Here is a 57,671-nt window from a genome sequence, read left to right on the forward strand (position 1 = left end):
GTGAACTACTCGGCAACTGAGTTGCCAGAGCATCTGAAATCTGGCGGGATACCGCCTTTTTCAGGGTGCGTCCATGACACCAATACTGCTTGCCTTCCGGCTATGCAGCTACCTTTATTATTTCTGGCTTTTTTAGTCCGGTTACGGACAGTTCCTTCTGTTTTCCGAATACGGAAAGATATTTCCGCAGGATATTAAACGCGCCTACCGCATCTGCATTGTATCTTACTCCGTCAGTTATATACATGCCCCGTTCTTTTCGGTTTGAGGCTTTTGCATATCTTTTTGATACCTTGGGTGATAATGGGCTGCACTGGCTGGTATAGCTTTCTTCCTGTCTTATCAATTGAATCCCATATAGTTTCAGCTTATATTCCAGCATGATATACAGCCTGTTGTATGGCAGGCTGTGGAACTTCTGGTTGGTCTTATGCCCCATATCTTTTTCTTTGCGGATATTTCGGATGTCTCCCACAACCACACAGCGGATATCTTCTTTTCTGCAGTATTCTGCAATCCATCTGGTTGCTTTGTGAAGATAATCCTTCACCGCATTCTGCTTTTTCCTGTAAAGTCTCTGGATATGTTTCGATGATTTTGGATATTTTACTCCTCTTTCCGACTGCTGTGCATACCATACAGACTGTACTCTGGCGATCTCTTTATGAAAGTATCTTTCCAGGGAAAGATATTTTCTTCCCAGGATAAAAGTACTGCCATTTCCAGAATCATAACAGGTCATCAGATTATGAAGTCCAAGATCAATCGATAAATAATGTCCATTCTGGGAGAGTTGTTCCGGCTCTTCAATCTCACAGATAACAATAAGCTCACATTTTCCGTTTTCCGGCGGATAGATCCGCAGCTGTTTTATATGATCCATGTCCCTGAAAATCTTATTTTCAAGATATAGAAATTTTTCATGGATCCCGTAGGTTTCTTCCATATAGCTTTTCAGATCCTTTGGCAGGGACAGCCGCAGCTGGTCTGAGCCTTTCTCATGCCGGATCCCCATCTGCATGTATGTGACCGGTATATTGTCCTGTTTAAAACGGGGCGGATTTGGATCTTTGATCCCTCCGGTCTTTTTCAGGATATAAAAAGATTTCCAGGCTTTATCCAGCTGCTTGCAGGTCTCCTGCGCTGTCTGTGACGGAAGCTGTCTGTACCATAGATCACCTTTATGTGCTCTTTTCTGATAATACCAGTCAGGATACTTTGCCAGTCCCAGTTCTTTATAATGATGACGTTCATAGTTGCAGATATTCCAGAGTTTGGAAGCTGCATAACACATATGCCCTATGATATTGGAATATTCCGGCCGGATTTTTGTAGATATTTTGTGTGACAGCAGCATTCCTCTTCCCCCCTTCAGACAATCTTGCGGATCTGTATTCACAGTCCGCTTTAAATTAATACGACTTGCTCTGATGTTCAATATAACGGCGGATATTTTCCTCAGATACAGATCCAATCGTTTCCACATAATAGGAATGGTTCCACAGCTCTCCCTTCCATAGCTGGTTTCTTATTTCCGGAAAACGTTCGAACAGTTTTCTTCCGGTGATCCCCTTCAGATACTTGACGATTGCTGTTATGGATAACTTTGGCGGAGCCGATACAAAACAGTGGACATGATCCCCTTCACCACATTCAAATAAATGAACAGTAAATCCCTTATCCTCAGCAATCTGCTGCACCAGTTCCTGAAGATATTCCTCAATTTCTGGTTTTAATATCTTCCGCCGGTATTTCACCGACCACACCATATGGTAGTTGATATTACACACACAAGTTCTGTAATGTATTAGTTTTTCTTTCATACATATAGTATATCATATTGAATTGTAACACGCAATAATTATTCGAACGTATTTTCGTTCTTATTATATGCCGGTTACGGCATTAATATCAAAGCATTAATATCAAAGGATGAGGAGTATTATACTATTTGCATTGTGCAGATATGCACACTCTCGCGCTTTCATCTACTACAATATATTTATGGTTAATATCCCTTACAGCCAGTAAGGAATTATCCATCTTGTTGCTTAAGCTGTTAAAATGTATGGAGCAATCGGTATATCGTCTTATTCATCTTGGACCTCGCGTCCGTTGCCGAGACTGATAACCAGCTCCTCATTTGCAGCGTTCGTTTTATGCAGGTTGAACTGCTTTCGGTACGTTCGTGTCACACCACAGTAGATGGAATAGGCAATGAGTAAAACTGGTCTTTATCCATTGCATAATCTGATTTTAAGGAGTGACAAATTTATGAATATGAATGCAGTAGGTATTGATGTTTCCAAAGGAAAAAGCATGGTTGCTATCCTTCGTTCTTATGGTGAGATCATTTCAAAACCATTTGAAGTCAAACACACAGTCAGTGGGATTCGCTCTCTCATTGAGCAGATCCAATCCATTGATGGCGAATCTCGTATTGTCATGGAACACACCGGTCGTTATTACGAACCTCTTGTCCGTGAACTTTCGAAAGCTGACCTTTTTGTATCTGCCATAAATCCCAAACTCATCAAAGATTTTGGAGACAACTCTCTCCGCAAAGTAAAGTCCGATAAAGCGGATGCAGTAAAAATTGCACGCTATACTCTTGACAGTTGGACGGAACTCAGACAGTATAGTCTAATGGATGAAATTCGTAATCAACTGAAAACCATGAACCGCCAGTTTGATTTTTACATGAAACACAAAACCGCTATGAAAAATAATCTAATCAGCATCCTTGACCAAACTTATCCGGGAGCTAACACTTATTTTGACAGCCCTGCCCGTGAGGATGGAAGTCAAAAATGGGTTGACTTTTCAGCCACCTACTGGCATGTGGATTGTGTTCGTAAACTCTCTCTAAACGCCTTTATCGACCACTATCAAAAGTGGTGTAAACGCAGGAAGTACAACTTCAGCCGTTCAAAAGCTGTTGAAATCTATGAAGCATCTAAGGAGCTTGTTTCTATACTTCCAAAAGACGATCTGACAAAGTTAATCATCAAACAGGCTGTAGAACAATTAAATACGGCTTCACAGACTGTGGAACAGCTTCGTACCATGATGAATGAGGCTGCTTCTAAACTGCCGGAATACCCTGTTGTCATGGCTATGAAAGGTGTAGGTAAATCGCTTGGTCCACAGCTTATGGCAGAGATTGGTGATGTCTCCCGATTTACCCACAAAGGAGCCATTACAGCCTTTGCAGGCGTTGATCCCGGCGTAAATGAATCCGGTTCATATGAGCAGAAAAGCGTTCCTGCTTCCAAGCGCGGTTCCAGTACTCTTCGTAAGACTCTGTTTCAAGTCATGGATGTTCTCATCAAAACAAAGCCACAGGATGATCCTGTCTACTTGTTTATGGATAAGAAACGAGCACAAGGAAAGCCTTATTACGTCTACATGACAGCCGGTGCGAATAAGTTTCTTCGCATCTACTATGGTCGAGTGAAAGAATATCTGTCTTCACTCCCAGAATAAATATCTCGTCAATACCTTTATTTTAGACCAGCGAATATCGGTGGTCTTATTTTAATGTTCAAAATCTTGCAAAAATTTTTACCTGAAATCATCAATTTGCTATTGACTTTTTATTTGCAGGCTCGGTAATTGAATTGCCGAGGATTCCCGCTTTTTGTCCTAAAATCCTTTTCCATTGGAATCGCATATTCATTTCCAATGATGTCCAGTTTTTCGTTTACCGTTAAATCTTGAGATAACAATGCTCCCAGTAACCTATGTAACTCATATTTCTCCTCATGCTTCGGAAGTTCTTCGGCAAGCCCAATCATTACGATATTAATCAAATCCATATTTCCCTTCCACGTATAGGAATTTACAACACTGTCTTTTACCAGGTGAATATGTTCTAGACTATTTTTCGGCATATTCATACAGACCCAAATGGAATAGACTCGCTTGATATCATTATAATTTGAATTTGAAAAATCTCTTTCTTTCCGTGAGGAAATCATTCGGCTTACATAAAAGATTGCCCGATTCAATATATCATATCCGTTCAGTTCGTCCTTTTGGGCTTCCACATTAATAATAATCTGTGACAATCCATCTCTCAGCCTGACATAGAATATAATGTCAAATCGTATCATTCCCTCATGAAGCTCAGGATTTTTAGAATTAAGACCAATCACACGAGATTCATCATTTTTAATAACAGTATTAGTAAGACCTGTATCTATTGGAACAGAGTTAATAAATGGTTCGCCTTCAATATAAGGCACCACATCTTTCGGATCCCAAAAGTCTTTCTCCTTTTCTACAGCACTTCTAACACTATTCTTCGGCTATATATGTATATAACTCTAAATCTGTATTTTCAACAACAGCCAATTTTCCTGCACTGCGCATCCTCGCGGAGCGTTTATCTCAGTCGGAGATTGGACTCCCACTGAGACGAACTTGCTGTTACTCACCACCTGACCAACTGAAAGAGGCGGGAGTCTTCTCGACTGAGATAAAAATCGAGCAGAAAGTCTGCTGTTAATGGCTTTCTACCCGATTTTCCTGTAAGTATGTATATTAACCTTTTACACTTCCTGCAGTCAATCCTTCAATGAAGAATCTCTGACAGGAAATAAAAACTACAAGTATTGGAATTAGACTCAGCACAGAAAGAGCAAAAACATATCCCCACTGTGTAAACTGATGCTGTCCGAAAAATCCTGAAATAGCAATGGGTAAGGTCCTTTTCAGGTCATCATTGATGACCGTATTGGCCCAGGGAAACTCTTCCCATGCGGTAAGAAAATTAAAAATGGATACGGAAGCAATTCCTGGTTTGGTTAATGGAAGAATAATCTGAAAAAAAACAGTAAATACGCTTCCTCCGTCTATATAGGTTGCCTCGTCTAACTCTCTGGGAATATTCTCTACAAATCCTTTTATCATAAATGTAGAATATGGAATAACCCATGCGACATAAAACGGAATCAATCCAGATAACTTATTGATCACCTTCAATTTAACGGCTAACTCATACTGAGGAACGATTAAAGTAGTTCCAGGTATGATCATGGTTAACATGATGAATGTGAATAAAAATTTACGTCCCGGAAATCTAAACCTGGCAATACAGAATGCCATTGCTGCGGCAACGACGGCCGCTATGGCAACTGTTACAGTGGAAACAAAAATACTGTTAATAAAATTGTTTCCAAATTTTTTCTGTCGTAAAATGTACTGGAAATTTTCCAAAGTAATTTCTTTTATTTTTGGAAAAAATCTGGGAGGATATTCATATAATGCACCATTTGGCTTCAACGCAGTACTCAGCATATAAATCATTGGAAGAACAACAATGATAAGCCCCAGAGTGAGAATCAGGTATATGATTCCTTTATAAGCCGCTTTCTTGGATATTTTCAAACTCCCACACCCCCTAATCAAGTTTACTGTGGTCCATCATCCGAAATTGAACAATTGCCAATATTCCCAATACTACTGCAATAATAAAGGAAAGCGCTGCGGAGTAACCAAATTCACCTGTGCTGAAAGCTTTATAGTACATCCAGGTTAATACACTTTCTGTCTTATGCCCTGGATTTCCATCTGTAATCATTTTGATAGATGTAAATACATTAAAGCCACCAATGGTGAGCATTACAAGTGCAAACAGAATCGTTCCTTTTATGGACGGAATCGTTACATAGAAAAATTTAGCAATGCTTCCTGCACCATCTAATGCTGCAGATTCATATAAGTCCCTTGGAACCGTCTGCAAAGCAGCTAAAAATACTACCATATTCCAGCCAATTCCTTTCCAGGTTCCCAATAGCATTGCAACACTCATTCCACCCCATCGACTGTCCAGCCAATGGATGTTTCCGCTGGTCAGATGTATTACTTTGGTGAGAAAATAGTTTAACAGTCCTTCGGTGTTAAAAACATATTTAAACACTAAGGATGCAATTACCCAGGAGGTGATAACGGGAAGGTAATATGCCACTCGATAACTAATAGAAAATTTATTAATATTGTTTATGAGCATGGCGATCAGAAGTCCCAGTATCATTTGTGCAGGTACTGTTATCAGCGTATACACAATAGAATTGGAAAATGCCAGGTGAAAATATGAATCTGTTAATACCTCTTTATAATTGGCAAATCCGATGAACTCCTGATCAAACATAGAGCCAAAATCCCATTTGAAAAAGCTGGTGATAAATAACTTTACGATTGGATAAATGGTAAAGAATCCAAAAATCAAAATACCTGGAAGGAGAAGAAATCCAATCTGGATATTCTGGCTTTTCTTTGTTTTCATACGATCCCTCCCGTTAACTTAAGAGTCTGTTCTTTTATTCTTCTGCTAATAAATCGTCTACTTTTTCTGCCAGTTCATCCATGGCATCCTGTGCGCTCTTCTCTTCGTTCATAACAGCACTTACAGCAGTTGCAAGTTCACTGTCGATTTCAGACCAGCAGGATACAGTAGGTCTGGATTCCGCAGATTTAATGGCTTCGATAAATGGTGCAAAATCTGCATTCTTTACGGTATCACTTTCGAGAGTAGCTTTATTTACCGGAATCTGGCTGCATTTTGCCATTTCTTCCTGAGCAAACTCCCCAGTCATAAATTTCATGAATTTCCATGCAGCATCTTTGTTTGCAGTATTAAACATGGAAATATCCTCGCCTCCAAGAACGGAATGAGAACCGCCCTCTCCTTTTGGCATTGGGGCTGTAGCATATTCAAAACCCGGATAAGAGCCTTCCATTTCGGAGATTTTCCATGGACCATCCATGATCATGGCATATCTTCCAGTTCCAAAACCATCCGTCATTGGGATATCTCCACTGTTCCAGCCGGTGATTGCACCTTCTTTATACAGATCCGCAAGTGTCTGGATTGCATTTACGGTTTCAGCGCTGTTTAAGTATCCGGTAGCCTTGGTCTGATCCTCATTGGTTATGGAACCACCCATGCTCCAGATAAACGGACATAAATTCCATCCTGCTAATGCTGGTTCATCATAGCCCCAGATCTGCTGGCCATTTTCATTTTCGCCTGCCAGCTTCTTGCAGTCCTCTATAAATTCATCCATAGTAGTCGGCGCAGAAAGTCCGGCATCTTCGAAGGCCTTTACATTATAAAACAGTATTTTCGTATTTGTATTTAACGCAAGTCCGTAAGTATCCTGTCCAATCTGAGCGGTACTCATGGCACTTTCCAGAAGACCGTCCGCTACTTCCTGATAATCATCCATCTCCTGGTTTAGCGGTACTAAAATTCCCATTTTTTCAAATTCAGGTACCCAGGCACTGTCAAGGCGTGCTACATCGGGAAGTGTTTCAGATTTGGCACTAATCAGAATCTTTTCATGAAGGTCTGACCATTCATGGGAAACTGCATTTACCTTAATATCAGGATTTTCTTTTTCAAACTCAGGAATCAAAACATTATTCAATGTCTCGTTTTCAGCAGACTGCTCACTATAATGATGCCAGAAATTAATGGTAACCTCTTCTGCATAACAGGGTGCTGTGCCCAATGCTGTCACAAACATTGCTGTTGATAAAATAGCGAATAATTTACTGCTTTTTCTCATCTTTCATTCCTCCTGTTTTCAATACGATACCTTCAAATGCTTTCAAAGATAATTTTATACTTCCCCGGCAGGGAATCATGTCTTCATTAAAATATTTTGTGTTTACCAGCTTTTCTGCCTCATAACTTTCGCCAGTCAAAAGATTCTTATACCTGGCAATTTCCAGAACAGGAAGCCGCACCTCATATTCCTCTTCTGTCCCATTCATAAGAACGTAAATCTGCTGATTTTCTGACTGACATAAATACCCATATATCATTTTTTTACATACAAGTGGTATAATGTTTCCTGTTCGTAGACAGGAATATGATTTTCGGATACTAATTATTTTTTTATAAAAAGATAATACTTCCGTGTTTTGTTTTTCTTTTTCCCATTCCATGCATCTTCTACAATCAGGATCATTATCACCATTTAAGCCAATTTCATCACCATAATAGATGCTTGGAGCTCCTGGAAAACACATCTGGAACAAAGCGGCCAGCTTCAATCGGCGAATATCACCTTTACAGTTCCATAAAAACCGTTCCGTATCATGGCTGTCTAATGGCTGGAAAAGTGCTTGTCTGATTTCTTCCGGATAATGAGAACGCATCTGGCAAATCCTGTGATTAAACATTTTTGCATCAATACTGCCCCTGGCAAAAAAATCTCTCACACTATCCCGAAATACATAATTCATGATACTATCTACGGATTTTCCATCTAGCAATGAAAACCCGTCTCCCCATGTTTCTCCCAAAAGGAGACAATCCGGATACGCTGATTTAATTCTGTATCTGATTCTGGCCCACAAAGAGGGATCAATTTCATCAGCTACATCCAGGCGCCATCCATCAATATGATATTCGTTCAGCCAAAAGGCCATCACATTGTAAATATATGATTGCACTTCCGGATTTGCTGTATTCAATTTGGGCATGTATCCATAATCTCCAACACATTCATAATCCGCATCGGTTTCAGATACTTCTACAGGAAATCTCTTGATATAAAACCAGTTACAATACCGTGATAATTCCTGTTTTTCAATTACATCCTGAAACGGAGCAAAATGAATGCCACAGTGATTGAATACTCCGTCAAGAATGATTTTTAACCCATATTTATGACAGGTCTCAACCAGTTCCCGGAATGTTTCCTTTGATCCAAACGAAGGATCGATCTCCAGATAATCCGTTGTAGCATATTTGTGATTAAAATCCCCTTTAAATATAGGAGTCAGATACAGGCATTCTACTCCAAGAGAATCCAGGTATTCCAATTTTTCCAAGATTCCTGCCAAATCTCCGCCCATATAATTCTCTCTATTAGGAGCAGTTCCCCATTCCTGGCATCCGGGAGGATTATTAGAAGGATTTCCGTCAGCAAAACGTTCCGGGAAAATCTGATAGTAAATCACACCTTTCGCCCATTCAGGAATTTTTAAAACATTAGTTTCATTTGCATAGAGAAATTCATAAAAACCATCTCTGGGTTCATTTTCACTGGTGTCCCATGCATTCTGAAAATAAAGCTTTCCTGTGTTGTCAATCAACCTGAAATAATATTTCAAATATCTTAACGTATCTGTTGTAATCACTTCAGCTGTAAAATGGTCTCTCACTTCATCTCTGATCACACGCTGCATAGGATAACTGCTGATTTTCTCCGGTGCAGTTCTTGGGAAAACCAGCAATTCACAGGTTTTGATATCACCAGCCGCGGCATGTATCGTCACCACTAATCTCTTTCTGCTGGCAAGATACACATCTGGATAGCCTGCGTGATGTTGTACTGCCGGTATATTCATTTTTTCTCCAATTCCGCATTGGTTTTGATATACTTTCGTTATTATACATTTTGAGTAGAAGCTCTTACAATTAACTCTGTAGAAATCAGGTTCTCTCTTTGTATATAATCTTGATCTTTTATTTTATTGATCAAAACCTCTGCTGCCATTTCCCCAAGCTTGTAGGTATCGATATCCACTACGGTAAGTGGCGGATCCATATATTCAGCAAAGGGATAATTATCAAAAGTTACGATTCCAATTTCCTTGGGTACCTGTTTTCCAATTTTCTTCATAGCCTGCAGTACGTGAAAAGCAATTATATTGTTAGAACATAAAAACGCGTCTACATTTTCCTGTTCTGTTGCTTTTATAATTTTTCTTTCCAGTTCTTCCTTATTCTTCTCCTTGAAAATAATACAGGTATCTTTTTTATCCAAAGCTTTCTCATAACCCTGGATTCTTCGTTTGGTAAACATGGCATCCAGATCATCTGCTGCATAAGCAATCTTTTTATAGCCACAGTTAATCAAATGCTCAACTGCTTTTACGCTTCCCTGGAAATTGTCCATATCTACCCAGTTCATAGTTTCATTTTTTTCCGGTTTTTCTCCCATTACTATCCATGGAATATTTTCATTTTTCAGGGCTGATAAAATATTCTGGTTCAATTCTGAAGCAGTCAGAATTAACCCATCCACTCTGTGTCCAAAAATCAGTTCACATGCCGGAGAACTTTTTTCTTCCACATCATTTGTGATCAAAAGACTGTAACCGTTTCTCTGTGCTACTTTTTCCATTGCATAAACACTTCGTGTGAAAAAGGTATTGGCAAATGCATTCTCATTGTCAGCATCTACAACTAATCCAATCGTAAGAGATTTTCCTTTCGCAAGGTTTCGTGCAAGGCTGTTGGGATGATAATTAAGCTCTTTCATTGCTTTATAAACTTTATTTTTCATCTCATCTGAAATAGGTGCTGTTCCATTAATCACTCTTGATACAGTTGATTGAGAAACTCCCACTTTTTTTGCGATATCATTTAATGTTGCCCTCATATGCATCCTCCCTGATATAAGATTATTCTTCTGATCTTTATGTAATCATGATTTTGGTGTTTTGACACCAAAATTATATTCTTGAATTAACCCTGTTGTTTTATCGTTATTATAATCTTATATCCAGCATTATGCAAGCGGTTGCATTCCATAGTAAAAAAATTTTGGCATGACCTCCTTTCATCTTTTTGTTATGCAAGCGGTTGCATAGTTTGGTAATTATATACGCCTTCGTTATGAAAGCGCTTGCATTAACTATGCTTTATTAATACCACTTCTTATCAGAAATGTCAATTCAATTTTAAAAGAAACTGATATTTTGTGTATTCTACACAAATTCATGCTCTTATTATTGTGATACCAGGATTGTGGGAGTGCATAGCACGAAACAGTCCGTAGGTATCATAGCCTCGGGCTTTTGTCCGAGGCATCATTTTCTAACATACTTAAGTATGATTCAGAAAAATACAGAGCAGTTATACAAAATATGTGTAACTACCCTGTATTTGGTGAGTTTTCTCCTGTGTTTCAAGGGAAAACAATAATTCTGTTATCTGTTATATCTTTTCTTTTTGCTTACAATTGCTGTGCTGATGGCTACACCGGCACTGGCAATCAACATAGCAAACCATAAAGGCACATTACTGGTATCACCTGTTTGGGGAATGGTGGTCTTTTCTGCTTTGGAGCTTGCTGTATCGCTTGTTTTAGGACCTTCCGTTTCACTTGTTATTGGTTTTTCCGTTTCTTCTGTATTCGGCTTGTTTTCGCTGGGGGTTATGGTCGGCGCAGGTTTACGCTTCCAGGTCGCTTCATATGTTGCATTTCGTCTGTTATATCTTCTTCTGTTTTACTTTCTCCTGAATTACCCTCTTCTGCACTACTTTCTTCTGTACTGCATTCTCCTGTTTTGCTTTCGTCTTTTATGCTTTCGTCTGCTTTGCTTTCGTCTGTTACACTCTCTTCGGTTCTGTTTTCTCCCGGTGTACTTTCCTGCTTTGACATCTAAGTCTTTTCTGCTATGGTATCCTTATCTTCCGCAGCAACCGTAGTATCCTCAGTTGCAAATGCTGTTGCAGGCATCACAGACAACAACAGGCAGCCTGTGAGCAAAACAGACAAGCGCCGGACCTTTCCCTTCTTTCTTCTTTCTTTTTTCATTTTTCATAACCAGCCACCATTCTTCCTTTCATTCATAGCTATACTTTTTTGTCTACTCTAATTATAGCATTAGCTCTGCTGGTTGGAAAAATGTTTTTTAGAGGTTGTTATGTAAAAAGAAAAAATATTTCACTTATCTCTTAATCTGTCCATAATAGGCATTATTGCCATGCTTCCTGTAATAATGCTTATCCTGCAGTTCCTGGGGTGCCGGTTTTACATGCGGATTGATCAGCTCACAACGACACGCCATCTTAGCAACTTCCTCAAGCACAACAGCATTATGCACGGCTTCATGAGCATCCTTACCCCAGGTAAAAGGTCCGTGATTCTTGCAGAGCACAGCAGGTACAGCTTCATAATCAAGTTGTTTGAAATGCTCTGCGATCAGAACACCTGTATTTTTTTCATAAGCTTCATCGATTTCCTCTTTTGTCAGGTTACGCACACATGGAACCTCTCCATAAATATAATCTGCATGTGTTGTACCATAGCATGGAATGGATCTGCCGGCCTGAGCCCAGCTGGTTGCCCACTCAGAATGTGTGTGCACGATTCCTCCGATATTCGGGAATTCATTATACAAAACCACATGTGTAGGAGTATCAGAAGAGGGATTATATTCACCTTCTACTTTATTTCCATCAAGGTCAACTACTACCATGTCTTCTGGCCTTAGCTTATCATACTCTACACCACTGGGCTTGATTACAAAAAGTCCTTTTTCACGATCAATACCACTAACATTACCCCAGGTAAAAGTGACCAATCCATATCTGGGAAGATCCATATTTGCTCTGTAAACTTCTTCTTTTAATTTTTCAAGCATACTCGTTCTCTCCTTTTCACACAACGTAAGCCATCGTTTCCGGTAAATACATGGTTATCTTGGAAATCCTGCTCCAAAAAAATTCAACATCTTTTCACCTCGTCTCATATCTTCAAGTAAAGTACTTGTTATATACTATATCAGTTACTGCTTTTTCAGACAAGACTTTGTAATACTGGATATGACTTAATCCATAGAAAAACAAAAAGTTAAATACAGAACGTTCTTATTCATCGCCACCAATGGATTTCTGTTACAAGAAGCAATACAATACTAAGAATCAAGATGGGCACCCTGAATTTCACTATTTTCTTCCCCAATTTTACCATCATAAAATTTTCACTTCCTTTTATATTTGTCTATATTTTTCTTGATTATATCTTAGGCTTTCTCTTAACAACAACAAACAATCCCCCTGTTTTGTTAAAAAACCAGACAAATATATATGGTTTTCCTAATAAAAATATTTCCGATCAACCTGCTTTTTGTGTCTGACATAAAAAGAGCCGCTGTGTTTTTACAGCGGCCTTCCAATTCTCTCATATTATATTACTTTTATCTGGCAAACCTTCATAGCCTCCAGCGCCTGTTCATGGCTCTTGGGCGTTACGCCTGCACAGCAAAGGGAATCCACGATAATTGGCACCTCCGGCAAAAATGCTTTCAGCAGCATAGCATTGGAGATCACGCAGATATCTGTACAAAGACCAACCAGGGTAATACTGTGGATAGTCTGGGATTTATGAAATTCCTTTAGAACCTTTCCTAATGTTTCGCTGCCAAAAGTTGGCTTGTCAATTGGGCCTGATTCCAGAAGCTCTGCGATCTCATCCCTGATCTCCCAGCCGTATGTTCCCCGGATGCAGTGCTCCACAGGAAGCATTCTTCCCTCCTGGGTCTGAAGATAATCACCGCTGTGAGTATCTCTGGTCGCCAGCACCAGACCGTTGAAATTCTTTATCTTGTCCACCACATTAGGCACGATTGCTTCCGCCTCTGGCGTGCCAAGGGCTCCGTCAATAAAATCATTCTGCATATCGATCACAACTAAAATGTCCATATTCATCCTCCGTGTTTCACATGCCATACCAGATACCATATAATTTCTGGAAATGATGTCTGCTACCCTATCTGCAGCTATCTGTCTGGGCCATTTTGCTGATGCCCGGATTGCCGTCAAGATGCTGTGTATTCAATGTTTTTCTTTTCAGTCTTTCCTGCTCAGACTGTTTCAGGATGTAATCCTTGATTTCTTTTGCGTGTTTGATATGCAGCAGTTTAAGATCCGGATCTGTTACATCTCCGGTAAAGCAATGAATGGTGCCAAGCCCAAGCATCCGCTCAAACAGGCGGGTCTCAAGACGAACATCAATCACCTTATATAAATAACAGTCATTCTCTTCTTTTTTTAATAAACCTGAATCTACAGTTATGATCTCATCTGTTACAGTATAAGAAGTAAAAGTCCATGGTAAGCCCAAAAACAACAAGGAACGCTTTTTTTCTTTGTAAGTCATAGTCATATCTCCCTTCCTTTGCCATTGATTTCATCATGTAAATCTAAAAAACAGATGCATCACTGCACCCAAAAGCATATCGTAACGGTTCATTACCCTTACAATTACCTTCTGAATAGTTACAGCAAATCAATGAATCAGTAAAAATGTACCTTATTTTTGATGAACTGTCAATGCCCGCTGTATAAGCTCCAATGTTTTTTGTGAGTATTGCTATATTATCACCTGAATTTTCGTAAAGGATTCTTTGCGATTTAGGCTTGACTTTTCTCTGAAAACCTGTAATATAGATATTGCAACATTTGCACTATATTTAGTTGCCAATCAGACAATTATACACAATATATAGGTATATGAAAGAAAGGAAGGGAAAGCATGGAAACAGAGATCAGAACAAATGTTATCAAGCGAAATGGCGAAGAAGTGATCTTCGACAAGAGCAAAATCATAAATGCGATCAAGAAAGCCAATGAAGAGGTTCCGAAGATCCATCAGCTCAGCGAATTCCAGATCATGGCAGTTGCCGAGACTGTGGCTTCCAGAGCCTTGGCTGCCTCTCATGCAGTCAATGTAGAAGATATCCAGGATATGGTAGAGACTGGTATTATGGAGATGCGTGGTTACGAGGTAGCGCAGAAATATGTACGATACCGTTACAAAAGAGAGCTTACCCGTAAATCAAATACCACAGATGATAATATCCTCTCCCTGCTGGATCAGATCAATGAAAACGCCAAGCAGGAGAACTCCAATAAGAATCCTACTATCAACTCCACCCAGCGTGATTATATGGCAGGTGAAGTAAGCAAGGATCTTACTATGCGTGTGTTGCTTCCCGAAGATATTGTACGTGCACATGAAGAAGGGATTATCCATTTCCATGATTCAGATTATTATGCCCAGAGGGAACACAACTGCGATCTGATCAACCTTCAGGATATGCTTCAAAACGGTACTGTGATCAGCCAGACCATGATCGAGAAGCCACACAGTTTTTTCACAGCATGTAATGTTACCACCCAGATCGTTGCACAGGTAGCCAGCAACCAGTATGGCGGTCAGTCCTTTACCTTGGCTCATCTGGCTCCATTTGTAGATATTAGTCGTCAGAAGCTTCGCAAGAAAGTTGTAGCGGAACGTATCGCCTGTGGAGAGTCCATGGATGAAGAGATCATTGACAAGATCACAGAGCGCAGACTGAAAGACGAGATCCAGAGTGGTATCCAGACGATCCAGTATCAGCTGATCACACTGATGACCTGTAATGGACAGGCTCCATTTGTTACCATCTTCATGTATTTGGATGAAGTGCCGGAAGGCCGTACAAGAGATGACCTTGCAATGATCATTGAGGAAGTTATGGCACAGCGTATGCAGGGTGTTAAGAATGAGCGTGGTGCCTGGATCACTCCTGCATTCCCTAAACTGATCTATGTTCTGGATGAAGATAATATTACAGAAGATTCCAGATACTGGTATCTTACAGAATTAGCTGCCAAATGTACTGCCAAACGTATGGTTCCGGATTATATTTCCGCCAAGATCATGCGGGAACTGAAGGGAGGCAATGTTTACCCGTGCATGGGCTGCCGCTCTTTCCTGACAGTAGAGGACTCTCAGCGTAATGCAGATGGTTCTTACAAGTTCTATGGCCGTTTTAATCAGGGTGTTGTTACCATCAATCTGGTAGATGTAGCCTGCTCTTCCGAAGGCAATATGGACCGTTTCTGGCAGATTCTGGATGAACGTCTGGAGCTTTGCCACCGTGCACTCCGCTGCAGACATGAACGCCTTCTTGGTACTGTTTCGGATGTAGCACCTATCCTGTGGCAGTATGGTGCACTTGCCAGACTTCAGAAGGGTGAAACTATTGACAAGCTTTTATATGGCGGCTACTCCACTATTTCACTTGGATATGCAGGTATCCACGAGATGTGTGTACGAATGACAGGCAAATCCCATACGGATCCGGAAGCCCGCCCCTTTGCCCTTCAGGTTATGCAGCGTTTAAATGACAAATGTGCCCAGTGGAAAGCAGCTGAGAATATCAGTTATTCCGTATATGGTACTCCTATGGAATCTACCACTTATCGTTTTGCTAAATGCCTGCAGAAGCGCTTTGGTATCATCCCAGGCGTAACAGACCGTAATTATATTACCAACAGCTATCATGTGCATGTAACAGAGGAAATAGACGCTTTCACCAAGCTGAAGTTCGAGGCCGCATTCCAGAAGTTATCTCCTGGCGGTGCTATCAGCTATGTAGAAGTTCCCAATATGCAGAATAATATTCCTGCTGTTTTATCTGTTATGAAATTCATTTATGACAACATCATGTACGCAGAATTAAATACCAAAAGCGATTACTGTGACATCTGCGGTTATGATGGGGAAATTCTGATCAAAGAGGATGACAATGGCAAACTGATCTGGGAATGCCCTAAATGCGGTAACCGTGACCAGAATAAAATGAGTGTTGCCCGCAGGACCTGCGGATACATTGGCACCCAGTTCTGGAATCAGGGTCGTACCCAGGAGATCAAGGATCGTGTGCTTCATCTGTAAAACTGATTATCTGTTCCAAAGGAGATTATATCATGCATTATGGTACTATTAAGCCATATGACATTGCCAATGGCACCGGCGTTCGTGTAAGCCTGTTTGTTTCCGGCTGCCGTCATCATTGTAAAGGCTGCTTTAATTCCGAAACCTGGAACTTTGATTATGGACAGCCCTTTACAGAAGCAACACACAGATCCATCATAGAGTTTATGAAGCCTTCATATATAGAAGGCTTCTCTCTTCTTGGCGGTGAGCCTTTCGAGCCTGAGAACCAGCAGGTTCTTGCAGGTCTTCTGAAGGATATTCGCAAGACCTATCCGGACAAAACCATCTGGTGCTACACCGGTTATCTCTACGATGTGGATCTGATCCCGGGAGGTAAAGTCTATACCCCATTTACAGAAGAAATGCTTTCCTGTATAGATGTTCTTGTAGATGGTGAATTTGTAGAAGCCTTGAAAGACATTTCCCTTGCTTTCCGAGGCAGCAGTAATCAGAGGATCCTGCATTTACAAGAAATCCGTAAGCAAGCATAAGCATAACATATGAAATATCAGATCAAAAAGATCCTGTACCAACTCCGCAGATTATCATTTCTGCGAATTGATACAGGATCTTCTTTTGTGGTCAAATGTTTGTCCCCTCTGACCTTTAAGCCATCCCCAGTCTTCTTGCTTCTTTGATCAAGTCAAACAGACGATGGTTACAAGTTCCCTCCGGCACTTCTGTAACGATCACACGCTGGCATTTCTTCATTAGAGTCAGTGCCTGCTCATAGGTTTCCCTTGATATGTCAGAAAAAGGCTGCTCTGTAACTGTTTGTGCGGCCAGTTCTTTGGCTAATCGATAATCAATATCATTGGTATAAAGGATGCCTGCTGCAAATGGTATCCCCTCTTTTTGAAGGGAACGGTAGACCGGAATCCCGCTTCCTGCCCCTGAGATCACAAACACCTTTGGCTCCCCTTTTGGTCTTGGAAGTTCAATACTTCCAAAAACAGGATCATAAAAACCATTGTTGATCTCATACAAATCCCTGATGATCTCTTCTTTAAAAATCTCCTCCGGAACCCCGTAATGGGAAATCTGCTCTCCCTTTACGCAGATGATCTTATCTGCAATCTTCTGGGCAAGATCGATCTCATGAAGGGACATAACCACTGTGATCCCTTTTTCCTTTGCCATAGAACGAAGAATGGATAAAAGATCCAGCTTATGACGGATATCCAGAAATGAGGTAGGCTCATCCAGAATGATCATATCCGGTTCCTGACAAATTGCCCTTGCAAGCAGCACTCTCTGTCTCTGACCGTCACTGATGGCATTAAAATCCCTGCCGCCTAGCTCCACTGCATGGACAGCCTTCATCGCCTGATCTACCTTGTCTTCATCTTCTCTTGAAAGCACGCCAAGTCTTCCTGTATAAGGATAACGCCCTGTAGCAACAATATCATGACAGGTCATCAGTTCCGGTCGGATCCTTTCAGTAAGTACCACTGCCATTTCTGTAGACAATGTCTTATAAGATAATCCCTGCAGATCCCTGGAGGCAATATAGACTCTCCCGCCGATCAGTTCCAGCTGCCTGGTAATACTTTTCAAAATGGTAGATTTACCAGATCCGTTAGGCCCGATGAGAGTAACGATCTCACCTTTTTCAATGTTAATATTAATATCATGGATCAGGGCCTGTTTGTGATAACCTACTGCCAGATCCTTCATCTGAAAATAATAATCCATCAGGCCTGCCTTCCTTTCTTGCGAAGCATCATTACGATTACTACCGGGGCACCGAAAATAGATGTTACTGTACTGATATTCAGTTCCAGTGGTGAAAAGGCCATTCTGGCGATCAGGTCACACATCATACAGAACACAGCGCCTCCCAGGAACACGCCTGGAATCACCACAAGTGGCCTGGCTGTTTTCAACGCCAGCTTTACCAGGTGAGGCACTGCGATCCCCACAAAAGAGATCGGTCCGGCAAAAGCAGTAACACATCCGGAAAGGATACTGGATAAAAGGATCAGGGCGATCTTAAATACTTTAATATTTACACCCATGCTCTGGGCATAAGCCTCCCCAAGCTGGAATGCACCAATAGGCTTTGCCATGAAAAACAGGATCAAAAAGGTAATCCCTATGATAATGGCAGAAACCTGCACATTGCTCCAGCTCATTCCGGAAAAACTGCCCTGGGACCATCCATGAAGATTTACAATGTCCGAATCCTCTGCAAAGGTGATCACAAAATCTGTGATGGCAGAACAGATATATCCGATCATGATTCCGGCTACCAGAAGGGTGGCCATGCTGTGCAGCCTTCTGGAAAACAGAAGGATAAAAGCCACCGATATAAGCGAACCAATAAAAGCCGCCACAACCAGTGTATAGGAAGAAACCACATGGAATCTTTGAAGGAATACGATCATAGTCAAAGCAACCATCATCTTCGCTCCGGAGGAAATCCCAAGCACAAACGGACCTGCAATAGGATTTGAAAAAAAGGTCTGTAATAAAAATCCGGAAAGAGAAAGCCCTCCTCCCAGGATGGCTGCCATCAGGATCCTGGGAAAACGGATTTTCCAAATAATATTGTATGCTGTAGCATCACCGCTTTTGGTGAAAATGATCTTGAAAATATCCGGGACTGATATGTGTACACTTCCTGTGTTAATATTCAGTACAGTGATCAGGCAAAATGCAAAGATCAGGCCTATAAAAACCACTGCATATCTGGATCGTCTCCGGAAATTTTCCATATGAAAGCTTGTATTTTCTGTTGATCTCTCCATCAGCTCACCCTTGTAAGGAAGGTCATATCCTTCTCATCTCCGTCTGTCAGCATCAGATGCACATCCTTGATCAGTTCTCCTACAATGTCTGTAGCCTGATACAGCTGTTTGCCTGTACACCACACATTGCCGTCTTTTACTGCTTTAAAATCTGCAAACAGATCGCTTTTTGCAAGAAGATCGTCAATGCTTGTAATAGGGCTGTCAATGGATGCATTATAAATAAGGTAGTCTGCATTCACCGCCTGATTATAGAATTCCTCCATGGTAAGGCGGACAGAAGATCCTGTGCCTTCTGTATTTTTCAGATCAGGAAAAATATATCTTCCCCCTGCAATCTCGATCATCTTGGGAATATAGTCATCACTGGTATGAACTACTGCGGATCCATCCGTATTGATATAGAAATAAGCAACGGTTTTCTCTGTGTTGGTAAACCCGCTTAAATCCTCAATCACCTTTGCCTGATCATCAAAGAATGCCGCTGCTTCCTTCTCTTTACCAAGCAGCACGCTGTAAAGCTTCACCCATTCCGTTCTTCCCAGCGGATGTGTTTCATAACTAGAGTGATCGATCATAACCGGGATCCCCAATTCTTTGATCATCTCAGCCACCTTTGGAGAATGAAGGATCATGGTAGATTCAATAGCAAGATCACAATCCTCATTGATCAGAAGCTCATAATCCGGTTCATCATATTTTCCTGCAAAAAGAATCTTTCCATCTTCCATAGCCTGAGCTGCATCATCCACATACCAGCCGGAGGCCTGTGTCCCTGAAAGTCGGATGCTGTCCAGCCCGTCAATGGCATTGAACAAAGCCATTGCTGAAGTTGCAGCCAGGTAGATCCTGGAAACCGGCTTCTGGATCACAGTAATGCTTTTGTCCATATCTGCCGGAGCTTCTTTGCCTTCCGGAACCACAAGGAACTGACCGTCATCTTTAATATCGATCAGCGCATATCCGTCATTGTAATAAAACACATGAAAACACTGCGCATATTTCAGCTCCATTTCTGACTCATAGGTAAGTCCAGGGATCTGAGGTGCCTCATCCTTAAACTCCTCATCCGCTGCTGTGTCTGAAGCAATTTCTTCTGCCATTACAGGTATGCCTGCTGTAGTAAATGCCATCACAGCAGTAAGCAAGACAGCACATATCCTCTGTTTCATTTTTTTATTAAACATGGATCTGTCTCTCCTTTCTACTTTCTGTTGTTATTGTTATTTCACATCAAAGATTGTCTTGTAAACTTCTTCCCATTCTGCCACTGCCTCATCATTTTCTTCATCTGAAGATCGGTCTACAATGAACGGGATCTCAAGGAGTGCAAATCTCTGGGCAGTGCTCCTGAGTTCTTCTGTTTTTGCATCCAGATCCTCTTCTGTCTTAGGAAGGATATCGGATGGCAGGATGGCAAGGGTGCACTGGCTTTTCAGCATAGTCTTATAATCCAGGTCTGTATAAGTCCCTGTGCTTTCCAAAGTTCCTGCTTCCACAGCAGATGACAGAGCTTCAGGAAGATCGGTAAGGTCTGATCCTATCATGGAAATCTTGTCTGTCAATCCCAGCTTATCCATGGCCTCCGCTGCATTTGCAGAGTCTACATAAGTTTTCTCTACAGGCTTCCGGATCAGGATCACATCTTTATCAAGACCTGCCGGAACATCTGCATCTTCCGGAACAATCAGATATTTGATCACATTTCCCATATAAAGCTGTTCGATCTTATCCCCTGTAGATTCTGCCGGAGCAGAAGAACCGCTTTCCTCTTCAGGAGCTGCTGCCATGGATTGTTCCTCATCAGAAGCCACAGCTGCTGTTTCTTCGTCCTCAGATACTGCTGCTGTTTCTTCTGTATTTTCTTCGCTTTCTGCTTGAACAGATTCTTTTGTACGGGCAGTATCAGTGGTCATATCCACCTCAAGAAGTGTAATGTCATTTTCATAATGATACACTTTCAGGTGTTTTGCATGTTCCAAAGTAGTTTCATCCTTGTACTCAAGACCGGTGATCTCCGGAGCTTTGTCGTCCAGTTTTTTATTACCAGTGGAAACCATACTGTCAGAAGAAGAAGGATTTTCTTTGTCTTTGTCACTTTTGTTATCTGCACCATTCAGATATACAAATATACTGTATTGGATCTCATGAGGCACAGACATTCTGGTGGTCATACCAATGATAGAATTATTTTTATTTAAGGCTACAGGAATCACAAATGTGGAACCGCCGCCGCTGTGATCCGGATAGTACATATTTCCGTTAGCTTTCACATAGCCGTATGCATCACTGCTGAAAGTAATGGTCGCATATGCCTGACCACCTGTAATGGATACCTTGCTGCAGCTGATCTGCACCTTACCGGTTCCACCGGACCAGGAAAACTTATCCGGTACATAAGAACCATCCTTCAGCCCTGTAGAGCTGTCCACCTTAGATGTACCGCCGCTAAGATCGGATTCGTATTTAGATTCCTTGTCCACATCCTTTCCTGGTGTTTGTACCTTATTGTTTTTCTTGTTTTTATCTTTTTTGTCTTTTTTATTTTTATCCTTTTTATTGTTTTTCTTTTTGTCATCCTTCTTTTTGTTCGGATCACTGCTATTATCCTTATTTTCCTGATCTGGATTAGATGGATCCTCCTGAACATTCAGATCTGCGATCTTTTCCAAAGTACCGGAATTAAAAGTAAGGATACGGTCATACCACAGATTATGACTCTTGGAATGTCCAGCTACTGCAATGCCTGTATCCAGGGCAGAAACAGGTACCGGATATGTGTATTTGCCTGCTGCATTTGGAGTAAAAGGAATCCAGGTGGAGCGGTCAGCCTGATCTGCTTCTTCTTTTGTGCCCATAAACAGATAATCATAGCCTACACCGCTAAGTGTAAGGATTGCTGTCATCACACCATCTTTGGAGGTAAGCTGACAGTCTACCACACGGAACATAAATGCGCTGGAGGTAACATTGATCTTATATACTCCATTTGGAATAGCCGGAGCTGGTGTCTGAGTTGGGGTTGGAGAAGGTATCTGGGTCGGCTCTGGGATAGCGGTCGGTTCCGGTATGGCAGTAGGCTGGGGACTATCTGTGGGTTGGGGAATACTGGTGGGAGCCGGCACCACATCCGGGACTGTAATGGTACAGTCTTTGGCTGTATACCATTTGATCTCTCCGCCGTTATTGCTGTTTCCCGGCACAACAGAAAGAGCCTGGTTTTTCATTTCTGCAGGAACATCAAAGGTAAAGCGATAGGTTCCATCTGTATCAGTAGTTCCTGTTATTACCTTTGATTTATCTGCATCTTCTTTTTTTCCTACATACAGTCTGTCAAACACACTGTCATTGCCTTTCACCACCAGGGTGATCTTGCCTTCAGCTGCTGTATAGTCTGTAATGCTTGATCTGAACTCTTTATCCTTGAAAATATCTTCCTCTTCCGGATCTTTTTCTTCCGGGTCTTTTTTTTCTGTATCTTCTTTTTCAGGATCTTTTTTTTCTGTATCTTCTTTTTCAGGATCTTTTTTTTCCGAGTCTTTGGATTCTGTATCTTTCTTTTCAGTATCTTTCTTTTCAGTATCCTTCTTTTCTGATTCCTTTTCCTGGGAATCTTTCTTTTGCGGATCTTCTCCTTCAGAGTCTTTAGACTCATTAACAGCTTCCTTTTTATCGGTTTCTGCATTATTTAGTGCTTCTTTTTCTGGCACAACTGTAGGTGAAACAGATATCTCCGGCATTTCTGATGGCTGGGGAGCCAGGGAAATGGCAGGGATCTGATCACTGTTCTCCTGATTCTCACCAAAAGCTGCCACAGCTGGAGTGACGGACATGGCAGCAGTTAAAAAAAGTGCAAGAAATCTTGTTGAATTACGTTTCATATGAATCTCCTCTGTTAAACAGGAATCTGTCCTGCAAAATATTGTGCCACACAATGCTTCACAGGACAGTTTTCTTTATCTGTATCTACTATTGTTTATTTGTAACTGTAAAAATACGGAACAGTTACATTTATTTTACTTTTACTGTGCAGGTTGCTTTCTGCTTGCCTACAGTAACTGTGATCTTAGCGGTTCCTTTTTTCAGGGCTTTTACTTTTCCCTTGGAATCTACGGTTGCCACTTTCTTGTTGCTGGACTTAAATGCTGCTTTCTGTCCGGTTGTTTTGGGAGTGGTTGTTACTTTTAATTTGGCAGACTTGCCAGCTTTTAAGGTAAGCTTGCTCTGTACCTTTACACTGGTGCATGGATCCACAACAGAAACTTTCACGGTTGCCTTCTTGCCGTCTGCTGTTACTGTAATCGTAGCTTTGCCGGCTTTCTTTGCAACGATCTTACCTGTCTGGTCTACTGCTGCCACATTCTTATTGGAAGATTTCCATTTCAGGGTTGTGGTTGCACCTGTTGGATTCACTTTATAAGAAACATAAGTCTGAGTTCCCTTATTCATGGTAAGGGCTGCCTTTTTTATCTTAAGGGATTTTACTTTTACTGCTTTTTTGGTTACTGTTACAGCAATGGTCTTTTCCTTAGATCCTGCTTTTACAGTGATCTTGGTCTTACCTGCTGCTTTTGCAGTGATCTTACCAGCATCGTTTACTGTAGCAACGGAAGGATTCTGGGAAGTGTATACCACCTTGTCTGTGGTATTTGCAGGTGTTGCAATGGCACTGACTGTCCTGGAGGCTCCTGCCTTTAAGGTAAGCATGGAAACAGAAACCTTTAATGAAGTTGCTGCAACTGCTGCAGGTGTGGGAGCCGGCGTCTCAGTAGGTGTTGGTGTAGCAGTAGGTGCCGGTGTAGCAGTAGGTGCCGGTGTCTCATTCAATGTTACATGAAGAGTATAGGCGATCTCATGTGCCATGCTCATACCTGTAGTCAGTGCAAGGATCTTCACATCTTCATTCAGGTCAACCGGGATCCTGTATGTAACGCCGGAAGTATTCACTGTACCGTTAAATAACTGATTGTTTGCCTTTACATAAACATATTTCTTGCTGCTGAATGTAACATCTGCAAAAGCCTTGCCATTTTCAACAATTACCTGTGGGCAGGTAATTGTCACTTTACCTGTACCGCCGGCAGCTGTGAAATTCTCCGGTGTATAAGTACCATCAGGAAGTGCTGTACTGTTATCTACAGGATCTGTAGCAGCTGCAAGAAGCTTGGCGGAGTTGAAGGTGATCGTTTTATCCTGCCAACCACTCTTATTGGAATGTGCAGCCACATTGATAACCTTATCCAGTTTGGCAACTGCAAACGGTCCGAATACATACTGTTCTTTACCATTACTATCCTTTACTACAGATGAATAAGTCATCTGATTAGCAGTATCTGCCTCTGCCGCCTCTGCTGTTCCAAAATAAAGCTTATCCCTGCCAGTGCCGGAAAGAGTAATGGTAGCTGTCATTACTCCATCTTTGTCACTATATAAAGTAGCTGCTACTACCCGGAACATTGTGCCAGTACAGGTCACTCCCGGTGCAGCTGCATCAGAAAAATCAAAGGTATAATATCCCTGTGCTGCAACAGTTCCCAGATTCTCTGCATCTTCAGCTACCGGTGCGGCTTCCTCCGGATAAGCGGTAAATGCACCATCTAATACATCAGAGGTCACTTCCTCCTGGTCTGTAAACTCAGCAAAATCTGCCTCCTCAGACTCATCAAAAGCCTCATCCTCTGTTACATCCTGTACATCCACTACTGCTGCAAGATCTTCCCCAAATGCAGGAAGCACACTCCCTGTTGTCATTGCAGCGCAAAGAAGCATTGCAAGAATGATTTTTCGTTTTTTCATGATCTTTATCCTCCTGTTATTTCCAATCAATTTGAATGAAGACATGTACTGCTGTACAAAAAAGAAGCCTGCTTCCGGCTTGGAAACAGGCATCACAATTGCTCATATCATTATATGCATAGCCCAAAAACATATGTGCAATAAAACAATACAAGAAATAGCAATGAATCGCTTTCGTCGGAAGCTTCCATCTTCAGCATTCACAGCAGGTTTCCTGGCTCACAGATCAACAGATATCTGCTCCTTCTCAAGAAGAGACGGCTTCCATGAGTCCTATCGGATCCAGGCTTCTTCTCAATGGTCCCTGCAGTATCCTCCCTGCTCACAGTGACCGGATCGTTCAGGACTTCCACCTGATTCCCTTTAACAGCCGGAATCGTTGCCTCCTGGCTGACACTGTAAACGGTCTTTATTCATTTCCTGTATTATAGCAAAAGCATTTTTTGAAATCAATACGATTTCCTTTAAAATTGTGAAAAATCAAACAAAATCACACATTCTTATGATGCCTGTTTACAGCTCTGTAGCAGCCACGCAAAATCAGCTGATGTAATGGCTGCTGCAGATTTCCTCCGTTTCCAGCAGATTTCCATCCTGGTCATATACATGACGATAAGTTTTGTAGCTTTGTGCATCCAGCTGCTGGGTAGTCACCTTTACTGTATTGGAATTTGTTTTTGTACCATAGATCTTCACATTAACGGAACCATCTGCATAAGTGGCAGAGATCCGGATAGGATACTCAGTATTATTGCAAAACTGAAAGTCAGGATCTCCCCAGGATACAGCAGCATCCAGCCCAGCCGGCACATAATCTACCCTGCCGGAATGATTGGTACGCTTTACAATTTCCAGATCTGCATATAGGCATGCATTAAACAAGGTGGTGGAAACCTGACAGATCCCTCCGCCGATCCCTTCTGCATGCTGTCCGTTTACAAACACACCGGCAGCCTTATACCCTCTTTCGGCTGTACGCTCTCCTAAGGTTTCATTGTAAGAAAAGGTCTCACCAGGCATCAGTTCAATTCCATCAATTGCCTTTGCAGCAAGAGTCAGATTGGTGATCCGGTTGTCAGTACCGCCTCCATAAGTATTATAGCTTCCCAGTACATCCCGGAATACCCGGCTGGTCAGATCCCCGGTTGTCACCTCCGGCAGGATCTGTTCAAAAGCCACTGTAAACACACTGCCTTCTTTGGCCTGTCCATATTCTTTGACCGCCTTTGCAACATCAAAGGATATCCCTGTCCTGGAAGGAACGATCTCATAATCATTCTTTTCATCCATATATGCATCTTCCGGCTCCTGATAGATCTGCCTATAATAAGCCTTGAAATCCGGCTCCTCTGGTGTAACACTAATGGTTGCACACTGGATCTGTGTATCAAGATCCAAGCTGGCAGCTGCATGCAGGAGCTGCTCCTTTAAAGCATCTGTATCTGCCTTAATACCAGTTTTTCCCTTCTTTATGATCAGACTGTCGTCTGTTATCCGGCATACAGGCTGTACCACTGTATCTACCTTTTCGATTTCCATATAAGAAATCACAGAAGACACTGTCTCCGGATGGGTCACCTGGGGAAGAAGCGTGATCTCTTCTGCATTATCATCTGTCATCAGACGTATCCGGTCCAGACCTCTTTTATACCAGGCACCATGGCCAAGCTGATAGGCCTGCTCCACCACTTCCCCGGGATCTATGCCAAGCATAGGAAATATGTAAGCTTGATAAACTTCGTCGGACAGGTTCACCTGGATAGCCTTATCCTCATAAGTCTCTTTAAAATCTGCCAGGATCGCTTCTCTGGCCTGGGCTTTTGTCTTTCCCTGGATGGAAATCCCATTGACCTGAACATTTTTCCAGATCACGGAATCATTTAGAAGTACACACCAGACCAGATACAATACGGCTGCCAGAAACACTGCAGCCGCTGTAATACTGAAAGCTTTTTTTGCTTTTCTTTTCATATGTAAATCACCGTCTGGCAAGTTCCCTGGTAATGTCCTCCCAGGTAACGCCCTTCTCCACCATTAATACCATTGCATGATACAAAAAATCGGAAATCTCGTATTTAATCTCCTCTTTATCCGGATTCTTTGCAGCAATAACGATCTCCGTACACTCCTCACCTACTTTTTTCAGGATCTTGTCGATTCCCTTGTCAAAAAGATAATTAGTATAAGAGCCTTCCTTTGGATGCTTCTTCCTGTCCATGATCACATCATACACATCCTGAAATACATGAAGTGGATTGGTGTCATCATACTCCTTTTTCATAAGAGGCTGGAAGAAACAGCTTCTGCTGCCTGTATGGCATGCTGCACCTACCTGATCCACCTTTGCAAGGATAGTATCATTGTCACAGTCAAGGGTGAGAGACTTTACATACTGGAAATGTCCGGAGGTAAGGCCTTTCGTCCAAAGCTCATTTCTGCTTCTGCTCCAGTAAGTCATCCTTCCTGTTTTCAAAGTGGTTTGGAATGCCTGCTCATTCATATAAGCTACCATCAGCACTTCATCTGTCTTATAATCCTGAACAACCACAGGAATCATCCCGTCACTGTTCAGCTTAAATTCACTCCAGGCAATATTGCTTTCGTAGGTATTTACAGGAATCCCAATACCTTTGCATCTGTCCTTAAAATCCAACAGTTCCTTTTCTATATTGCTTACAAAGGCACCGGAAACACCGCTTACAGCGTCTGACCCAAGAAGCTTAGTAAGCTTCTCTTCATCCTGTTCATCAGTATGAAGGATCACAGGGATGGAGGAAATCTCTGCCACCTGATCCTGCACCATATCCAGGGCAAGCACTGCAGATGCATAATTCTCGATCAGTTCTTTATTTGCAGTAAATTCTTCAATGGAAGAAATACATACAACCATCTTTTCTTTCCCAAAACGTTTGGATACCTCTTCCAGAAGCTTTACATTGCTCTCCTTGGAAAAGTTCAGCACAGCACAGGCACAGCCTGCGTAGATCAGCTTTTTCACATCTTCCATACGCTTAATATTGCCGGCAGCCATTACCGGAACTTCAGAAGCTGCACAAATGTCGCGGATCTTGCCGATGGCTTTGTCATGCTCTTCGTCCTGAGAGGAGAAGTCAAATACAAGCAGTTCATCACCGCCGTTATCGCTGTAAAACCTTGCCAGCTTTTCCACATCTCCGTCACCTAACAGATTTCTCTGTCCGAAACCGGTTACTGCCTTTTCAGACTGAAGGTAAAGGCAGGGAATCAATTTTTTCTTCATGATTTATTTTTATTCTCCTTTTTATAGGCTTCCTTTTGTAGATAAAACATCTGTAATACGGGGATCAAAAGATACAGCCATATCCAGGGCTTTTGCAAAGCTTTTAAACATAGCTTCTGCCATATGATGGCTGTTGCCAGGGGTAAGTACCTTAATATGAAGGTTCATCTGTGCACTGTAAGAAACTGCATAGAAAAACTCACGCACCATCTCTGTAGACATGCCCCCTATCTTCTCTGTGGGGAACTGTGCGTCCCAGGAAAAATAAGGCCTGCCGCACAGATCTACTGCACAAAGCACCAATGTTTCATCCATGGGAAGGATAAAGCTGCCATACCTGCGGATCCCTTTTTTGTCTCCCACTGCTTCCCGGATCACTGAGCCAAGGACGATCCCGGTATCTTCGATAGTATGATGGTCATCCACCTGAAGATCCCCCTGCACACGCAGCTGAAGATCAAAAAGGCCATGTCTTGTAAATCCCTCCAGCATGTGATCAAAAAATCCGATACCTGTAGAAATATCTGAAACTCCGGTTCCGTCCAGATTCAGCTTCATCTGGATCTGTGTCTCTTTGGTATTTCTCTGTGCCAAAACCTCTCGTATCATAATGAATCCCCTTCGTCTTCTTTTTCAAAACGTACTGCTATAGAATTGGCATGTGCTGTCAGCTGCTCAGCAGTTGCAAACTGTACAATATCCTTATGGATCTCCTTTAATGCCTCTCTGGAATAATATACTATACTGGATTTCTTAATAAAATCGTCCACAGAAAGTGCAGAGAAAAACTTGGCTGTTCCGTTGGTTGGGAGCACATGGTTTGGTCCTGCAAAATAATCTCCCAAAGGCTCGGAGCTGTATTCTCCGATAAAGATAGCTCCTGCATTACGGATCTTCATCATGACCTCAAAGGCATTGGCTGTTACGATCTCCAGATGCTCAGAAGCGATCTCATTAGCAGCTTCGATAGCCTCATCCATATCCTCTGCGATCAGGATATAGCCAAAGTTCTCCAGGGATTTCTCGATAATCTCTCTTCTTGATAACACCTTCAGGTATCCTTCGATTTCTGATTGAACCTTCTTTGCCAGCTCTGTACTGGTAGTGATCAGAATGGCAGAAGCCATCTCATCATGCTCTGCCTGGGACAAAAGGTCTGCCGCTACATAATGGGGATTAGCTGTATCATCTGCAAGAACCAGGATCTCACTTGGGCCGGCTACGGAATCAATGCTTACATGTCCATATACAGCCTTTTTGGCAAGTGCAACAAAAATATTGCCAGGACCTACGATCTTATCTACCTTAGGGATGCTTTCTGTACCAAAAGCCATCGCTGCAACAGCCTGGGCGCCGCCCACCTTATAGATCACATCTGCGCCGGCTTCCCTTGCAGCAACCAGTGTGGTAGGATAAACCTTCCCATCTCTTCCCGGAGGGGTACACATCACAATATTAGGAACTCCTGCAACCTTAGCAGGAACAATATTCATCAGTACAGAAGACGGATAAACCGCCTTGCCCCCAGGTACATAAACGCCCACCCTGTAAAGTGGAGTTACCTTCTGACCCAGCATAGTACCGTTTTCTGAGCTGGTAAACCAGCTGTTCTGCCTTTGCTTCTCATGATAGGTACGGATATTTACCAGTGCCTTACGGATCACTGCAAGAAGGGACGGGTCTACCTGATCATATGCTTCTTTGATCTCTTCTTCCGTTACCTTTATATTCTCTGCTGTAATATCGGCCTTATCGAATTCCTTCGTATAGCCAAAAAGAGCCTGATCTTTCTCCTGCTTAACTTTATCCAGGATCTGGGCAACTGCCATCTCATACTTTCCGTAACTGGAAGGACTTCTCTTTAACAGATTCTCAAGGATATCTTTGGTGGATTCTTTTGTTAATGTTACTGTACGCATTGGTTTATCATTTCCTTTCCTATCAGATCACTTTACGCAGGTCATCGATCAGCTTCCGGATACGTTCATCTTCCATTTTCATGCTTACCTGATTAACTACCATCCTGGCAGACAAAGGGCATACCTCTTCTAAAACCTTTAACCCATTCTCACGAAGAGTGCTTCCGGTCTCTACAATATCTACGATCACCTCAGATAGTCCTACAATAGGAGCCAGCTCAATGGATCCGTTCAGCTTGATGATCTCCACTGTCTGGTGCTTCTTGTTGTAGAAATAATCCTTAGCGATCACAGGATACTTGGTAGCAACCCGGATCAGCTGGTTGGAATCCAGAAGCTTCCGTGCGCTTTCAGGCCCGCATACGCACATCCTGCAGGCACCAAATTTCAGATCCATCACCTCATAAAGCTTCCTGCCTTCTTCCATAATGGTATCTTTACCAACGATTCCGATATCAGCAGCACCGTATTCTACATAAGTAGGCACATCCGGTCCTTTTGCAAGGAAAAATTTAAGCTTCAGATCTTCATTGACAAAGATCAGCTTCCTGGAATCCTTATCCCGCATTTCCTCGCAGGTAATGCCGATCTTTTCAAACATATCCATTGTCTTTGATGCAAGGCGCCCTTTTGTCAGGGCAAATGTCAGATATCTCACTGTTCTAGTCCTCCTTCTCAGGTCTGAGTGCTATGTTTTTGCCCTGGCTGCGAAGCTGTTGTGCCTGCCGGATGGCTTCTTTGCGTCCTTCCGGTTTGTAGGTGATCACTTCCACAGTATCCTCCACAGGGATCTGCAGCTTCTGTCTGGAAAGAGCAGTTAAAAGACTGTCTACAACAATGGCAAATCCAATGGATGGTGCAGCCTTCCCGAAATGCCTAAGAAGGTCATTGTACCGGCCTCCCTTTACAAGCGGCTCGCCTGTACCATAAGTATATGCCTGGAAAATAATGCCTGTATAATAATGATATTTACTTACCATAGCAAAGTCAAAAGAAATATATTTCTCATAACCGTAAATCTTCAGGATCTGGTAAATCTCTTCCAGTCTTGCCACAGCCTGAAGGGCTTTTGGCTCCTGAGTGAGGGCTTTTGCCTTCTCAAGTACATCAGAAGACCCAAACATACGTGGCAGCTGTGCCAGTGCATTGCCAACCTTCTGGTCAATCCCAAGACGTTCTACCAGCTCTTCTACACCAAAATAATTCTTCATGGAAACAAGGCTGCGAAGCTGCTCCTCATCTTCAGGGCTCATCCTGGCCTGCTCAAGAAGAGAGCGGAAATAATCCACCTGTCCCACACTCACCTGAAAATCTGTAAGGCCGGAAGCCAGAAGGCACTCCACAGTCATTGCCAGAAGCTCTGCATCTGCTTCCGCAGAATCGTCACCCATTCGCTCAACACCCATCTGAGTGGACTCTTTCAGCCTGCCCTGATAACTGGAATTATTAATAAAAGTGTTGCCTGTATAGCAAAGGCTTACCACTTCCTTTTCAGGAGAAAAATAAGTGGCACAGGCTCTTGCTACAGACGGGGTAAAGTCAGGACGCAGCACAAGAGTATTGCCTTCTCTGTCAAAAAATTTATAAAGATCTTTAGAAGGGATCGTACCTACTTCCCTGCTGAATACTTCAAAATATTCAAAACCAGGTGTTTCAATATCTTCATAGCCATATCTGCGGAACACGCAGTGTAGTTTCTCCTGCAGGCTCCGTTTCTGGCTGCATTCGTCATTATATATGTCCCGGACTCCTTCCGGCGTGTGAAATATACGCTGCATCTTATATTTACCTCCATTTATGCTTTCACATGATGTATGCCCCAAAAGATCTGCTATGTGGAGCATGATATGATTTTGGTGCAAAATACCAAACTCATGATTACACGGATTGTTCCGTGATATGCACTCCTACAATCTTTACACTTTAGTATGCTACCATGTTAGCATATTACTATACGAAACAAGCAAAATTATAAAGGATTTTCTGCAGGTTGTCAATCCCGTAATTGCAGATCCTTCTGGATCCCTTCCAGATAAGGAACAAGAATACCGCTTTTTACAGGCAGATAATATTCCTGGCGAAGCTCATCCTCACGGAAGCTTTTACGCCCTCCCTCTTCCATCCGCTGCCAGAAAACCAGTAATTCCCGAAAAGGCAAATAATAGAAAAGATCCCTGGAGCTGAAGAAAATAAGAAAGAATGCAATGCCCCCCTGCTTTTCAAAATCCTTCATGAACGCCACCTGATGAGGATGGATATTGGCCAGAGGAAAGGTATGGGCACAGCATTCTTTTGCATCGAAGCAGACAGGGATCCCCTGTACTGCTCCTATATAATCTACGGTACTTCTCTGGTCAAAATAGGCCAATGTAATATGGCGGCTGTCCTTGTCCATCTTCACAGGTGTGATGGGGGTGGGGATCTTCTGGATCAATGCCAGTCCTTTTTCCCTGTATTGCTCATTAGTCCTGTTTACAAGTTCCTCCAGGGTGGATCCCCGAAGGCCTCTGCTGTTCCAGGTTGCCATCTTTTGTCCTCCCTATAGTCTACGAGTACAGTAAAATTAAGGCAAATCAATATGGTGGTCACTTATAATCACTGTACTAACTTAATGGATGGATAATAACGAATTACAGCCTTGCCTACGATCTGATCGAAACGTACATAAGTATTCTTCCAGTATCTGGAATCCTTAGAATTATTCCGGTTGTCACCCAGCATAAAATAACAATCTTCCGGAACCTGATATGGTCCGAAACTGCCCTTCATGGTCTCAGGAATAAAGGAATCATCCAGCGGTGTTTCTGAACCGTCAATATATACCTTGCCATCTTTGATCTCCACAGTCTCACCTGGAAGGCCGATCACTCGCTTGATGAACAGCTGGCTTTCATCATCCGGATATTTGAAGATCACAATATCGAACCGCTCCGGGTCTTTTACCTTCTTAGAAATCTCATGGCCAAACAGATCCAGGTTCACACCATATGCCAGACGGAAACCAAAGATCCGGTCGCCGGTCATGATCGTCTTTTCCATGGATGCGGAAGGGATCTTTGCATTGATCAGTACCACATTGTTGATCAAAAGAACTACAACAACCACAATAATGATCATTTTTATGTAGTCCCATATTTCATGCCACACTTTCATAATATTTCATTCCTCCTGGTTATGTCTATTTTCTCTCCCTGAAGCACTTGCCCAAAAAGTCCGGGAATGGGTGCTGTTACAGTCCTGCCTTCCAAAGCCTTCAGACGGCCGCAGTCCTTTGGAAATACTATCCGCCTGCTGTGAAGCAGCTGGTATTTCAGCTGATATCTGTCCCGGAAATATTGGTTAGCCTTCTTATCCCCATATTTCTGATCACCTGCCACAGGATGTCCCTCACTGGCAAGATGGGCACGGATCTGATGGGTCCGCCCTGTGATCAGTTCTACTTCCAGAAGCGTATACTTCCCATTGTCACATACAGGTCTGTACCTGGTCTTTATTGGCTGGGAATCCTCTGTTCTGTCAGCAGATATTATTACTTTATTACATTTTTCGTCTTTATGCAAATATCCTTTAATATATTTTTCATTTTTTATTACACCAACTACCAGACAAAGGTAAAACTTTTCCATATTCCTGTTATGGAACATTGCTGATAAGTCCTGCAGTCCTGTAAGGCTTTTACCTGCCGCCACCAATCCGCTGGTATTCCGGTCCAGCCGATTACACACCCCTGGCCTAAAAGTAACCAGATCAGCAGCATTCAATGCCCCTGTATCCAAAAGGTAGCCTGTAAGATACTCCACAAGGGAAGGAGTACCATCCCCTGCTGGCTGCGAAAGCATGCCTGCCGGTTTATTGATAAACAATACATCCTGATCCTCGTATATGATCTGAAGCTTGGCTCTTGCATAAGATGCCTGTTTTGCGGATGAAAATTTCTCAAAAGTTTCATCACTTAAAAACAGCTTTACCATATCTCCTGTACAAAGCATTTCATTGCCCTGGGCTTTTTTTCCATTAAGGGTAATGTTCTTTTTCCGCATCATTTTATAAAAAAAGCTTTTTGGTGCTTCTTCCAGCAGCTTGGCCAAATATTTGTCAAATCTTTGCCCTGCTTCATTTTCCCTGATCTTAAATTCCTTCATGGCAGCTCCTACAGACAAAGTGCAAGCAATGTATGCTTTACCAACTGATCTCTGTTCAGATCCGGATACTTGCTGTCCGGGCGGAATTTGATTCCTTCCCTCAAGGAATCCTGATGAAGATTCATGGAATCAAGTCTTTCCAGAAAAGGCCGGATATCCTTCAGAATCTTTACATCTACTTTATATCCATTACCCCTTACAATATTCTGGGCATGCTCTTCCATAAAAGCAGTATCTACAGCCGGATCACTGGTGTAGCCTACCACTGTGTTGCCGCATACAGCAAAAGCATCCAGATATCCGCTTTTTTCGTAAAAAGTCATATACATTTCGTAGGCCATTTCCAGATCTCCCTGGTGTTTTCGAATCTTTTTATAAAGAGCAGAATCCATAGGCTTACGCATCCAGATCATGATCAGTCCTACCATAGATTTACAGCCAGGCAGGCATCCTACTGCTGCGATCACTGTCCAGATGGTATTTCTTGTTCCATGATATGCCCACATGGTTGCAAAAATAAAAAGAGGCACGCCAAGAAGAATGGCTGTAAGGATCAGTCTCCGTTTCTTCTCACTTTTAAAATATCCAAATTCACCTTTTTCGATTTTTTTTCGTTTTTTTGTTTTTTTCATGAAACTGCTCCTTTTTTCTGTTGCTGTTTTCAGGCCTTATCAGGCATTTGGGGCCAAACCCTACCAGATCCATACGGCCTGCCATTTTCAGTCCCTCCAGCACCAACTCCCTGTTGGCCGGATTTTTGTACTGCATCAGTGCACGCTGGATGGCTTTTTCATGGGGATTTTTCGGTACATATACCTTTTCCTTTGTAATGGGATGGATCCCTGTATAATACATACAGGTGGAAAGGGTAGATGGTGTAGGATAAAAATCCTGCACCTGCTCCGGAGTATATCCCAGATCCCTTACATACTCTGCCAGCTTCACTGCCTCTTTCATGGTACACCCAGGATGGGAGGACATGAAGTAAGGTATGGCATACTGATCCTTTTGTGCCTGTTTATCTGCTTTATCAAATTCTTCCAGGAAGCGCAGGTACACCTGATGAGAAGGCTTACCCATGTAGTGAAGCACTTGATCCGACACATGCTCCGGTGCCACACGCAGCTGTCCGCTTACATGATATTTTACCAGCTCCCGTAAAAATGTTTTATCCGGATCTGCCAGCACATAATCAAAACGCACTCCAGACCTGACAAACACTTTTTTTACTCCGGGAATGTCCCGAAGCTTCCGGAGAAGAAGCACATAATCCTTATGATCTGCCTGCAGATTCTTGCAGGGCGTAGGGAAAAGACACTGCCTGTTCTGGCACACCCCTTTTGTCAGCTGCTTTTTGCAGGACGGATGACGAAAATCTGCAGTAGGCCCGCCAACATCATGAATATAACCTTTAAAATCCGGTGCTTTTGTCATCTTTATGGCTTCCCGGATAATGGAATCGTGGCTTCTTGTCTGAAGGATCCTGCCCTGATGAAAAGTAAGGGCACAGAAATTACAGCCTCCAAAACATCCTCTGTTGCTGGTAAGGCTGAATTTGATTTCCTCCAGTGCAGGAATACCGCCTTTTTTCTTATACATAGGATGGTATTCCCCTGTAAAGGGAAGATCATACACATCATCCATTTCCTGGGTAGATAAAGGCATTGCCGGCGGGTTTTGAATCACATAGCCACGGTTCCCGTAGCTTTCTGCCATTGCCTTTGCAGTAAAAGGATCTGTATTCCTATACTGGGTGGCAAAGCTTTCCGCATACACTGCCTTATTTTCTTTAACCTCTTCAAAAGATGGAAGAATAATAGGCTCATAGGCTCGTAAAAGATCCTTTGTCCGGTAGACAGTGCCTGCAATATAGGTGATCTCTTCAATGGGAATCCCGCTATCCAGTGCTTCTGCGATCTCCAGGATGGAATGCTCTCCCATACCATAAGAGATCAAATCTGCCCCAGAGTCAATAAGAATACTGTGCTTAACTTTATTCTCCCAGTAATCATAATGAGCCATCCGGCGAAGGCTGGCCTCGATCCCGCCCAGGATCACAGGACTGTCTTTATAGCTTTGACGGATCAGGTTGCTGTAGACCACCACTGCCCGGTCAGGTCGAAGACCCATCTGTCCTCCCGGAGAATAAGCATCCTTTTGTCTGTGCTTTTTGGAAACTGTATAATGATTGACCATAGAATCCATGTTTCCGGCTGTAACAAGAAATCCAAGCCGGGGACGTCCAAATACCTGGATACTTTCTTTCTTGCGCCAGTCGGGCTGGGGGATCATCCCCACCCTATATCCTCTGCTTTCCAGAAGCCGTCCGATAATGGCCGCACCAAAAGAAGGATGGTCCACGTAGGCATCGCCACTTACATAGACGAAATCTACCTGTTCCCACCCTCTTTTTTTCATTTCTTCTCTTGTGACCGGTAAAAAATCCTGCATCTGGTGCTCCTTATATGCTTTATGTGTGATTTAATTCTGAAAATATACGGCCTGGGCACGATACCCTTCCGCAATAATATCCAGCTGTCTGTGAAAACGTTCCAGCTGACGCAGATCCTTTGTCTTAAACACACGAAGAAATTCTGACTGTATTTTGAGGACTTCACGCTGATTGGACAACCTGTAAAGATTCTCAATATTATTCAGGATATCTTTTACCAGATTAGACTGTACCTGGGAAGAATTCTGTGCATCCATGATCTCGCTTCGCACCAGTGACATCTCCCTGTCAAGGGAAATAATTGCTTCTGCTGCATTGCTAAGCCGCTCCGTAACATGGGGCGGCATATCCCCTTTGTACTTATACTGCAGGGAATGCTCTATGGTTGCCCAGAAATTCATGGCCATAGTACGAATCTGTATCTCTGCCTGCAGCCTTTTGGGACCGTCTAACGTCTCCACAGTATAATAAATAATCAGATGATAGCTGCGGTATCCGCTTTGCTTAATATGCTTCAGATAGTTCTTTTCACTTTTCACCGTCATATCTGTCCGGCTTTGGATCAGGGCCGCCACCGTCTCAATGTCCTCTTCAAACTGACAGATGATACGAACCCCTGCGATGTCTTCTACTTCCTCTTCCATCCGCTCCATAGGGATTTGCTTCCGCTGCATCTTTTCCAGGATGCTGGTCACACTTTTTACCCTGCCGCTTACCTGTTCAATAGGGGAATATCTGTCATTTTCCCTGTGTTCTTCTATAATATGCTGGAATTTTACAGTCAGTTCTTTGACAGCCAGTTCATAAGGACATAAAATGCTTCTCCATAACTGTATTTCCATTTAAACCGCTCCTTAATTTAAGAATACCTCGGCAATCCCTGCCGGAGGCTATATCAGATGATACTGCCATACCCTTGCTTCCTTATCTTACAGATCAAATCTGCCTGTACTTTCCTGAAGCATTTTCAGAATATGATACGGATCTACACTCATCTCCTGTGCTTTAGGCGTCTTTATATAGATTCCCATATGAAGATGTACCGGAAATCTGCCTTTTGTACCTTTGGACCCATAGCCGGTATTCCCCATATAACCTAAAATATCTCCGGCATGAACCAGTTCTCCTTCTCTGAAGCTGTGGTCATATTCTGACAAATGCGCATAATAAAAATAACCACCGTGAGGAGAACGGATCCCCATACGATATCCGCCAAGAGGCAGCCACCCTGTCCTTTCTACCACACCATCCGTAGCAGAAACCACAGGATAATATCCCGGCTCTGTAACAGGGCCAAACAAATCCGTTCCTTCATGGGTATGCGATCCACCATACTCCCTGGCTGCACCGTAGGTATCTTCAAAACAGATATCCTCTCCTGCTACAGGAAAGCATTTAAGATCTGCCCATATGGCCTGATAACTTCGGCACAGCTGCAGGTATGCCTTCTTTTTGTATTTCAGAAAAGGCTGATAATCTGCATAGATCCTGTCTGGTGCAAAGGAACCACTAATCATAGTGGCGGTAAATACCTCCCACATATCTTCGGAATTTGTTTCCATGATCTGCCGATAAAGCCCTGCGGGCATCTTCTGCCTGCGAAAAGCTTCTTGATAGATGCTGTTTTCATTGACCCCGGACACACGGCTTCGTTCTTCCAGCACTAGCATCAGTGCCATCATCCACAGCATCAGAAATAAAAGGAGGATCCATAATCTGCATGGTCTTTGCTTCACCCTTGCACCTCCGAAAAACCATCTTTATCAGAGTATGCCCACAGGCAAAGCTTTATGCATTTTTCAGAATCTCAGGTTTTCAGAATCTCTGATTTAAAACTCTCTGATTGGAGATTCTTTGATTTAAGATTCTCTGATTTTCAATCCTTCAGATCTTCCAGTGCTTTCAGAAGATACTTCCATACACGTTCAACGGAAGCTATATCAAGAAGCTCCTCACAAGTATGGATATCCTTCATATTCGGTCCGATGGATACACAGTCCAGCCCCTCCATCTTTTCATAGAAGAGTCCGCACTCCAGACCTGCATGAATAGCTACAACCTTTGGTTCTTCTTTATAGAGTGCTTTATAGGCAGCAACCATCTTATCTCTTAGTGGGGAATCCTCCCTGTACTCCCAGGCAGGATAAGCCCCCTGGATCTCATATTCACCTCCAAGGAATTCAGTCAGATACTCCAGCTTGTCAGACAATGCATCCTTTGCAGAGCCTACAGAACTGCGTACACTGCTTACAGATTCAAATTCGTCTTTGTGAAGGGCAACGATCCCAGGGTTGGAAGAGGTTTCTACAAGTCCGGGAATGGAACCGCTCATCTTGCGGATACCATAAGGCATGTTCATCAGGAAAAAAATTACCTTTTCACCACTGACCGGATGAAGCACTTCTTTTTCCATGTGGCCAAGAAGCTCCGCGGAAATGGTAATCCCTTCATCCGTGCCTGCGTATTCTTTACGAAGATCAGCCTGAAATCTCTTAGCAAGCTGCTGGATCTTCAGAACATCTTCCGATGCTGCCAGAACCTGAAATTCTGATTCTCTTGTAATGGCATTGTCCTTTGTGCCACCATCCAGGGAAATAATGGCAAAATCTGCCTGCTTCTTCATCTCATAAAGCATTCTTCCCATCAGAATATTGGAATTGGCTCTGTTTTTATCAATCTCAGCTCCGGAATGTCCGCCAGCAAGTCCAAAAATCCGGATCCTGATACCTTCTCCTTCACCTGCTACCCGCTTTACAGGAATCCTACTGTATCCTCCCATGCCGCCGGCACAGCTGACCCACAGGCTGCCTTCTGCCTCTGAATCAAGATTGATCAATCTACGGCCTTTCAGCACGCTGCAATCGAAATCCATAGCCCCCAGAAGTCCTATTTCCTCATCCACTGTGATCAGTACCTCTAATGGAGGATGGGGAATGTCCTGGCTTTCCAGAAGGGCAAGACCATAGGCTACAGCAATCCCGTCATCTCCACCAAGGGTAGTGCCATTAGCAGTTACATATCCATCTTCTGTTACAGAAAGATTCAAACCGTCTTTCAAAAAATCATGTGCTACATCTGCACGTTTCTCACACACCATATCCATATGTCCCTGAAGGATCACTGTAGGTGACTGTTCATAGCCTGCTGTACCATTTTTGTATATCACCACATTGCCCAGGTGATCCTGTACGTATTCAAGGCTGTGATCCTTTGCAAAATCAACAAGATAATCGCTGATGGCCTGTGTATTCCCGGATCCGTGTGGAATACCGCAAATCTCCTCAAAATAATGAAAAACTCTGGATGGACTGCAATTTTCTAATGCTGCCATAGTTTTCTTACCTCCTTAATTTATGAATGATCATTCCCCGGCCCCCATATACTAAAAGAAAAAGGGAGTAAGGGCTTGAAAAAAAAGCTGTTTTTTGCAGGAATCTGCTTCCTGCTTGTTTTCCTGCTGGCAAATCCTGAAACTGCCCTTCTTGCTGCAAGAGATGGACTTTCCCTGTGGTTTAATACTCTGTTGCCCACTTTGCTGCCTTTTCTGATCCTTACAGGATTGCTGATGAATATAAAGATCTCATGTCAAATCCCGAAACCTGGCATTCGCTTGTGCAAGACTCTGTTCGGACTGTCCCCCTGGGGAATGTATGCCTTCCTTTTCGGAAAGCTGCTGGGATTCCCTGTAGGCGCCAAGCTGGCCTCTGACCTTACATATTCAGGAAAGATCTGCAGACAGGAGGGGGAATATCTTCTTACCTTCTGCAGCAATCCAAGTCTGGTCTTTTTGCTCACCTTTCTGGGGCAAACCTGTTTGAAAGGACGTTACCCTGCGAGAGATCTGCTTATTCCTTTGTTTCTGGCAGATCTTTGCTGCATGCTGTTTTTCAGATTCTTTGTATACAAAGGCTGTACTGCAACCGAATACATGTGGCCTGATCCTGATGCAATAGCAGAAAAAAAGACATCCCAGGCATGCTCCACCGGAGCCCTTCTGGATGTCTGTATTATGAATGGATTTGAAACCATAACCAGGCTGGGCGGCTATATCCTGCTTTTCTCTGTGCTGTCCCCTTGCATCAGCCAGTGTCCTCTTATCCCTGATACTTTCAAAGAAATCCTGCTATGTATCATGGAACTGACTACAGGCCTTAACAGGATCGCATCCTCAAACCTGCCTGAACGTACCATATACCTGGCGGCAATGACTTTATCCTCTTTTGGAGGACTGTGCGTAGCCGCACAGACAAAAAGCGTACTGGATGGAAGACTTTCTTTCTTCCCTTACACCTCTGCCAAATGTATCAGTACAATCCTCACCCTCTGCATCCTCCTGATAGGGACATGACACAGTGGGCAAAGAAACGTATCCATTTAATTTACTGATCTTCTCCAAGATCATCCAGTGTCTCTGACTCCTGCTCAGGTGCCTGATAGGAATTGGAGATAGCTGCTGCCTGTGCTGTCTGAGGAGCAAGCTCCTGACGGTTGTGATTAACCACATCCAGACAACTCTGAAGAGCTTCGAGAAATCCTTTATATTTGCCGCCTGCATCTTCCAGGGTCTGATTCAGTACTGAACCGATATTAGCCATCATATCATCTGTATAAGTAATGGCACTTAAACGAATGCTGTTAGCGTCCTGTGTAGCAGAATCCAGGATCTCCTGTGCCTGGCGGTTCGCTGCATTAATGGTCTCATTAGCCTGAGCATATGCCTTCTGCATGATCTCATGCTGGGTAACAAGCTCCTGTGCTTTTGCCTGTGCATCTGCGATCAGTGCATCTGCCTTGGACTGTGCATCCTCCAAAATGGCATCTTTATTGCTGATGATCTTCTGATAACGTTTGATCTCATCCGGAGTCTTCAGTCTGAGTTCACGAAGAAGTTCTTCGATCTCCTCTTTATTGACAACGATCTTGGTTGTAGAAAGAGGCTGGTATTTACAACTATCTACATACTCTTCAATCTCTTCAATGATCTGTTCAATTCTGCTGCTCATAGTACACTCTCCTTATTTTTCTCTATTTCTTAACTGGTACATCTTCGCTCTTACTGCCTCTGTGATCTGAGGAGGGGCAAACTTGCTGATATCCCCGTCGAACATGGCCACTTCCTTCATAATCGTAGAACTTAAATATGCATACTCCAGACTGGTGGTCAGAAATACTGTATCCACATCCGGTGCAAGCACACGATTAGTCTGTGCCATCTGAAGCTCATACTCAAAATCCGTAACAGCCCGAAGCCCGCGAACGATGACCTGTGCCTTATTTTCTCTGGCAAAATTAACGGAAAGTCCGTTAAAAGGCTTAATAACAACATTTGGGATATGTTCCGTAGCCTTTTCTAGTATATTAACACGTTCTTCTACAGAAAACAACGGACTTTTTGCAGAATTATGCAAAACTCCCACGATCACTTTGTCAAAGGAAACACTGGCTCTCTGAATCACATCCAGATGCCCATAAGTTGCCGGGTCAAAGCTTCCCGGATAAACTGCAACTACCATGTATGATGTTCTCTCACTCTCTTCAGGATTTACAGATGTGTTCAGTTCTCTTTTCTGGTTATGAATACATGCTTATTGGTCTTATATTCCTTGGAACGCAGCTGTGCAAATCCCATGGAATCAAGATAATCAAAATCAGTATCCAGATCAGCCTCCACAATGATCAGCGTATGCTCATCTACAAGACTGCTATCTGCAAGATAAGCCAGAACCTGCTGCTCCAGATCCTGTCTGTAAGGCGGATCCATAAAAATGCAGTCAAAACTCTCTCCGCCTTCCAGGGAGCGTAATGCCTGCAGCACATCCATGGAAAGCAGTTTACCACTATCTGCAAGTTTTGTAAATGAAAGATTTTCCCTGATGCATGCACAAGCCTTAGGGTTCTTTTCAACAAAGACTGCAAATGCTGCGCCACGGCTCAGTGCTTCTATGCCAATGGCTCCACTGCCGCTGAACAGATCAAGAAAACGGCAATCCGGGATCTCAGGCTGCAGCATATTGAAAAGAGTCTCTTTGATACGGTCTGTAGTAGGACGGGTCTCCATCCCAGGTACTGTTTTTAAGTTTAAACGTCTTGCCTTTCCTGCGATCACTCTCATTTCAGATTCAGTCTCCAATCCAGATCGCCTCTTGCAAGTCCAAGGATCAGAAGCTCTGCTGTAGCGATATTGGTAGCAACAGGGATATTGTACTGGTCGCAGCGTCTCACAATAGCTGTGATATCCGGTTCCTTTGGATCGATCATAACAGGATTGTAGAACAGAATGACCATATCCAGATCCTGGCGCTCTACCATCTCCATAAACTGCTTGTCACCGCCAATGCTTCCTGCCAGGAATTTGTGTACATGAAGGCTGGTAGCCTCCTCGATCCTGCGGCCTGTAGTGCCTGTAGCATATACTTCATGTTTTGCCAGGATATTCTTGTAGGCGATGCAAAAATCTTCGATCAAAACTTTTTTACTATTATGTGCGATGATTCCTAAATTCATGGTTACTCCCTTTCTCATGTCCAAATCTTCCAAGACATACAGGTCTGCAAACTGCAGTCTCCATACAGATTCTCATCACGATTCTTTATTAAAATTCTTCTTTTCCGTTTTATTATAACAAATGTATAAAAGAAGTGCAATTAAATCTTGAAAAATTAGGCAAATTTTTAGCTGATATTTTTCCTCTTCACAGCAATAAATTATCTCAGTCGAGAAAACTCCCACCTCTTTCAGGTGGCGAGTAACAGTTCGACTTGAATTTTCGTACATCATACAAAAACAACCGAATAACGATGTACTAGTTATCACCGCCACAATCATAATTATCGTTTACTTTTTCACTGTCACATAAATCACTGCTTTTTTCTTTCCAGAACGTATAGTAATCCTTGCTTTTCCTGTTTTTCTGGCTGTGATCACTCCAGATTTGCTTACTCTTACCACTGATGTGGACGAGGAGGTATATTTTACTGTTTCCCTGGAAGTAATCGGCAAGATCACAGGTGTTAGTTTGTGTCTAAAACCTTTCTTTATAAGTAGATTCTTTTTCGATATGCGGATACTTGCTGTTTGCACTGGATCTTTCTGTACCTTCACCTGAATCTTTGCCTGAAGTCCACTATTCAATGTTACGGTTACTGTTGCTTTCCCGGTCTTTTTCCCTGCTTTCAGAATGCCCTTTTTATTGACTGTAACAACTTTTTTATTGCTGGATTTCCAAGATTTTACAGAATCTCCTTTTGCATATGTAACCTTTACCTTGTTTGTGGACTGCCCTACTTTTAACGGAACAGTTTTTACATTTACACGGATCACAGGCTTAAAGTTTGCCCCGGAAGTTCCTTCCTGCCCCTGTATTCCTTCATTAGTCTGGCCTTTATCTGGCGCAATAGCTGATTGTGATTTATCAGATGGTTGCGGGACTGTAGTAGGCTGTGGAGCTGCAGTAGGCTGTAGAGCAGCAGTTGGTTGTGGAGCTGCAGTAGGTTGTGGAGCTGCAGTAGGTTGTGGAGCTGCAGTAGGTTGTGGGACTGTGGTGGGCTTCGGCGCACTGGTAGGCTGTGGTGTATCTGTGATCTCATAAAGCTTAAGATCCGGCTTCTGTGTGGTATCACGCCAGTAGGTTTCCCCTACACTGTCATAATTAGTGGTGATTCTTTTTCCCTGCACAGCTTTTAGACGGACACTATTACCCACCAAAACCCCTTCTGTATAAGCTGCACCTGCTGTAACACTGCTGTTTCCCGGCATCTGGCTTGCGCCGCCTTCCAGATATGCTTCTTTCGTATTAATGGTGCCGTTTCCCGCAACTCCATGGCCACCCTGATCACTGTGGCCTGTTCCTCCTACAGCGATCAGCTTGCCTTCTCCTGTTACCTGACTATTTTCCAGTATCAGCGCATTTCCGCCTACCGAAGTGGTAGCGATCTTTCCGCCGCCAAATACAGCCAACACACTATTCTTCTCAATGTTCAGACTTCCGGAGGATACCTTTATGGCAGGCTGTCCGCTGTAGCTTTTCTTTGTAGCGGGATCTGTTCCTGTGGGAGCGTCATCTCCACGTACATAAACCTCTCCCCGGATCACCCCATTCCCATTCACCTGTATTACAGGTGAAATATTCTGACGTATCCAGCTGCCGTTAGCGAGAAAGTTTGTATTTGAATAGATGATGGAGTTTTCCAGGATTCCGCCTGTATCAAGGATGATCTGTCCATTAATAGAAGTTCCTGTAAGGAATTTCCCGGAATAATCATCGTAGTTAACAGAAAGCCTTCCTCCATCCATCACTTCTACCTGTCCATGAAGAGAAGAATCCCGAAGATTCAGCATACCACCATTTTCAACCAGAATCTTCACACTGCTTAGGATTTTCATATTTACCATGGTCAATGTACATCCATTGGGAACGATCAGCGTCTGTACCGGATCCTTTTCCACTGAATATCCCAGTTCTCCGTAAGTACCACTTGTATGGGAGCCGTACCATGCCTTGATCTGTGTTGGTACCGTTACAGTTTCATTTACCCCTCCGAAATTAGGAATAGCCCACGGCTCCATATCATACATGTATTTGCCATCGGCTGTCTGTACTGCGTTTTCCAGTTTCAGATAATCCTCCAGCTTTTCATTTCTTGCAAATATTTTAAAATATAATTCATTACTTACTGCAGTTCTGCCTGTTTCATCTGTAACTGTTACACTTACCGGATAGGTACCTACTTTATCCGGTACACCGCTTAAGGAAAGAGAACTGTCCCAGATAGAATACACACCAGACATTCCGCAGGAATCTGTATCAATATTAACCTTTGTTCTTTTAGAATTAACACTTACAACAGTGCTAAGAGGCTTCCAGTCATCTTCTGCAGGCTCATTTCCATCTGGAAGGATGGCAGCCTGAACCTCCACATTACTGTTTTTGTTGGAGGAAACTGAGGTAGATGCGCCACTGATCGCATCGTATTTCTGCTGTCCTGTCAGTGCTCCTTCAAAGCTGCCTACTAATCTGACAAATAAAGTATTCTCTCCATCTGAAGGACCTTCCTTGCCATTACCTGCCTGTGCATCATAAACAACTACTCCAAAAGTATTTCCCTGCCCTTTTACCTGGAGCACAAGATCTTTATACTGCAGATTGGAAATGGTGATCAGATCACCGCTTTTCAGCATGCCGCTTCCACTTCCATCAAAATATATTTTATTTTCGGACGGAGCCAGATAATAAGCTTCAGACGAAAAAAGACCAAGTTTAGAATCTGTTTTTCTCCATTCCTTGCCATTTACAAGTATCTTGCTGATCCCATCAACATATCCGGATTCTCCAGCATATAATACCTGACTGTCATTATATCCGGAACCATCTACAATACCAGTAAAATTGGGTGGTGTTTTCAACTCCAAAGAAGCTTCCCCTGAACTGAAAAGATCTGAATCACTATCTTCAAATACTGTTTCTTCAGGGCCGTCAGGCTGTTCTTTTACAGACGGCTCATCCTGATCAGAAAACTGTATTGTATCAACAGATGCGGATGCTTCTGAATCATCTGTAAAAATCTCTTCATCCTGTACATCAACCAGCTGTGTATCTGTTTCCTGTTCTGCTGCCAGAAGCAGCCCCTGATCAAAAGAACTGACAAGCAATGCCACAGCTCCAAGGAGTGCTATTTTCTTCTTCATTTGTTCGTACCTCTTTCATATTGTTAGCGTGTGCTTATATATATTATATACCACTAACGTGATAATAGCATATCAAACTCAATTTCGCAATACACAACTTTCAGTAGGCAAGAAAACAAGTCATTCATCGTCAAAAACAAGTCATTAACATCACTCCCCTTGATTTTGCCGAATTCAAATGCTATACTGAATCATGCTAAACTGATTGATGATATTATTATTTAAATAAATCTTAAAACAAGTCATTGAATCAACACCCTTGCAGAATTATGCCTGCAAGGGTGTTTTTTGTGTTTCTTTTTATTTTAAATGTGTTTTATTCTCATTCCGTCTTCATAGGTGAAAATTATATACATAGCATTAATGCTGTTTATTTACATTTATCGCTGCATTTTTGTTTTAATATTTTATTTTAGGACTTTTGATTGTATTTTTATGCATATTATGTTATGCTTAAAGCAACTTATGACAATATGTGTGGAGGCAATTATGAGCAGAGTTCAGTATCTTTTTCGTTCCCGTAATATTATACCGGATACTATCAAATACATTGTACGAGAAGACAAAAGAAGTGTTATATATTTTATGGATAATCAGAAGATTTCTACCAGCATTCCTATGAAAGAGATCATGACAATGCTCCCGGAGAAGGATTTTGTCAGCATTCAAAAAGGCGTGATCGTTGCAGTCAAGCAGATCTTAGATATCTCTAATTCAGGAGTATATACTATGACAGACGGCAAGATCATCCAGGGCAGAAAGCGTTATCTCAGTGAACACAAGAACCGGCGTGCTGCTCTTGCACTGCATGTAGCAGATGCAGAAGGTAACTTTTATCCCCCTATGGGACTTTTGGAAAAATGCAGCCTTTTAGACGATCTTCCCCTGCCCTACTGTGTGATCGAGTTGGTATTTGACAAGGCAGGAAAGGGGATTGATTTTATTTTCCGCTACTGCAACAAGGCCATGTCTACCCTTACAAGTTTTTCATCTGAGGCAATGATCGGTCACTCATTTTATGAGATTTTTTCCAATGGCGATAAGAAATGGCTGATCACTTATGCAGATGTTGCCTTAAATGGCGGACAGCATGTGATCCGTGATATTGGGCCTGATCCGGAGAAGTCCATGAATGTTTACTGTTATCAGCCTGCGGATGGGTACTGTGCCTGTGTTCTGGTGCAGGAATGATCTGTTTTTCACGTAAATCATCACTTATAAAGAAACGTGCGCCGCAAGGCGCACACAGCAAAAGCCGATGAAAGGGTCTCCCTTCCACCGGCTTTCTTTTGTTGATTACTATTGATGGATCATTATTGACTGATCATTATTTAGCATATTTGGACTTGATATATTCGTCAATTCCTCTTGCGCCTGCTTTACCTGCACCCATAGCAAGGATAACGGTTGCAGCGCCTGTTACAGCATCACCGCCTGCATATACGCCCTCTTTGGAGGTCTTGCCGAACTCCTCGTCAGCGATAATACATTTTCTCTTATTAATATCCAGACCAATGGTAGTGGAAGAGATCAGCGGGTTCGGGCTTGTTCCAAGAGACATGATCACTGTGTCTACATCAATTGTAAACTCAGAGCCAGGGATCTCTACAGGACGTCTTCTGCCGGATGCATCAGGCTCACCTAATTCCATACGGATGCATTTAATACCGGTTACCCAGTCTTTGTCATCTGTAAGGATCTCAACAGGATTGCAAAGAAGGTTGAAGTTTACGCCTTCCTCTTTTGCATGATGTACTTCCTCTGCTCTGGCAGGAAGCTCTGCCTCAGAACGTCTGTAAATAATATGTACCTCAGCTCCAAGACGAAGTGCTGTTCTGGCTGCATCCATTGCAACATTACCGCCGCCTACAACAGCAACCTTCTTGCCATGTGCGATAGGTGTATCATAATCCTCACGGAATGCTTTCATAAGGTTGTTACGGGTCAGAAACTCATTTGCAGAGAATACGCCGTTGGCCTGCTCGCCCGGAATACCCATGAACATAGGAAGACCAGCACCGGATCCGATAAATACAGCCTCAAAGCCTTCATCCTGTAACAGTTCATCGATGGTAACAGATTTACCAATGATTACATTTGTCTCGATCTTAACGCCAAGAGATTTAACATTCTCAACCTCTGCAGCAACTACTTTGTCCTTAGGAAGACGGAACTCAGGAATACCATAAACAAGAACGCCGCCTGCCTTGTGAAGAGCCTCGAAAATAGTTACATCATAACCAAGCTTTGCAAGATCTCCTGCACAGGTAAGTCCGGAAGGGCCAGAACCGATCACTGCTACCTTATGACCATTTTTCTCTTTCGCAGCTGCAGGCTTAATGCCATTCTCTTTTGCCCAGTCAGCAACAAAACGCTCCAGCTTACCAATGGAAACAGCTTCACCCTTTTTGCCGCGGATACACTGACCCTCGCACTGTGTCTCCTGCGGACATACACGGCCGCACACTGCAGGAAGGGCACTGGACTCACTGATGATCTGATATGCTTTTTCAAAATTGCCTTCTTTAACTTCATGTACAAATGCAGGAATGTTAATGGATACAGGGCATCCCTCAACGCATTTTGCTTTTTTACAATTCAGGCAGCGCTCTGCCTCTTCCATTGCTTCTTCTTTATTATAACCCAGGCATACTTCGTCAAAGTTGGTTGCACGAACCTTAGGCTGCTGCTCTCTGACTGGTACTTTCTTTAATACGTCTCCCATTATTTGTCACCTCCGCAATGGCCGCATCCGCCGTGATGGGTATCTCCCTCTTTCAGCTTCAGAAGGGCACGGCCTTCTTCTGTCTTATACATCTGCATTCTCTTCATGGCAAGGTCAAAATCAACCTTGTGGCCATCAAACTCAGGTCCGTCCACACATGCAAACTTCACTTCGCCATCAACGATCAGACGACAGGCTCCGCACATACCGGTTCCGTCTACCATGATCGGGTTCATGCTGACAACAGTAGGAATATTCAGTTCTTTCGTAAGAAGACATACGAATTTCATCATGATCATAGGTCCGATGGCAACACATACATCATACTGTTTGCCCTGGTTCTGTACAAGATCACGGAGTACGTCTGTACCCATACCTTTGCGTACATAGGATCCATCATCTGTTGTTATGTAAAGGTTACATACCTTCTTCATTTCGTCTTCAAGGATAAGAAGATCTTTTGTCTTTGCTCCTACGATAGCATCCGCAGTGATACCATGCTCATGGAGCCATTTAACCTGTGGATAAACAGGTGCTGTACCAACACCACCGGCAACAAATACAATACGTTTTTTCTTAAGTTCTTCAATGTCCTCATGGACAAACTCAGACGGCTGGCCAAGTGGTCCTACAAAATCTTCAAAAGCGTCTCCTGCTTTCAGCTCTGACATCTTTGTGGTAGATGCTCCAATGGGCTGGAATACGATAGTCACAGTTCCCTTCTCAGAATCATAGTCGCAGATGGTAAGCGGAATCCTCTCGCCTACTTCGTCCACCTTAACGATCACAAACTGCCCCGGCAGGCAATGCTTTGCTACCCGAGGTGCTTCCACATCCATAAGGAAAACATTGGAAGACAGTTTTTCTGCTCTCAGAATCTTATACATAATTCCCTCCTGGTATAAATATTTACAGGGGCTGGTGCGGGACACACCCACCCTGAATAAGTATGCCTGTAAGATCAGATGCATATTTATTCATGGATGTGCATTTATGCAACAGTTCCTTTTCTACTCTATCCGTATAACTATAGCACAGGAAAAGGAATTAATACAACAGAAATTCGCAAAAAATTACAGATTTTCTTTTCTTTTTTTCTTTTTTGTGTGTATCATACTGTACAATTTTTGTAATGCACTGCTTATGCCGCCCACTTCGTCGATCAGCCCTTCCTTTACTGCTTCCTCCCCTTCCAGCATGGTTCCCACATCCTTTACCAGCTGTGTAGTATCCAGCATCAGTTCCTCCAGCCTTTCCTTTGAAATGCCGGAATGCCGGGAAATAAACCCGGTGATCCGGTCCTGGATCTTTTCCATGTTACGATAGGTCTGAGCTACCCCGATAAACATACCGCTTGAACGTACCGGGTGGATCACCATAGTAGCACTGGGTACCACAAAGGAATAATCTGCAGATACTGCCATTGGCACTCCTATGGAATGGCCTCCTCCAAGCACCAGGGACACGGTAGGCTTGCTAAGGGATGCAATCATCTCCGCTATGGCAAGCCCCGCCTCCACATCCCCACCTACTGTATTCAAAAGGATCAGAAGGCCTTCAATACTCTGATCATCCTCAATCATGGCCAGCTTTGGAAGTACATGCTCATACTTGGTTGTTTTGCTGTGTGAAGGAGCTGACTCATGTCCTTCCACCTCACCAATGATGGTAAGAAGCTCCACACGGATATCTTCCTGGTTTTCAGAAAGAAGCACCTGTCCCATTTCCCTGATCTGCTGATCCTGGCTGTTCTGATTATCCAGCTCATCCTTTTTCTCCAGCTCATCCTTTTTCTCCTGACTATCCACCGGCTTTTCGCTTTTTGGTTTTTTCTCCATAAAAAAATACCTCCTGAATCATGATCCAGAAGATATTTTTTGCAAAAAGCTAATTATTTATTCATCCCAGTTGTGCCATACGTCTGTAACGTCATCATCATCATCTAGAAGATCCAGGGTCTTCTGAAGATCCTTAACAGCCTTCTCATCTGTCAGTTCGACCGTTGTCTGAGGAATCATGGCAACCTGTGCCTCAAGAAGAGGTACTCCTGCAGCTTCAAGTGCTTCTCTTACTGCACTGAAATCATCCGGAGCTGTCAGGACTTCATAACTGTCTTCTTCTTCGTTGAAATCCTCTGCGCCAGCATCCAGAGCTGTCATCATCAGCTCATCAGCGTCCATTTCACATTCTTCTTTGTCAATGATGATCTGACCCTTCTGGTCAAACATAAAGGATACGCAGCCCTGTGTACCAATACTTCCGTTTCCTTTAGAGAATGCATTTCTTACATTACTTGCTGTACGATTCTTGTTGTCTGTCAGTGTTTCTACGATAATCGCAACTCCATTCGGTCCATATCCTTCGTATATGGCTTTTTCGTAATTGTCTGCGGAATCAGCTCCTGCTGCTTTCTTGATGCCACGGTCAATGGTGTCGTTAGGCATGTTGTTTGCTTTTGCCTTTGCGATCACATCACGAAGCTTGCTGTTGTTGTTAGGATCCGGTCCGCCGGCCTTAACAGCCATAACGATCTCACGGCCGATGATGGTAAATACTTTTCCCTTTTTTGCATCATTTTTTTCTTTTTTGTGCTTTATATTTGCGAATTTTGAATGTCCTGACATGTTTCCTTTTCTCCTTTTATCTCATTTTTTATCTTCTCGGCCTTTACTCTGCCGATGGTCTTATTGCCAAGGGAAAGTATCTTAAAAGTGTACCCTCCTACATGGATCACTTTGTCCAGGTCCTTTTCTGTAGGGATATGTCCCAGAACAGAAGTAAGATACCCGTTTAATGTTTCAAACTCACTGGCCTTAAATTCTATTCCCAGCTTCTCTTCCACATCCTCCAAAGGAGCAAGTCCCTGGATGATCATACTGTTGTCCTTCAAAAGGCGGAATGTAACCTGGTCTTCATCATATTCATCCAGAATATCCCCTACGATCTCCTCCAGAATATCCTCCATAGTGATCACACCTGCTGCCTGACCGTACTCATCCACAACCACTGCCATATGGATCTTCTTTGCCTGCATAAACTGGAACAGGTCACCGATACTGCGTGTCTCAGGAATCAATGTAACATCCCTTAAAAGCCCGGGCAGTTCCTTTAATGGCTTAAATCTGGCCCAGGGATTCTTGGTAATGAACTTCAATGCATCCTTATAATGCACTACTCCTATAACATTATCCGGTTCTTCTTTATATACGGGATACCTGGAATAGCCTTCCTCCAGCATAATATCAACCATCTCCCGCAGCAGCACTTCCTGGTCAAAGGCTGTCACATCCTTCCTGTGGGTCATGATATCATGAGCTTCTGTCTCATTGAAATAAATGATATTCTGGATCATCTCCGCTTCTGATTCCTGAATCACACCCTTTTCATGAGCCTCATCTACAATAGAAATGATCTTCTCTTCGCTCATAGCCTTTTCTTCCTGGTTCCGGTCGATCCCAAAGGCTGCTGCCACCAGTCTGGCAAGCCTGGTAGTCAACAAGGTCAACGGATACAAAAAGCTGCAGGCAGTACTTACGATCCCCAGATAACGGTAGGCATACTTTTCAGAAGAATAAGTACCCACCCTGCGGAATGTAAGGATTCCAAGGGACGCAAGAAGAAGGATCCCTACTGCAACAAGAAAAATAAGCACAGGTACATGTTTTATGTACGGATGAAATACCCGGGCTGCCCAGGGCATAAAGAACGCTCCCACACTTACTCCGGAAGCCATAACCATAAGAGGAATGGCATTCACATAGCGGGAGGGCTGGCGGATCAGCTTCAGAAGCCGGATGGACTTCTGGTCTCCCTCTTCTGCTTTCTTCTCTACATCATTCTCGCTAAGATTCTGGAGTGCTGCAGCAAATCCGTAAAAAATACCATTCAGCCACAACAGAAAAAATAAAATTATAATGCCCCATAGGGGCAGACTACTGCCATCTTCCATAAGTATAAATCTTTGTCCTCCAAATACAAAACTGTAAAACTTTTTTGCAGCTGTTTTTTTAATATAACACTGAAAACCGGTTTCGTCAATACCTGCACCACAGCCTCAGAAGCCTTGTGTCACAGCCTAAAAAGCTCCAAAGACCCTGACGCAGGTGTTAAAAAGTAAGTTCCAGACTGATCTCCAGAGCATGGTTCACTTTGTCAAGCAGAGCATCATCCAGGTGACATACCTTATCCTTCAGTCTTCGTTTATCAATGGTGCGAAGCTGCTCCAGAAGGATCACGGAATCTTTCTCTATTCCATAAGCAGATGCATCAATCTCTATATGTGTAGGCAGCTTTGCCTTATTCATCTTGGATGTAATGGCAGCACAAATCACAGTAGGGCTGTGTCTGTTTCCCACATCATTTTGTATGATCAGTACAGGCCGGATCCCGCCCTGTTCACTGCCTACCACAGGTCTTAAATCTGCATAAAAAATATCGCCTCTTTTAATAACCACACAATTCACACTCCAACTCACCTTTATTATGGTTTAACTGAGTATTTCGTAACTGTTCAGTACCCTCACAGTTATTTCCTACTGAATAGTTACAGTATTTCCATATTTTTTTCGTGTATACATGCGTGGTTTTGTCTGCTTAAAGAAACAGTTTTCTGCTGGATCCTTACTATTTTCCTATATATATTCTGGGCACACGGCTGGATATCTGGCAGAGGAATTCGTAAGAGAAGCGTCCGGACAGATCTCCCAGGGTATCTATATCGATTCTCTCCTGCCCGTCTTTTCCAAGCAGTGTTACTTCATCACCTGTTTTTACTCCCGGAATCTCTGTAACATCTACCATAAACTGATCCATGCAGACTCTTCCGCAGATAGGTGCCTTTTTCTCATGGATCAGCACCCAGCCTTTTCCGGATAGCTGCCTGGAATATCCATCTGCATATCCTACCGGGATGGTGGCCAGCTGCATATCCTTTGGTGCAATAAAGGTGCCGCCATAGCTTACGGCCGTTCCCTTTGTGATCTTCTTCACAAAAGACACATGGCTTTTCAGTTCCATAACAGGCTTAAGCTCTACAATATGCTTCTCCACCTGCTGGGAAGGGTACACCCCGTAAATGGTGATCCCTGCACGTACAGCATCCAGATTGGCCTCCTGCATCCGTATCAGCCCTGCACTGTTAGAACAATGCTTCATAGGAATATGTATACCGTTTTCCTCTAAAAGACTGGCAAAAGCCAGGAAACGATCCAGCTGAGTCTTTGCAGGACTTACATCATACTCATCTGCTCTTGCAAAATGGGTAAACATGCCTTCTATCTCCAGATAAGGAAGCTTGCTGATATTCTTTATTTCTTCCAGGCTTTGAGATCCATCATGAAATCCAATCCTGGTCATTCCAGTATCTACTGCCAGATGAATCTTTACCGTTTTGGAAAGTTTCCTGCCTGCTTTTGCATATTCTCTTGCCAGGCTGATGCTGCTTACAGCAATGCTGATATCATTTTTTGCAAGCTCCTCCATACATTCCGGGAATACAAGACCAAGCACCAGGATTGGCTTGCGGATGCCTGCCTCCCTTAAGGAAAGAGCCTCCTCCTCGGTAGCCACCGCAAAGCCCCAGATATAATCATAGTCCTGGACCAACCTGGCAATGGGCACAGCTCCGTGTCCATAAGCATCCGCTTTTACCACAGCAATCATCTTTGTGCCTGGTTTAATATTTTTATGCATGGCTTCAAAATTATAGGCAACTGCGTCCAGGTCCACCAGTGCTTTTACTCTACTGAATTTTTCCATAATGTTCCTCCCTGTTTCCTGTTTCAAAATCCCGAAGTACCAGCGGGATCGCATCCAGGATATTGCGGGCATTCATCCCTCTTGTTCCAGCAGCATCTGCCGCCCTGTCTCCACATAGTCCATGGAGAAACACACCAAGAGCTGCCATCCTTGCCGGATCCGGTACCTTTATATTGTTCAGATACATGCAGAACACACCAGCCAGCATCCCTGAAAGCACATCTCCGCTTCCTGCTGCTGCCATTCCCGCATTTCCAGACATATTAATATATATTTCATCCCTGCAGCCTGCAGTAACTGTACCGGCATCTTTTAACACACACACAGCCCCTGTTTCTTTTGCATAATCAGACGCTGCTCCTACCGGGTCTTCCTTCAATTCTGAAATGGAAAGCCCTGTAAGCCTGCCCATCTCCCCCATATGCGGGGTCAGCACAGTATTTCCTTTCAGATACCGCTTCCAGCCCGGATTCATGGATAGCAGGTTCAAACCATCTGCATCCAGGATCACCGGCTTCCCCGCCTGATTCCCATGGGCCAGAAACCAATTGGCCCGTTCCCGGCTTTCATCCTGGCATCCAAGACCTGGTCCAATCACCAGTACATCACACCAGCTTAACAGCTGCTGATTTATTTCTTCTGAAAATACACTTTCCACCATTGCTTCCGGAAGCAGAGACTGAAGCGGAATCCGGTTTTCTTCCACTGTCTGTACCTTTACCATACCAGCTCCTGTATTTAAGGCTGCACAGGCAGCAAAATATGCAGCTCCGCACATGCCCTTTGAGCCAGCCACCAAAAGCACTTTGCCAAAAGTCCCCTTATTCCCCCAGGGAACTCTCTGTGGCAGCTGCTTCATATCTTCTCTTTCCAGCTGCCACACCGGTCTGCCGTAATTGCCAGGATAATCATAGATCCCGATATCTGCTACTACAACTTTCCCGGACAGACTCCTGCCGGGATAGAAGCACATTCCCTGCTTCATAAAAGCAAAGGTAACGGTAAGATCTGCACAAAATGCGGTTCCAAGCACTCTGCCTGTGCTTCCGTCAAGGCCGGAAGGAATATCTACTGCCACCTTTTTGGCATCTGTCTCATTCATCCTCTGAATGATCTCCTTGTATCTTCCCTCCACCGGCCTGGTCAGACCTACGCCAAAAACGGCATCTACTATAGTAGTATATTCGTGCCATGTCGGGTTATTCACCTCAGGTACGTGATAATGCCTTGCAATCTGAATCTGCTGAGCCATCTGAGCAGAATATTTCTGGGAATTTCCTGTAAGAAACAGATCTACATGATATCCTTTCAGATACAACAGCCTGGCTACGGCCACACCATCTCCACCATTGTTGCCGTTTCCGCAAACAACCAGGATCCGTTCCCTGTCGGCAGAAATCTTCTGGATCTGAGCTGCCACAGCCAAAGCAGCCCGTTCCATCAGCACCATGGAGGGAATCCCTACATCATGAATCGTATACGCGTCCAGACTGGCCATTTCTTTGCTTGTTACTACCTTTTTCATATACGCCCACTCTCCTTTGTCTTTTTAAATGGAAAAAGCCGCCCTGAACCGCCGAATCATGCGGCAGCAGGCAGCAGCCTTTAACCAAAAGGGAAAAACTTTTTCCTTAATTCTCTGTTTCCTTTTTTTCTTCTACATGCTCTTTCCGATACTGGCTTAAATTATAAGACAGAGTCATCAGGCTCTCGGAAAGATGAACATTTTCTACGATCACATCCTCCGGAGCATCCAGATCAATGTGTGCAAAATTCCAAATAGCCTTTACACCATTTTTGATCAGCACATTGGCCATTTCTTTTGCTTTATGCTTGGGAAGGGTAAGTATGGCAATCTCAACCGGATTCTCCTTAAGGAACTCAGGAAGTGTATTTATCATCTGTATCCCAATACCCCTTACAGAAATCCCCTCCAGAACCGGATTCACGTCAAAGATCCCCACCAGACGAAATCCTCTCTTCTCAAAATCACTGTAATTGGCAAGTGCCTGACCCAGATTACCTGCTCCAACGATGATCATAGGATGGATGGTATCCAGTCCCAGGATCTTGCCGATCTCCATGTACAGATAATGCACATTATATCCGTAGCCCTGCTGCCCAAAACCGCCGAAATTATTAAGATCCTGACGGATCTGAGATGCAGTCACATGCATTTTTTTACTGAGATCACCGGAGGAAATCCTTTCCACATTCTCCTCGATCAACTCTCCCAAATAACGATAATACCGGGGCAGCCTTTTAATAACCGCCTTTGATATCTCCTTTGCTTCCACCAACTCTTCCTCCTGCTGCCCATATCTAAAATTTATATCTCAATTATACTCAAATGATATTTTATTGTCAATCTAAGTTACTTACTTTGTGACTACTTTATTTATTTTTTGACACCCGATGCCTTTTTATTATATAATAGATTGATTTGTGGATTTCTTATTTTTTGGAGGAACCTTTATGATTTTATCATGTCAGAACATATGTAAAGCATTTGGTGAAGAAGAGATTATCAAAGATGCATGTTTTCATATTGAAGAAAAAGAGAAAGCAGCACTGATCGGCAACAATGGTGCAGGTAAAACCACCCTGCTGCGGATCATTATGAATGAGCTTTCTGCGGATAGCGGTTCTGTAGTGATCTCCAGGGACAAA

The 57,671-nt window shown here is 43.1% G+C and carries 52 protein-coding genes and 1 riboswitch (1 of these 53 running past the window's edge); of the genes, 6 read left to right on the top strand and 46 right to left on the bottom strand.

The features are described 5' to 3' along the window. Nucleotides 1-100: 100 nt before the first annotated feature. Nucleotides 101-1,357 carry an RNA-guided endonuclease InsQ/TnpB family protein gene (locus tag OCV61_RS01865; protein WP_262582601.1) on the bottom strand — a complete coding sequence of 419 codons (1,257 nt, stop codon included), beginning with the start codon at nt 1,355-1,357 and terminating at the stop codon, nt 101-103. 55 nt (nt 1,358-1,412) lie between these two features. Beyond that, the gene (gene tnpA / locus OCV61_RS01870; protein ID WP_158420381.1) at nt 1,413-1,823 is read right to left on the bottom strand and encodes an IS200/IS605 family transposase; all 411 of its coding nucleotides are present in this window, start codon (nt 1,821-1,823) and stop codon (nt 1,413-1,415) included. A 457-nt stretch (nt 1,824-2,280) separates the two neighbouring features. Here tnpA and OCV61_RS01875 point away from each other — a divergent pair, with 457 nt between their 5' ends. Next, a complete protein-coding gene (locus tag OCV61_RS01875) occupies nt 2,281-3,486 on the top strand; it encodes an IS110 family RNA-guided transposase (RefSeq protein WP_172678354.1) in 1,206 nt (401 codons plus the stop codon). 110 nt (nt 3,487-3,596) lie between these two features. Here OCV61_RS01875 and OCV61_RS01880 read toward each other — a convergent pair whose 3' ends face one another. From OCV61_RS01880 to OCV61_RS01930, 11 genes are all read right to left on the bottom strand, one after another. Further along, nucleotides 3,597-4,247, bottom strand: coding sequence for a PD-(D/E)XK nuclease family transposase (locus tag OCV61_RS01880; protein WP_317258450.1), 651 nt, complete (start codon nt 4,245-4,247; stop codon nt 3,597-3,599). Between the two features lie 298 nt (nt 4,248-4,545). Next, the gene (locus OCV61_RS01885) at nt 4,546-5,391 is read right to left on the bottom strand and encodes a carbohydrate ABC transporter permease (protein WP_158420383.1); all 846 of its coding nucleotides are present in this window, start codon (nt 5,389-5,391) and stop codon (nt 4,546-4,548) included. Nucleotides 5,392-5,404: 13 nt separating this feature from the next. Then, complete coding sequence (locus OCV61_RS01890) at nt 5,405-6,289, bottom strand: carbohydrate ABC transporter permease (RefSeq protein ID WP_158420384.1); 885 nt, start codon at nt 6,287-6,289, stop codon at nt 5,405-5,407. A gap of 34 nt (nt 6,290-6,323) precedes the next feature. Beyond that, nucleotides 6,324-7,574, bottom strand: coding sequence for an extracellular solute-binding protein (locus OCV61_RS01895; protein ID WP_158420385.1), 1,251 nt, complete (start codon nt 7,572-7,574; stop codon nt 6,324-6,326). Beyond that, a complete protein-coding gene (locus tag OCV61_RS01900; RefSeq protein WP_158420386.1) occupies nt 7,558-9,366 on the bottom strand; it encodes a glycoside hydrolase family 13 protein in 1,809 nt (602 codons plus the stop codon). The genes OCV61_RS01895 and OCV61_RS01900 overlap by 17 nt, the downstream gene beginning before the upstream one ends. Before the next feature lie 41 nt (nt 9,367-9,407). Then, a complete protein-coding gene (locus OCV61_RS01905) occupies nt 9,408-10,403 on the bottom strand; it encodes a LacI family DNA-binding transcriptional regulator (RefSeq protein WP_262582602.1) in 996 nt (331 codons plus the stop codon). Nucleotides 10,404-11,180: 777 nt separating this feature from the next. Continuing rightward, the gene (locus tag OCV61_RS01910; RefSeq protein ID WP_158420388.1) at nt 11,181-11,408 is read right to left on the bottom strand and encodes a hypothetical protein; all 228 of its coding nucleotides are present in this window, start codon (nt 11,406-11,408) and stop codon (nt 11,181-11,183) included. Then, nucleotides 11,409-11,564, bottom strand: coding sequence for a hypothetical protein (locus OCV61_RS01915; RefSeq protein ID WP_262582603.1), 156 nt, complete (start codon nt 11,562-11,564; stop codon nt 11,409-11,411). Between the two features lie 133 nt (nt 11,565-11,697). Beyond that, complete coding sequence (locus OCV61_RS01920) at nt 11,698-12,393, bottom strand: L-ribulose-5-phosphate 4-epimerase (protein WP_158420389.1); 696 nt, start codon at nt 12,391-12,393, stop codon at nt 11,698-11,700. A 544-nt stretch (nt 12,394-12,937) separates the two neighbouring features. Further along, on the bottom strand, nt 12,938-13,453 hold the full coding sequence (locus OCV61_RS01925; RefSeq protein WP_158420390.1) for a cysteine hydrolase family protein: 516 nt from the start codon (nt 13,451-13,453) through the stop codon (nt 12,938-12,940). Nucleotides 13,454-13,520: 67 nt separating this feature from the next. After that, complete coding sequence (locus OCV61_RS01930) at nt 13,521-13,910, bottom strand: PH domain-containing protein (RefSeq protein WP_158420391.1); 390 nt, start codon at nt 13,908-13,910, stop codon at nt 13,521-13,523. Nucleotides 13,911-14,285: 375 nt separating this feature from the next. Between OCV61_RS01930 and nrdD the strand changes: the two genes are divergently transcribed. Both nrdD and nrdG read left to right on the top strand, forming a co-directional pair. Next, the gene (gene nrdD, locus OCV61_RS01935) at nt 14,286-16,475 is read left to right on the top strand and encodes an anaerobic ribonucleoside-triphosphate reductase (protein ID WP_158420392.1); all 2,190 of its coding nucleotides are present in this window, start codon (nt 14,286-14,288) and stop codon (nt 16,473-16,475) included. 32 nt (nt 16,476-16,507) lie between these two features. After that, complete coding sequence (gene nrdG / locus OCV61_RS01940; RefSeq protein WP_158420393.1) at nt 16,508-17,008, top strand: anaerobic ribonucleoside-triphosphate reductase activating protein; 501 nt, start codon at nt 16,508-16,510, stop codon at nt 17,006-17,008. 115 nt (nt 17,009-17,123) lie between these two features. Here the strand turns inward: nrdG and OCV61_RS01945 are convergent, their stop codons facing one another. The 19 genes from OCV61_RS01945 to OCV61_RS02035 form a co-directional block, all read right to left on the bottom strand. Continuing rightward, complete coding sequence (locus OCV61_RS01945; protein WP_158420394.1) at nt 17,124-18,215, bottom strand: ABC transporter ATP-binding protein; 1,092 nt, start codon at nt 18,213-18,215, stop codon at nt 17,124-17,126. Further along, entirely contained in the window at nt 18,212-19,267 is a 1,056-nt protein-coding gene (locus OCV61_RS01950) for a FecCD family ABC transporter permease (RefSeq protein ID WP_244092937.1), read from the bottom strand. Before OCV61_RS01950 ends, OCV61_RS01945 begins: the two co-directional genes overlap by 4 nt. After that, nucleotides 19,267-20,454, bottom strand: a complete 1,188-nt coding sequence (locus OCV61_RS01955) for an ABC transporter substrate-binding protein (protein WP_262582604.1) — start codon at nt 20,452-20,454, stop codon at nt 19,267-19,269. Before OCV61_RS01955 ends, OCV61_RS01950 begins: the two co-directional genes overlap by 1 nt. 36 nt (nt 20,455-20,490) lie before the next feature. Then, nucleotides 20,491-23,148: a hypothetical protein gene (locus OCV61_RS01960; protein WP_158420395.1), complete on the bottom strand. Its 2,658-nt coding sequence runs from the start codon at nt 23,146-23,148 to the stop codon at nt 20,491-20,493. Between the two features lie 130 nt (nt 23,149-23,278). Beyond that, complete coding sequence (locus OCV61_RS01965; RefSeq protein WP_158420396.1) at nt 23,279-25,063, bottom strand: Ig-like domain-containing protein; 1,785 nt, start codon at nt 25,061-25,063, stop codon at nt 23,279-23,281. Nucleotides 25,064-25,250: 187 nt separating this feature from the next. Next, a riboswitch (cobalamin riboswitch) is annotated at nt 25,251-25,479 on the bottom strand. Nucleotides 25,480-25,603: 124 nt separating this feature from the next. Further along, the gene (locus tag OCV61_RS01970) at nt 25,604-27,034 is read right to left on the bottom strand and encodes a VanW family protein (protein WP_158420397.1); all 1,431 of its coding nucleotides are present in this window, start codon (nt 27,032-27,034) and stop codon (nt 25,604-25,606) included. A gap of 7 nt (nt 27,035-27,041) precedes the next feature. After that, a complete protein-coding gene (gene hisIE, locus OCV61_RS01975) occupies nt 27,042-28,325 on the bottom strand; it encodes a bifunctional phosphoribosyl-AMP cyclohydrolase/phosphoribosyl-ATP diphosphatase HisIE (protein ID WP_262582623.1) in 1,284 nt (427 codons plus the stop codon). Nucleotides 28,326-28,343: 18 nt separating this feature from the next. Next, nucleotides 28,344-28,931: an imidazoleglycerol-phosphate dehydratase HisB gene (hisB, locus tag OCV61_RS01980; protein ID WP_158420399.1), complete on the bottom strand. Its 588-nt coding sequence runs from the start codon at nt 28,929-28,931 to the stop codon at nt 28,344-28,346. Then, nucleotides 28,928-30,241 (bottom strand): histidinol dehydrogenase, encoded by a 1,314-nt coding sequence (hisD, locus tag OCV61_RS01985; protein WP_158420400.1) that lies wholly within the window; start codon nt 30,239-30,241, stop codon nt 28,928-28,930. Before hisD ends, hisB begins: the two co-directional genes overlap by 4 nt. A gap of 22 nt (nt 30,242-30,263) precedes the next feature. Continuing rightward, complete coding sequence (gene hisG / locus OCV61_RS01990; protein WP_158420401.1) at nt 30,264-30,899, bottom strand: ATP phosphoribosyltransferase; 636 nt, start codon at nt 30,897-30,899, stop codon at nt 30,264-30,266. A 4-nt stretch (nt 30,900-30,903) separates the two neighbouring features. Continuing rightward, nucleotides 30,904-32,019 carry an ATP phosphoribosyltransferase regulatory subunit gene (hisZ, locus tag OCV61_RS01995; RefSeq protein ID WP_158420402.1) on the bottom strand — a complete coding sequence of 372 codons (1,116 nt, stop codon included), beginning with the start codon at nt 32,017-32,019 and terminating at the stop codon, nt 30,904-30,906. A 215-nt stretch (nt 32,020-32,234) separates the two neighbouring features. Continuing rightward, nucleotides 32,235-32,768 (bottom strand): Holliday junction resolvase RecU, encoded by a 534-nt coding sequence (locus OCV61_RS02000; RefSeq protein WP_158420403.1) that lies wholly within the window; start codon nt 32,766-32,768, stop codon nt 32,235-32,237. Nucleotides 32,769-32,836: 68 nt separating this feature from the next. Beyond that, on the bottom strand, nt 32,837-33,394 hold the full coding sequence (gene lepB, locus OCV61_RS02005) for a signal peptidase I (protein WP_158420404.1): 558 nt from the start codon (nt 33,392-33,394) through the stop codon (nt 32,837-32,839). Beyond that, complete coding sequence (locus OCV61_RS02010; protein WP_158420405.1) at nt 33,391-34,383, bottom strand: RluA family pseudouridine synthase; 993 nt, start codon at nt 34,381-34,383, stop codon at nt 33,391-33,393. The genes lepB and OCV61_RS02010 overlap by 4 nt, the downstream gene beginning before the upstream one ends. An 8-nt stretch (nt 34,384-34,391) precedes the next feature. Further along, nucleotides 34,392-35,015, bottom strand: a complete 624-nt coding sequence (locus OCV61_RS02015; protein ID WP_158420406.1) for a hypothetical protein — start codon at nt 35,013-35,015, stop codon at nt 34,392-34,394. Then, nucleotides 34,975-36,834 carry a YgiQ family radical SAM protein gene (locus tag OCV61_RS02020; RefSeq protein ID WP_158420407.1) on the bottom strand — a complete coding sequence of 620 codons (1,860 nt, stop codon included), beginning with the start codon at nt 36,832-36,834 and terminating at the stop codon, nt 34,975-34,977. The genes OCV61_RS02015 and OCV61_RS02020 overlap by 41 nt, the downstream gene beginning before the upstream one ends. Before the next feature lie 30 nt (nt 36,835-36,864). Next, a complete protein-coding gene (locus tag OCV61_RS02025; RefSeq protein ID WP_158420408.1) occupies nt 36,865-37,677 on the bottom strand; it encodes a GTP pyrophosphokinase in 813 nt (270 codons plus the stop codon). Between the two features lie 87 nt (nt 37,678-37,764). Beyond that, on the bottom strand, nt 37,765-38,571 hold the full coding sequence (locus tag OCV61_RS02030; protein WP_262582605.1) for a M23 family metallopeptidase: 807 nt from the start codon (nt 38,569-38,571) through the stop codon (nt 37,765-37,767). A gap of 140 nt (nt 38,572-38,711) precedes the next feature. Further along, entirely contained in the window at nt 38,712-40,166 is a 1,455-nt protein-coding gene (locus tag OCV61_RS02035) for an aminoacyl-histidine dipeptidase (RefSeq protein ID WP_158420409.1), read from the bottom strand. A 75-nt stretch (nt 40,167-40,241) separates the two neighbouring features. Here OCV61_RS02035 and OCV61_RS02040 point away from each other — a divergent pair, with 75 nt between their 5' ends. Continuing rightward, entirely contained in the window at nt 40,242-41,183 is a 942-nt protein-coding gene (locus OCV61_RS02040; protein ID WP_158420410.1) for a hypothetical protein, read from the top strand. 31 nt (nt 41,184-41,214) lie between these two features. Here OCV61_RS02040 and OCV61_RS02045 read toward each other — a convergent pair whose 3' ends face one another. The 5 genes from OCV61_RS02045 to OCV61_RS02065 form a co-directional block, all read right to left on the bottom strand. Continuing rightward, on the bottom strand, nt 41,215-41,838 hold the full coding sequence (locus OCV61_RS02045) for an ATPase (protein ID WP_158420411.1): 624 nt from the start codon (nt 41,836-41,838) through the stop codon (nt 41,215-41,217). A 12-nt stretch (nt 41,839-41,850) separates the two neighbouring features. Continuing rightward, a complete protein-coding gene (gene coaD / locus OCV61_RS02050) occupies nt 41,851-42,348 on the bottom strand; it encodes a pantetheine-phosphate adenylyltransferase (RefSeq protein ID WP_158420412.1) in 498 nt (165 codons plus the stop codon). Between the two features lie 41 nt (nt 42,349-42,389). Beyond that, entirely contained in the window at nt 42,390-42,947 is a 558-nt protein-coding gene (gene rsmD, locus OCV61_RS02055) for a 16S rRNA (guanine(966)-N(2))-methyltransferase RsmD (protein ID WP_158420413.1), read from the bottom strand. Further along, nucleotides 42,944-43,339 carry a methylglyoxal synthase gene (locus OCV61_RS02060; protein WP_158420414.1) on the bottom strand — a complete coding sequence of 132 codons (396 nt, stop codon included), beginning with the start codon at nt 43,337-43,339 and terminating at the stop codon, nt 42,944-42,946. The genes rsmD and OCV61_RS02060 overlap by 4 nt, the downstream gene beginning before the upstream one ends. A gap of 330 nt (nt 43,340-43,669) precedes the next feature. Further along, nucleotides 43,670-46,519 (bottom strand): Ig-like domain-containing protein, encoded by a 2,850-nt coding sequence (locus OCV61_RS02065; protein ID WP_158420415.1) that lies wholly within the window; start codon nt 46,517-46,519, stop codon nt 43,670-43,672. A gap of 489 nt (nt 46,520-47,008) precedes the next feature. Here OCV61_RS02065 and OCV61_RS02070 point away from each other — a divergent pair, with 489 nt between their 5' ends. Further along, entirely contained in the window at nt 47,009-47,710 is a 702-nt protein-coding gene (locus OCV61_RS02070) for a LytTR family transcriptional regulator DNA-binding domain-containing protein (protein ID WP_262582608.1), read from the top strand. Nucleotides 47,711-47,846: 136 nt separating this feature from the next. Here OCV61_RS02070 and gltA read toward each other — a convergent pair whose 3' ends face one another. The 9 genes from gltA to OCV61_RS02115 form a co-directional block, all read right to left on the bottom strand. Next, nucleotides 47,847-49,244 carry an NADPH-dependent glutamate synthase gene (gltA, locus tag OCV61_RS02075; RefSeq protein WP_158420417.1) on the bottom strand — a complete coding sequence of 466 codons (1,398 nt, stop codon included), beginning with the start codon at nt 49,242-49,244 and terminating at the stop codon, nt 47,847-47,849. After that, complete coding sequence (locus OCV61_RS02080) at nt 49,244-50,131, bottom strand: sulfide/dihydroorotate dehydrogenase-like FAD/NAD-binding protein (protein ID WP_158420418.1); 888 nt, start codon at nt 50,129-50,131, stop codon at nt 49,244-49,246. The genes gltA and OCV61_RS02080 overlap by 1 nt, the downstream gene beginning before the upstream one ends. Before the next feature lie 186 nt (nt 50,132-50,317). After that, nucleotides 50,318-51,082, bottom strand: a complete 765-nt coding sequence (locus OCV61_RS02085) for a ClpP family protease (RefSeq protein WP_158420419.1) — start codon at nt 51,080-51,082, stop codon at nt 50,318-50,320. Nucleotides 51,083-51,139: 57 nt separating this feature from the next. Further along, the gene (locus tag OCV61_RS02090) at nt 51,140-51,868 is read right to left on the bottom strand and encodes a YebC/PmpR family DNA-binding transcriptional regulator (protein WP_158420420.1); all 729 of its coding nucleotides are present in this window, start codon (nt 51,866-51,868) and stop codon (nt 51,140-51,142) included. Next, nucleotides 51,838-53,193, bottom strand: coding sequence for a hemolysin family protein (locus tag OCV61_RS02095; RefSeq protein WP_158420421.1), 1,356 nt, complete (start codon nt 53,191-53,193; stop codon nt 51,838-51,840). Before OCV61_RS02095 ends, OCV61_RS02090 begins: the two co-directional genes overlap by 31 nt. Before the next feature lie 157 nt (nt 53,194-53,350). Further along, on the bottom strand, nt 53,351-53,698 hold the full coding sequence (locus OCV61_RS02100; RefSeq protein WP_158420422.1) for a type II toxin-antitoxin system PemK/MazF family toxin: 348 nt from the start codon (nt 53,696-53,698) through the stop codon (nt 53,351-53,353). A gap of 169 nt (nt 53,699-53,867) precedes the next feature. Beyond that, nucleotides 53,868-55,001, bottom strand: coding sequence for an alanine racemase (alr, locus tag OCV61_RS02105; protein ID WP_158420423.1), 1,134 nt, complete (start codon nt 54,999-55,001; stop codon nt 53,868-53,870). Further along, nucleotides 54,985-56,526, bottom strand: coding sequence for an NAD(P)H-hydrate dehydratase (locus OCV61_RS02110; RefSeq protein ID WP_158420424.1), 1,542 nt, complete (start codon nt 56,524-56,526; stop codon nt 54,985-54,987). Before OCV61_RS02110 ends, alr begins: the two co-directional genes overlap by 17 nt. A gap of 106 nt (nt 56,527-56,632) precedes the next feature. Further along, nucleotides 56,633-57,298: a redox-sensing transcriptional repressor Rex gene (locus OCV61_RS02115; RefSeq protein WP_158420425.1), complete on the bottom strand. Its 666-nt coding sequence runs from the start codon at nt 57,296-57,298 to the stop codon at nt 56,633-56,635. Between the two features lie 178 nt (nt 57,299-57,476). Here OCV61_RS02115 and abc-f point away from each other — a divergent pair, with 178 nt between their 5' ends. After that, nucleotides 57,477-57,671, top strand: the 5' portion of a protein-coding gene (gene abc-f / locus OCV61_RS02120) for a ribosomal protection-like ABC-F family protein (RefSeq protein ID WP_158420426.1). The gene runs 1,713 nt beyond the window's last position; the window shows 195 of its 1,908 coding nt (coding positions 1-195); its start codon is at nt 57,477-57,479; its stop codon lies beyond the right edge, outside the window.

Origin of the sequence: Blautia ammoniilytica, assembly GCF_025566965.1 — a bacterium.
Classification (GTDB): domain Bacteria; phylum Bacillota; class Clostridia; order Lachnospirales; family Lachnospiraceae; genus Blautia_A; species Blautia_A ammoniilytica.

Bases quoted from the DNA above. Each gene is read 5' to 3' on its own strand.
- OCV61_RS01865 (WP_262582601.1), bottom strand. From the start codon at position 1,357: ATGCTGCTGTCACACAAAATATCTACAAAAATCCGGCCGGAATATTCC.
- tnpA (WP_158420381.1), bottom strand. From the start codon at position 1,823: ATGAAAGAAAAACTAATACATTACAGAACTTGTGTGTGTAATATCAAC.
- OCV61_RS01875 (WP_172678354.1), top strand. From the start codon at position 2,281: ATGAATGCAGTAGGTATTGATGTTTCCAAAGGAAAAAGCATGGTTGCT.
- OCV61_RS01890 (WP_158420384.1), bottom strand. From the start codon at position 6,289: ATGAAAACAAAGAAAAGCCAGAATATCCAGATTGGATTTCTTCTCCTT.
- OCV61_RS01895 (WP_158420385.1), bottom strand. From the start codon at position 7,574: ATGAGAAAAAGCAGTAAATTATTCGCTATTTTATCAACAGCAATGTTT.
- OCV61_RS01900 (WP_158420386.1), bottom strand. From the start codon at position 9,366: ATGAATATACCGGCAGTACAACATCACGCAGGCTATCCAGATGTGTAT.
- OCV61_RS01905 (WP_262582602.1), bottom strand. From the start codon at position 10,403: ATGAGGGCAACATTAAATGATATCGCAAAAAAAGTGGGAGTTTCTCAA.
- OCV61_RS01910 (WP_158420388.1), bottom strand. From the start codon at position 11,408: ATGTCAAAGCAGGAAAGTACACCGGGAGAAAACAGAACCGAAGAGAGT.
- OCV61_RS01915 (WP_262582603.1), bottom strand. From the start codon at position 11,564: ATGAAAAAAGAAAGAAGAAAGAAGGGAAAGGTCCGGCGCTTGTCTGTT.
- OCV61_RS01920 (WP_158420389.1), bottom strand. From the start codon at position 12,393: ATGCTTGAAAAATTAAAAGAAGAAGTTTACAGAGCAAATATGGATCTT.
- OCV61_RS01925 (WP_158420390.1), bottom strand. From the start codon at position 13,453: ATGGACATTTTAGTTGTGATCGATATGCAGAATGATTTTATTGACGGA.
- OCV61_RS01930 (WP_158420391.1), bottom strand. From the start codon at position 13,910: ATGACTTACAAAGAAAAAAAGCGTTCCTTGTTGTTTTTGGGCTTACCA.
- nrdD (WP_158420392.1), top strand. From the start codon at position 14,286: ATGGAAACAGAGATCAGAACAAATGTTATCAAGCGAAATGGCGAAGAA.
- nrdG (WP_158420393.1), top strand. From the start codon at position 16,508: ATGCATTATGGTACTATTAAGCCATATGACATTGCCAATGGCACCGGC.
- OCV61_RS01950 (WP_244092937.1), bottom strand. From the start codon at position 19,267: ATGGAGAGATCAACAGAAAATACAAGCTTTCATATGGAAAATTTCCGG.
- OCV61_RS01955 (WP_262582604.1), bottom strand. From the start codon at position 20,454: ATGTTTAATAAAAAAATGAAACAGAGGATATGTGCTGTCTTGCTTACT.
- OCV61_RS01960 (WP_158420395.1), bottom strand. From the start codon at position 23,148: ATGAAACGTAATTCAACAAGATTTCTTGCACTTTTTTTAACTGCTGCC.
- OCV61_RS01965 (WP_158420396.1), bottom strand. From the start codon at position 25,063: ATGAAAAAACGAAAAATCATTCTTGCAATGCTTCTTTGCGCTGCAATG.
- OCV61_RS01970 (WP_158420397.1), bottom strand. From the start codon at position 27,034: ATGAAAAGAAAAGCAAAAAAAGCTTTCAGTATTACAGCGGCTGCAGTG.
- hisB (WP_158420399.1), bottom strand. From the start codon at position 28,931: ATGATACGAGAGGTTTTGGCACAGAGAAATACCAAAGAGACACAGATC.
- hisD (WP_158420400.1), bottom strand. From the start codon at position 30,241: ATGCGTACAGTAACATTAACAAAAGAATCCACCAAAGATATCCTTGAG.
- hisZ (WP_158420402.1), bottom strand. From the start codon at position 32,019: ATGCAGCGTATATTTCACACGCCGGAAGGAGTCCGGGACATATATAAT.
- OCV61_RS02000 (WP_158420403.1), bottom strand. From the start codon at position 32,768: ATGGCAACCTGGAACAGCAGAGGCCTTCGGGGATCCACCCTGGAGGAA.
- lepB (WP_158420404.1), bottom strand. From the start codon at position 33,394: ATGAAAGTGTGGCATGAAATATGGGACTACATAAAAATGATCATTATT.
- OCV61_RS02010 (WP_158420405.1), bottom strand. From the start codon at position 34,383: ATGAAGGAATTTAAGATCAGGGAAAATGAAGCAGGGCAAAGATTTGAC.
- OCV61_RS02015 (WP_158420406.1), bottom strand. From the start codon at position 35,015: ATGAAAAAAACAAAAAAACGAAAAAAAATCGAAAAAGGTGAATTTGGA.
- OCV61_RS02020 (WP_158420407.1), bottom strand. From the start codon at position 36,834: ATGCAGGATTTTTTACCGGTCACAAGAGAAGAAATGAAAAAAAGAGGG.
- OCV61_RS02025 (WP_158420408.1), bottom strand. From the start codon at position 37,677: ATGGAAATACAGTTATGGAGAAGCATTTTATGTCCTTATGAACTGGCT.
- OCV61_RS02035 (WP_158420409.1), bottom strand. From the start codon at position 40,166: ATGGCAGCATTAGAAAATTGCAGTCCATCCAGAGTTTTTCATTATTTT.
- OCV61_RS02045 (WP_158420411.1), bottom strand. From the start codon at position 41,838: ATGAGCAGCAGAATTGAACAGATCATTGAAGAGATTGAAGAGTATGTA.
- coaD (WP_158420412.1), bottom strand. From the start codon at position 42,348: ATGGTAGTTGCAGTTTATCCGGGAAGCTTTGACCCGGCAACTTATGGG.
- rsmD (WP_158420413.1), bottom strand. From the start codon at position 42,947: ATGAGAGTGATCGCAGGAAAGGCAAGACGTTTAAACTTAAAAACAGTA.
- OCV61_RS02060 (WP_158420414.1), bottom strand. From the start codon at position 43,339: ATGAATTTAGGAATCATCGCACATAATAGTAAAAAAGTTTTGATCGAA.
- OCV61_RS02065 (WP_158420415.1), bottom strand. From the start codon at position 46,519: ATGAAGAAGAAAATAGCACTCCTTGGAGCTGTGGCATTGCTTGTCAGT.
- OCV61_RS02070 (WP_262582608.1), top strand. From the start codon at position 47,009: ATGAGCAGAGTTCAGTATCTTTTTCGTTCCCGTAATATTATACCGGAT.
- gltA (WP_158420417.1), bottom strand. From the start codon at position 49,244: ATGGGAGACGTATTAAAGAAAGTACCAGTCAGAGAGCAGCAGCCTAAG.
- OCV61_RS02080 (WP_158420418.1), bottom strand. From the start codon at position 50,131: ATGTATAAGATTCTGAGAGCAGAAAAACTGTCTTCCAATGTTTTCCTT.
- OCV61_RS02085 (WP_158420419.1), bottom strand. From the start codon at position 51,082: ATGGAGAAAAAACCAAAAAGCGAAAAGCCGGTGGATAGTCAGGAGAAA.
- OCV61_RS02090 (WP_158420420.1), bottom strand. From the start codon at position 51,868: ATGTCAGGACATTCAAAATTCGCAAATATAAAGCACAAAAAAGAAAAA.
- OCV61_RS02095 (WP_158420421.1), bottom strand. From the start codon at position 53,193: ATGGAAGATGGCAGTAGTCTGCCCCTATGGGGCATTATAATTTTATTT.
- alr (WP_158420423.1), bottom strand. From the start codon at position 55,001: ATGGAAAAATTCAGTAGAGTAAAAGCACTGGTGGACCTGGACGCAGTT.
- OCV61_RS02110 (WP_158420424.1), bottom strand. From the start codon at position 56,526: ATGAAAAAGGTAGTAACAAGCAAAGAAATGGCCAGTCTGGACGCGTAT.